This window comes from Hymenobacter fastidiosus, assembly GCF_039539565.1.
Classification (GTDB): domain Bacteria; phylum Bacteroidota; class Bacteroidia; order Cytophagales; family Hymenobacteraceae; genus Hymenobacter; species Hymenobacter fastidiosus.
On sequence record NZ_BAABDJ010000035.1, the window covers coordinates 1 to 57,671 of the forward strand.

Genomic DNA, 57,671 nt, shown 5'->3' on the forward strand with positions numbered 1-57,671 from the left:
AATTCAAAACGGCGGATGCCCGCATCAAACTCGCTAAATTATACCCGACCCAATAAGGTTTCTCGACCACTAGGCTGCCGCGCCTTCCTCGGCAACCGGCTCTTATGCTGACTTCCAGCTTCCCGCTCCTCAAACAGGGTTGCCGGAAGGCCCTGCGCAACAGCAGATATTTAGTATAGACCTGTTCCCAAATACCAAAACACAAAAAACAGAACGTCATGCTTCATCTGGCGTCCGCGAAGCCGAAGCATCTCGCTCGCTTCGTCGGCATGCCATTGCACCGTCAGCAGGCGAGATGCTTCGACTCCGCTACGCTTCGCTCAGCATGACGCCTGCTTTTTAGTATTTGGGAACAACTCTTATGAATAAACATTCGGGGATGGAAATCCGGTTATAACTGGGCTGGCGTAAGTGCGTCATCTTTAAAACAACTGCTTCTTCCTCCTCCTCATGAAAAAGAATCTGCTTTCGCTCGCTGTCGTTGCCCTGCTGGGTGCCGCTACCGCCACTTCCGCCACGGCCCAGGCCAAAATGGCGCCCAACACCGTAATGGTGGGCGGCGAGGCCATGTACGCCAACAAGAATATTGTTGAAAACGCCGTCAACTCGAAAGACCACACCACGCTGGTCGCTGCCGTGAAGGCCGCCGGGCTGGTGGCTACGCTGCAAAGCAAAGGTCCGTTCACGGTATTCGCGCCCGTCAACGACGCTTTCGAAAACCTGCCCGCCGGTACGGTAGAAACCCTGCTGAAGCCGGAGAACAAGGCCACCCTGACCAAGGTGCTGACCTACCACGTAGTAGCCGGCAACCTGACCGCCGACAAAATTATGGCGGCCATCAAGGCGGGTAAAGGCACGGCCACGCTCACTACCGTGAGCGGGGGTAAGCTGACGGCCATGATGAACGGCGCGAAGAACGTGGTGCTGACCGACGAGTCGGGCAACACGGCCTGCATCTCGACCTACGACGTAACGCAGAGCAACGGCGTGATTCACGTCATCGACAAAGTAATGCTGCCTAAGTAACTGACCTTACGCAGCGCCTCACCCCCCCGGCCCCCTCTCCTTTTCGGAGAAGGAGCTGGGGGGCAGAGTTGATACGTAGGGCTGCGTAACATCAGTAAGTAAACCAGCAACTCCGGTTGCAAGCTGCCGCCCATTACACAGAAAAAGCCGGACGCAAGTCCGGCTTTTTCTGTGTACTGGTATGTACTGGTTCTTCCGGCTAAACGCCTAGCGGGTAGTGCTGCCGCTTGTCGAGCCCGAAGTCGTCGAGCCGCTGGTGGTCCGGCCGCTGGTAGAGCTGCCGCGGGAACGGGTCCCCTTGGCCTTCATCTTGCCGTTGGAGCCGGATTTCATTTCGCCGTTGCTTCCGCGCATCGTACCACTGGTAGTACCGGCGGTCATCGTGCCACTGGTAGTACCCGAAGTCATCGTTCCGCTCGTGGTGCCGGCCGTCATGGTGCCACTGGTTGTACCGGAGGTCATGGTCCCGCTGGTCGTACCCGCTGTGGTACCGGAAGTCATGGTGCCGCTGGTCGTACCCGCTGTGGTACCGGAAGTCATCGTGCCGCTGGTCGTACCGGAAGTCATGGTGCCGGAGGTAGACGAGCCTGAAGTGGTCTGAGCCCGGGCGGCAGACAGGCCGGCAGCGAATACGGCCAGGATAACAAGTGAGCGTTTCATAGGACGGGGGTTAGGTGGGGAAAGGTAGCCGGCTCGGCAATAATAGCCTTACTGTTAGGTCTCTACGAGGTGTTCTGTGATGATGTTATGAATAAAATTTTGTCTTTAGCTGGTAGGCCTGCCGCCGCTGGCCGGTACCGCTTAGCCGGAAGCAGCCCCGTCGTACTGGCCAGCGGCGGCAGGCCCACTACCGGCGGGCGCAATCTTTTTCCGTAGATTCGTGTTGGCCCGTCATTCCTGTTTCCCTCATCCCGGCATATGAAAATAGTTTCGCTCGTTCTCGTCGCTACCGCCAGCACCCTGTTGGGGCTCACCAGCTTGCCGGCGCGGGCCGATAATGGCGCCGGGCTGTCGTCTGTGACGGTGGTGGTGTCGGAGCTGGTATCGACCCGGGCGGTGGTAAAGCTGTACTTCTACAACGTGCGCGACAAGTTTCTGCAGCACGGCGGCTACGCCTTTATGCGGGTGGTGAAGCCCGGCGGCCAGAACCAGATTCAGCTGCCCATCGATTTGCCGCACGGCGAGTGGGCCGTGGCCATCACCCAGGATATGAACAACAACGACAAGCTCGACAAGAACTTTCTGGGTATTCCCACCGAGCCCTACGCCTTTTCCAACAACATCCGGCCCACCATCAGCGCCCCCGATTTCAACCAGTGCAAGTTCATGGTGAACGGAACGGGGAAGGTGGTTTCCATTGTGCTGAAAAAATAGCGGCGCCGCATCTGCCCGGTCAGGACGCCGGCAAAAGCTCCTCCCTTTCGGGCTTGTCCTTACCCTGATTTTTGCTCGTTGCTCCGGTCGGGCCGCTTGAAGCGGTCCGACCGGTCGTCGTAAGGGCCAAACCGCGCCAACGAAGACCGGTCGGACCGCTTCAAGCGGCCCGACCGGAGCCTACGACTACGGTTGCCCGACTACCTAACCCGGCGGGACCCTGCGTGAAGTACATCCGGGCAAGCCTTCAGGATTTGGGGGAAGAACCAGGTCCGGTGGCCGGGGCTGTTGCTTTCCATGGGCGCTCTGGGTTTCTTGCATCTTCCCAACCCATTGCCATGCGCCTCCATTTGCTGCCGGCCGTTCTGAGCCTGTTTTCTGCCCTGGCCGTTTCGGCCCAGACCCTGCCCGTGCTGGACCAGAATCCGCCCACCCTACGCTGGCGGCAGGTGCGCACCCCGCACTTCCGGGTGCTGTATCCGGCGGGGCTGGATTCGGCGGCCCAGCACACGGCCCGGCGGCTGGAGCAGGTGCACAAACCGGGCACGGCCACGCTGGGCGTAGTGCCGCCGCCCATCAGCATCGTGCTTCAGAACCAGACTTCGGTGAGCAACGCCTTCGTCACGTTTCTGCCGCGCCACGCCGAATTTTTCATCACCCCCCAGCAGGGTATGGGCTTGGGTACCGTCGACTGGCTCGACGGGCTGGTGGTGCACGAGTACCGCCACATCGGGCAGTTCGACAAGGCCCGGCAGGGAATCGGGCGGGTGCTGCACCCGCTGCTCGGCGACGGGGGCCTGGGCGTGGCGGCGGTGGGCGTGCCCCAGTGGTTTTTCGAGGGCGACGCGGTGGGCAACGAAACGGCCCTGACCCGCAGCGGCCGGGGCCGGATTCCGAACTTCAGCGTCGACATGCGGGCCAACCGCTTGGCGGGCCGCCACTTCGACTATCAGAAGGCGGTGAACGGCTCGCTGCGCGACAACGTGCCCGACTGGTACGGCCTGGGCTACTTCCTGACTTCGTACCTGAAAAACCGCTACGACCCCGCCATCTGGTCGCGGGTGCTGGACCGGTACTACGCGTTTCCGTTTTACCCGTTCTCGTTTTCCCGCAGCATCCGCCGCACCACCGGCCTCACCGTGGAGCAGCTCTACGACCGCACCATGGCCGACCTCGACTCGACCTGGCGGGGGCAGCAACAGAACCTGAAAACCACGGTCGGCCGCGACTTTGCGGTGCAGCCGGAGCACCAGGGTAAGCACCCGGTGTTCACCGAGTACCGCTACCCGCAGTACGTGAACGACAGCACCGTAGTGGCCCTGAAAACCGGCCTCGGCGACGTAGCTCAGCTGGTGCTGCTCAACCGCCACGGGGCCGAGCGCCGGCTGTTCGTGCAGGGGCTGGTGAATATTCCGGAGCTGCTGTCGGTGGGGGGGGGCAAGGTGGTGTGGCCGGAGTTCCGCTCCGACCCGCGCTGGAGGCAGCGGGTGTATTCGGAGCTGCGGCTGCTGGACCTGACCAGCGGGCAGCTGACCCACCTGAAACAGCGGCGCTACGCCACGGCCGCGCTGAGCGCCGACGGGCAGCGGCTGGTGGCGGTGCAGACCGATTCGGCCTACCACCATGCCCTGGTGCTCGTGGATGCCCGCACCGGCGCGGTGCAGCAGACGCTGCCGAACCCCCCAAACGATTTCTACACCCAGCCCCGCTGGACAGCCGACGGCCAGGTGGCGGTGGTCACGCTCAAGCCGGCGGGTAAAACCATCGAGCTGCTAAACCCCGCGACGGGCACGGCCCGGGCGCTGCTGCCGGTGGCCAACATCAACCTGACCAACCCCCAGCCCTGGGGCGACTACGTGCTGTATAACTCGCCGCAGTCGGGCATCGACAACGTGTACGCGGTGCAGATCAGCACGGGCCGGACCTGGCAGGTAACGTCCCGCCCCCTGGGGGCCTACCACGCCGCCGTGGCCCCGGACGGGCGGCACCTGGCTTTCCACGAGTTTCGGGCCGACGGCTCCCGGGTAGTGGAAATGCCGCTCGACCCCGCCACCTGGACGCCCGTGCCGGTAACCACCACCGACACCCAGGGTATTTACGCCGCCCAGCTCAGCGCCCGGGAGCCGGCCGCCCAACTGATCCAGCCCCTGATGCTGACCCGGCCCGATTCGGCCCGCTACCCGGTGCAGGCGTACTCCCCGCTAAAGCATGCCTTCAACGTGTTCAGCTACGGCCTGATTCAGAGCCCGGCCGGCAACGGGCTGAGCCTGGGCGTCCGGTCCCAGGATCTGCTGAATACCACCCAGGCCGTGGTGGGCGTGGGCTACGATCAGGTGGAGCGCACCGGCAATGTATTCGGGGGGCTCAGCTACCAGGGCCGCTACCCGGTGTTCGATGCCAATATTGAATACGGCGGCCGTGACGCGGCCTTCCTCACTTCCCAGGGCCTGGTGCGCGACCAATGGACCTACACCCGGCTAAGTACCGGCGTGCGGCTGCCTTTCAACCTCACCCGCTCCAGGAATCTGGAGGCCCTCACGCTCAGTGCGTACTACCTCCACGAGCGGGTGCAGGGCTACGATCTGCCGGTGCGCAGTATCAGCGAGGTAGGTCCCAGCCAGCCGCTGAACGGGGTGCAGACGTCGCTCAGCTACGTCCGGCAGCTTAAGCAGAGTGCCCGCGACGTGGCCCCGCGCCGGGGCCAGACTCTGCTCGTCACCTGGCGCACCACGCCCTTCGGCATGGGGCTCGATGCCGCGCAGTTCGGGGCCCAGAGCAGCGTATTCCTGCCCGGTATCGGCAAGCATCAGGCCATTCGGGTGCGCGGGGGCTACCAGTATCAGCAGCAGCGGGAGTACCGGTTCGGGTCGGCCGTGTCGTTTCCGCGGGGCGAAGGCTACGTGAGCTTCGACCGGCTGCGGGCTGCCAGCTTCGACTACTACCTACCCATCGCCTACACCCACTGGACGCTGGGGCGGGTGCTCTACATTCAGCGCCTGCGCGCCACGGGTTTCCTGGACCTGGCGCACGGCGAAACCAGGCTGCGCTCGGGCGCGCTGCGCGGGCGCGACTACCGCAACGTAGGGGTGGATGCCAACGTGCTCTTCAACGTGCTCCACCTGCGCACGCCCATCGAAACCGGCCTGCGCTGCGTGTACAATACTTACACCCGCACCTGGGTGCTGGAGCCGCTGGTGCTGAACATCCGGATCTGAGGAGCCCGTCATTTCGCGCCGCCGGTCATCCTGAGCAAAGCGCAGAACCTTCCCCGAATAGCTTGTCAGGCCTGATTCAACGCCCAAAGTCCCCGGCTACGCGCCGGTGCAGGGCTGTGCTCATTTTAATCGCCTTTCCGTTTATCTGGGGCGCCGCTGGGTAACGCGAAGTTTCCCTTCACGGGTCGTTACGGACGGCCCCCGCCGACCCGCGCCGGACGTCGCGCAGTAAACCTTCGCGGTACGGCGTCCACTGCCTGCGAAACCGCGCTAAAGCTAGCCACCGCCGGGGCAGGGCGTCGGCCCGGGGGAAACCTTTCGACGGATTTCCGGCTTATCCCTCCCTGAACTTCCTCTCCCCGCGACAAATGAAAGTAGAAATATGGTCCGACATCATGTGCCCGTTTTGCTATATCGGCAAGCGCCGCTTCGAAGAAGCCCTGGCCCGTTTTCCCCAGGCCGACCAGGTGCAGGTGCAGTGGCGCAGCTTCGAGCTAGACCCCAACATGAAAACCAACCCCGGCCAGACCATTCACGAGCTGCTGGCCGAGCGTAAAGGGGTGTCGGTGGCAGAAGGCCGGCAGATGAACACCCAGATGGCCCAGCACGCGGCCACCGTAGGGCTGGAGTTCAACTTCGATAAAACCATTCCGGCCAATACCTTCAACGCCCACCGCCTTATCCACCTGGCCGCTGCCCACGACCGGCAGGATGCCATGAAGGAGCGCATCCTGCGGGCCTACTTCACCGAAGGCCAGAACATCGACGACCCGGCCACGCTCACGCGCCTCGCAGCCGGGCTGGACTTGCCGGCCGCCGAAGTAGCCCAGCTGCTGCAATCGGACCGCTACGCCCAGGACGTGCGCCACGACGAGTACCAGGCGCGCCAGATCGGGGTGCGCGGGGTGCCGTATTTTGTCTTTGCCGATAAATACGCCGTGTCGGGAGCCCAGCCGAGCGAGCTGTTTCAGGAAGTGCTGGAGAAAGTATGGGAAGAAGCCCGCCCCGTACCCGGGCCGCTGGCCGGAACCGATGGCGCCGCCTGCGGCCTCGACGGCAGCGACTGCTAAACGACAACCCAAAGACGCGCCGGCCCCGCCGCAGCTACCAGACCAGCCGCGAAATTGCGAAGCGCCTACGGCCGGCGGCGCCGGGTTGTCGTAAGCCAACTGTCCGGTACCGGTTACGCGCTTTATTTCGCGGCGCTGTGGCTGCTGCCCGGGAGTGGCTGCGTACCCAGCGCTGAGGCCGGTGCCGGCCGCGATGCCGCGCGACGGCCTTTCCATCTGGTTGGCGCATCTTTGCCGCCATATTTTGCCTGGGTCAGTATGAGTTTGCTACGCGTTGCCGGAATCAGTCTGCGGGAAAAGGAAAGCTTCGGCCTCCGGAATATCAGCTTCACGCAACAGCCTTTCCAGAAAATTGCCATAGCCGGCGAAACCGGGGCGGGGAAGAGCACCCTGCTCCAATGCCTTGCCGGCCTGATTCAGCCCACGGCGGGGGAGGTGTGGTTTGAAGAGCAGCGGGTGCCGGGCCCGGCCGAAAAGCTCGTGCCGGGCCACGCGGGCATTGCCTACCTCTCGCAGCACTTCGAGCTGCCTAAGTTTCTGCGCGTCGAGCAGGTGCTGCGCTATGCCAGCAAGCTGCCCGCCCCCCAGGCCGCCGCGCTCTACGCCGTGTGCCGGATCGATCATCTGCTCACCCGCCCCACGGACCAGCTGTCCGGCGGGGAGCGGCAGCGGATTGCCCTGGCCCGGCTGCTGCTGTCCTCGCCCCGGCTGCTGCTGCTCGATGAGCCCTTTTCCAACCTCGACCGGGTGCATCGGAACGGGTTGAAAGCAGTTATCCAGGACATCAGCGAAACCCTGGCTATTACGTGTCTGCTCGTGTCGCACGACCCGGCCGATACGCTGTCCTGGGCCGACGAGATTCTGGTGCTCAAACAGGGCCAGCTGATTCAGCAGGGCCCGCCCGCGCAGATTTACCAGCAGCCCGGGGATGAGTATACCGCCGCCCTGTTCGGCGACTACAACCTCGTAACCGGCCCGCTGCTCACCGCTTTTGCCCGGCAGGCGGGAAGTCGGAAAAAGAGCGGGCAGATGCTCATCCGTCCGGAGAGCCTGACGCTGGGTGCCGCGGCAAGCGGCGGTCTGCCCGGGGAAGTGACCAGCGTACAGTTCTTCGGCAGCTATTCGGCCGTGCGGGTGGCGCTGCTGGGCAGCAGCGTGACGGTGAAAACAACGGTGGCCGGTATGGCCGCCGGCGACGCCGTAGCCGTTTCCCTGGCCCCGGCCGGCGCGTGGTATCTGTAAACCCCGGCAAGCCCGCTCCGGGTTTGGGTAAAGACAAGGCCGGGGCCAGGGACTTTGCAATCAGGGCCGCGGAAACCGCTTAGCCTTTCCTGCCCGCGGCTTTTTTCGGGGCGGGCTGGGCGGCTTTCGTGCCTTTCATGGGGAAGCCCCGCTCCCGCATCAGGGCGTCGATTTTCGGGTCGCGGCCGCGGAAGGAGCGGTAGGCGTCGGCGGGGTCCACGGTGTTGCCCACCGACAGGATCTGCTGCTTCAGGCGCTGGCCCACGGCCTGGTCGTAGGGGCCGCCGGCTTCGGTGAAGGCGCCGTAGGCATCGGCCGCCAGCACCACCGACCACAGGTAGCTGTAGTAGCCGGCCGAGTAGCCGTCGGAGGAGAAGACGTGCGAAAACTGCGGGGTGCGGTGGCGCATCACCAGCTCGCCGGGCATGCCCAGCTGGGTCAGGGTTTCGCGCTCAAACTTGTCGGGGTCGATTTTCTGGTCGCCGGCCAGGTGCAGCTTCATGTCGATGAGGGCGCTGCCCAGAAACTCGGTGGTGGCAAAGCCCTCGTTGAAGGTGGACGCTTTTTCGATCCGGTCGACCAACGCCTGGGGAATAGGCTTGCCGGTCTGGTAGTGCACGGCGAAGCGCTGGAGCACCTGGGGCGTGGCCAGCCAGTTTTCCAGCACCTGCGACGGAAACTCCACGTAGTCGCGCACCACGCTGGTGCCCGCCAGCCGCGGGTAGGTCACGTCCGACGACAGGCCGTGCAGGGCGTGGCCAAACTCGTGGAACAGGGTGGTGGCGTCGGTCCAGGAAATGAGGGTGGGCGCGCCGTCCTGGCCCTTCACGAAGTTGGAGTTGTTCGACACGATGGTGCTCACCTCGCCATCCATCCGCTGCTGGTTGCGGTAGGCGTTCATCCAGGCGCCGGAGCGCTTGCCGGGGCGGGCGTAGGGGTCGAAGTACCAGAGGCCGACGTGCCGGCCGCTGGTTTTGTCCTTCACCTCCCACACCTTCACGTCGGGGTGATACACGGGCACGTTGGTTACGGGCGCGAAGGTGAAGCCCAGCAGCTCGCCGGCCACCCAGAACATGCCCTCGCGCATCTTATCGAGCTGCAGATATTGCTTCACCTCGTTCTGGTCGAGGTCGTAGCGCTCCTTGCGCACTTTCTCGGCGTAGTAGCGGTAGTCCCAGGGCGCTATTTTGAACGTCGCGCCTTCCCTGGTGGCCAGGGCCTGCATGTCGGCTACTTCCTCCTTCACCCGGGCCACGGCCGGGGTCCAGACTTCCTCCATCAGGGCCATGGCCTTTTCCGGGGTCTTGGCCATGGTGTTGTCGAGGCGCAGGTGGGCGTGGGTTTTGTAGCCCAGCAGCTTGGCCCGCTCGGCGCGCAGCTGCAGAATTTCGGTGATCAGGGCGTTGTTGTCGTTGGCCCCGCCGTTGTCGCCGCGGTTGGTGAACATGCGCCAGGCTTTCTCGCGCAGCTTGCGCTGGTCGGAGTAAGTCAGAAACGGGTCGATGGACGAGCGGGTGTTGGTGATGACGCCGGCCGCCGGCAGCTTGCGGGCCGTGGCGGCGCTGGCGGCATCGGCGCGCAGGGAAGGCGAGAGGCCGGCCAGGTCGGCGGGCGTTTTGAGCACCAGCACCGAGTCGGTTTCGTCGGCCAGCACGTTCTGGCTGAACTTCGTGAACAGGCCCGCCAGCTGCTGGTTGATGGCCGACAGCCGGGTTTTGGCCGGGGCATCGAGCCGGGCCCCGGCGCGTACGAAGTTGTGGTAGTACACGAACGTGAGGCGCTGCTGCTCGGGGGTAAGCTTCTTTTTGTCGGGCGAGTTGTACACCGTCTCGATGCGCCTGAACAGGGGCGTATTCTGGGTGATCTGGTCGCCGAAGGCCGCCAGACGCGGGGCCATTTCGCGCTGCACCACCTGCAGCTCGGGGGTGTTGAGGGTGCCGGTCCACACGCCGTAGGCGGTCTGCACCTGGTCCAGAGTCTGGCCCGTGCGCTCCAGAGCGGCAATGGTGTTTTCGAACGTGGGCACCTGGGGGTTGGCGGCAATGGCCTGCACCTCGGCCAGGTTCTGGACCATGGCTGCTTCCAGGGCCGGCTTGAACTGGGCTACCTGCACCTGGTCGAAGGCCGGCACGCCGCCGTAGGCCCCCGCCCAGGGCGCGAGCAGCGGGTTGGTGGCGGCCGTAGCCGCCGGGGCCGACTGGGCGCGGCCGGAAGTGGGGTTCAGGGCAGCGGTGAGGCTCAGGGCCAGCAGGGCGGGGGCCGCCAGCCGGCCGGGGGAGAAAGGGAGAAAGTCAGCCATGGGTTGAAAAAGGAGGAGTTCGTGGGAGCCGGCCGGAAGATACCACGCGTCCCCTGGAAATTTTCTTTCACGCCCATCATTCCGAGCTTGCCGAGGAATCCCGCGTACTGACGTTAGAGTAGCACTCCAACGACGCCACGCGAGATTCCTCGGCAAGCTCGGAATGACGTTCTGAATAATCAGCAGGACGTTCTTCATGCGCGGCTGTCGGAGTTGATTTTGCCGGCCATCAGAACGATGTAGAGACGCATACTTGCGTCTCGGCGTCCGCGCCGTTTGGGGACTTTTTCCATTACGTTCGGCTGATTGACGTTCAACGCCGAGACGCAAGTATGCGTCTCTACATCGTTCTGGTGCAGCACCCGTTACGGTGCGGCGCGGCGAGGGGCGTATACTTGCGCATGAGTATTGACCACGCCACCTTTTTGCGGCACACGCCCGAGGCCGAAAAAACCATCGTCTACGTGGTCGTCGACGAGGACGAAACCGAGCCGTACGACGCCCTGCTGATTGCCCAGACGCCCCGGCAGAAGCTGTTCATAACCCTGGAAGCGCGCCGCCGCTACCTCACCCACACGCTGGCCGCTGACGACGACGATGAAGTAGAGCTGGACTTCGTGCAGGACTACGAAGAAGTGGAAGCCCTGCTGGAAGACGCCGGCCTCTACGGCACCCACCACGACGGGCTCGGGATGCTGTACCACAACCTGCTGTTCCTGCTAATGAACCCCTGAGGAATTGTCCGTCCGCAACCGGCCCGCAAACAAGGAGTGGCAAGCTGCCCGGCACGTAGTGCGCCCAAGCTGCCGTTTGTAAGTGCAAAACCGGGGCGGGGAAATACCGCGGCGGCCGGATTATTTTCAACCCCAAAGCCCTGGCCTGCTCACTTCTTGTCCTACTCTATGCTGCGCTGGATTGACGTGCTCACCTTTGCCCGATACAGCAACCCGGAGCCCCCGCGCCGGGTGGAGCTTGCGGAGGCCGAGTGGGCCCGGCAGCTTCCGCCGGCCCGGTTTCGGGTGCTGCGGCAGCAGGGCACGGAGCCGCCGTACCGGAATGCCTACTGCCGCTGCTACGAGCCTGGCCTGTACGCCTGCGCCGGCTGCGGCAGCCGGTTGTTCGATTCCGCGACGAAATACCACGCCATATCGGGGTGGCCCAGCTTCACTCAGCCGCGGGCCCCCAACGCCATCAAATATACCTGCGACGACAGCCTGGGAATGCAGCGTATGGAGGCCAGCTGCAACGTGTGCGACGCCCACCTCGGCCACGTCTTCCCCGACGGACCAGCCCCCAGCGGCCTGCGCTACTGCATCAACTCCGCAAGCCTGGTCCGAATACCCGCCGGGCAGGACCCCTGACTTGGCCCGCCGACAGGTAGCCCGTCGTTACTGAATCACAACCTCCTTGCTGGCCGTATCGGACTTGCCATCCCCTTTGGCCGTCATCTTGACGGTATAGGTGCCGGCCTTAAGGTACTTGTGCTTCACGATTGCGCCCGCCTCAATGGCGCCGTCGCCATACTCCCAGGCGTAGGAGTCGGCATCGTTGCTGCACGTGGCATTCAGCTGGATTTCCTCGTTGACTTTAGTGCTCAGGCTGCCCTTATCGACACTGAAACAGGCTTCCGGCTTTTTGGAGCAGGAAGCGAACAGCAGAATACCAGTGGCCAGCATGGCCGGACGAAACAAAAAGGAAGGACGCATAGAAGGGATTTTTTTGGATGATTAAATATACGTGGGTTAAGGGTGAGACATGCTTTTATTCAATAAATAAGGGTGAATTGACCATTTATTATTAGAAAAATTAAATAAGGCAGGGGTTAAGCACCGCCGCCCAACGCTAGCGCCACCCGGGCCGGAAAAGCCTACTTCCGAAAGACAGCAGAACAGCCAGCGGCCAACAGTTGCCCCGGTATCCCGCAAACCCGCAAACTCATAGCCATACGGCTCCACGCGAGGTCAGCAGCTCCGTCCCAGTGCCCCGCTTAAGTTGGGGCTGGGCCTCACCCGTGGGCCCGACCGGCGCGGGGCCGGGTTGCCGCGTGGCGGCAGATGAGGTACAACCTCATCGTCATGTTGGGCACGGGCTACCAGTTCGCGCCAGTTGGGGAGTTTGAGCGGCGCAGGAGCGGTTTGCCGCGTTGTGGCAGATGAGGTGGAACCTCATTGTCATGGTGGGCACGAGCTACAAGCTTCCTCAATACATAGGTTACAGGCAGGGAGATTTGTCGAATGTAGCTGCTCTAACTATTGTTGCCTCACCACCATGGAGAATTCTGAAATTTAGATCTGTGCTAAGAGTTGACAAACTGTGGTCTAAATATTCACTGGCAGTCATTTTAACAATGATAATGTAATTTATTTTGGTATTATCTTTTGATAAAATGTTTTTGATAATGGTGCTGTCGCAAGAATAATAGCCCATGGTAGATATTAACATTGCAATACTGTCCATTATCTTGTCTTTCAATCCATTTTTCAATTCATTTTTATACACCTTAAATTTAAGATTGAAGTCATTTGCGTCCTTGGATTTTTCTTGTGTGAATTGTATAAACTTTGATATATCTTTCATTTCGATAAACGATATGACGTTGTCGCCCGTATTTAGGTGAAGGCAATCTGCCGATTTTATTGTCCTCATCCCACGGCAGTAAGCATCTTTTATATAGTCATAGTCGAGTACTGTGACTGTGGATTTTGAACATGTTCTAGGAATTGAATGCATTGTATGGTAATTAGCCAATGAGTTCACTTCTAATAGGTTTTTTATATGTGTTGAGGTATTCATTTGGCTTTCTTGTTTTGGAATATTATGGACTGCATTGGCTCAGCTAGCAACTCGTAAAGCGGTTCTATGTCTGAAGTTATATCATGAAAGTTGCAGCCATCAGGTGACTTTTCGGCAATGTAAAACTTAGTTAGGTTTTCAATCTCATAAGTTCTAACAAATGTCTGTATCGCTTTCAGGAAATAGGGACTATGTGTGCTTATTAAGCAAAGGAGATTGTTTTTTACGAGCATCGCAACAATCTCTGCATACACTATTTGCCAAGCAGGATGTAGGTGAACTTCAGGTTCATCAATAATTAAAAGATTATTGCCTGTAAACAAACCTAGGTTAACGAGCATTTGAAGTATTCCCAACGTTTTTACCCCTGAGGCAGTGTTGTTAACGCTGAAACTATATCCATCTGTAGTTTTGTAGACAAATTCATCTTCATCGGAGTCAAAATACATTTTCCCGCTTATCAACTCCGATATCTTATCTATTATTTCAGATTCAAATGGTTGATGTGCTTCCATGTCATTCGATACAAGATTCAGTTTTTGAATCAAGTCTTGTGTTGTATAATCTCCTATATCCCTGCTTCTGTAGGCAGGGGAAAATGATTGCAAAGTGCTGTATTTGTTTATTGTAAATGGTGATTCTAAAAAAGTGCAATCGTCAAATATCTCAAACTTGCTTGAATCTTTTATTTTAAAATCTGATATTTTATTATCCTTGAATGAAGAATAAAATATTTCTTCATCATCCTCACTGTTTTTTAGGCTTATTGTTCCAAGTTGGTGGATATTTCTTTTATTATTAATTTCTCTTGAAAACACAGAAGTTAACATGCGGCCATAGGAGCCCTTATACAAATCTTCTTCATTTATATTAGAAGTCAATACGACTTTTAGATCTGATATGTATTGGTTCAATGCATCATCTATAGGGTCCTTGTTACCATCCACTATTGGGGTATTAAGTTCCTTTTCTCGAATGAATGACCTGTGTACAATGTTATTGTATATATTGCTTTTTACGGCTTCTAATGCTACATCTATATTGTCTATATCGAATGCTTCTGGTTCCAGTAAATAATTTGTATATCTCCTCAAGATCATATTTATGTTCTGGGGAGAAAAACGTCCTCCAAGAACACCTCTGAGTTTAGACATCAATTCCGAACTGTACGCCGTAATCTTGTTCTTCTGTTCGTAGTTGAACTGTTGCTCCTTATTTCTAAATGATTTTGTAAGAGCAAAAAGTGTCTTTCCAACAGTTGACTTACCGGAATCATTAAAGCCTCCAATTACAGTGAGGCCAAGCAGATCAATCTCGGCACTGTTAACTGGACCTATATTCCTTATTGTGATTTTCATCTTGGCTGCATCAGGTGTAATCTTGGGCAATATATCAGCTTCCTGCGAATAGACGTTTCCCCACGCTGAAGTAGTGGGCCGACTTTTTCCCTTACGCCCCCACCTTCTCCTCACTCCCCAGCTCCGCCAGAATCCGCTTAGCCGCCTGCACGGACTTCACCTCGTCGATGCTGATGATGAGCTGTTCCTTGCGCTCCTTCATGCTCGCGGTGCGGCTGTGGGTCTGGAGGTAGTGGAGGATGTTGCCGAAGCTGTCGCCCGGTTAGCTGGGGCTATTTTTCCAGCTCGGCCCAGAAGTCTTCCTTGCCTAAGCCCAGGATGCGCAGGCCGTTTTTGAGGATGAACTCCGGCACCGGGTCGATGTGCGTCTGGAAGGTAACCGGGCGGTTCAGGTCTTTGCGGGTCCAGTGCTCGTGGCCGCCTTTGGTGCGGGTACACTGGCAGCCGACGCGCTCCAGGAACGTCCGGTAATCCCGGATGGTCACGTTGCGGAGCGTTTTGATGGTCATCCGGCCAGCACGGGTAGCTCCACTTTCCGGTCATACTTCCGAAAATCCTTGTGGTTGACAATATCCTGCAGCTGGTCGTTTTGCCGGAGCAAGCGGCTGAACTCCGGGGCCTTGTAGGTGCGGCTGGTGGCGCGACCAGCCAATTTCCAACCCAGGCGCAGCAGCTCGTCCTGCAAAGAACCCTTGTTACGGGTATAGCGCAGAAACTCCTGGAGCGTTTCGTCAAAGGAGGCGCGGGCTTCCTTGTCCGAGTGGCCGTAGCCGAACATGTCCAGAGCGGGGGAAAAGATGACGTGCAGCTCCTCCTCGCGGTACGAAAGCAGGGACAAGCCTACTTCCATCACTTTGCCGTCGGGGCTTTTCACGGTTCCCCGGTATTTGAGTTTTGCCACGGTGCAGTGAAAGGTTACAGGGCAAGTTAGTACTTGCCGCCGCGTGGAACAACAGGGTTAGAGTAGGGTTTCATTCCCCGGCGTTTGGAGCTGGTGGTAAAAAACGTGTCACGCTGAGCGAAGCGGAGTCGAGGCATCTCTCTCCCGCTTCGTCCGGCTTCCCTCTCTTTTGGCTTCGCGCCTCAGGCGAACCGGGGCTGGGGGTGAGGTTCAACAAAGCCCGCGAGATGCTTCGGCTTCGCGGACGCAAGATGAAGCATGACGTTCTGGATTGCGCATACTCTACGCCTCCACCTTCTCCTCACTCCCCAGCTCGGCCAATATCCGCTTGGCAGCCTGCACGCTTTTCACCTCGTCGATGCTGATGATGAGCTGTTCCTTGCGCTCCTTCATGCTCGCGGTGCGGCTGTGGGTCTGGATGTAGTTGAGGATGTTGCCGAAGGTGTCGCCCTGGAAGTAGGCGGCGTTGTCGGTGGCGGGGATGTAGCCTTTGAGCAGGTTCTTCTTGAGCGTGAGCTTCTCGAAGCCGGCCTGGCAGGCCTGCCAGCGCAGCTTCACGATGTCGGCGAGCTGCTCCACCTCGGCGGGCAGCGGGCCGAAGCGGTCCACCATGCCGGCAATGAGCTTGCGCAATTCCTCGGGGCCCTTGGCCCGGTCCAGCTTGCTGTAGAGCTGCAGCCGCTCCGACACGCTGCTCACGTAGGAGTCGGGAATCAGGATCTGCAGGTCGGTTTCGATGTTGCACTCCCTGGGGCCCTTGTTGCCCACGGCATCCTGGAGTCGGCCGGTCGTGTCGCCCAGGAACAGGTCGCGGAACTCGGTTTCCTTGAGCTCGGTCACGGCCTCGTCCAGAATCTGGTGGTAGGTTTCGTAGCCCAGGTCGTTGATGAAGCCCGACTGCTCGCCGCCGAGCAGGTTGCCGGCCCCGCGGATGTCGAGGTCGCGCATGGCCACGTTGAAGCCCGCGCCCAGGTCCGAGAATTCTTCGAGGGTGCTCAGGCGCTTGCGGGCGTCGGAGGGCAGGCCGGCCACGGGCGGGGTGAGCAGGTAGCAGTAGGCCTTCTTGTTGGAGCGGCCCACCCGGCCCCGCATCTGGTGCAAATCACTCAGCCCGTGCAGGTGGGCGCGGTTGATGATGATGGTATTGGCGTTCGGAATGTCGAGGCCCGACTCAATCAGGTTGGTGCTCACCAGCACGTCGTACTCGCCGTCGACGAACTTCATCATGCGCTTTTCGAGCTGGTCGCCCTCCATCTGCCCGTGAATGGTGGTGATGCGCGCGTCGGGCACCAGGCGCAGGATCATGGCGCCCATCTCGTCGAGGTCCTTCACCCGGTTGTGCACGAAGAACACCTGCCCGCCGCGCTTCAGCTCCCGGGCCACGGCGTCGCGGATCAGGATTTCGTCGAATACGTGCAGCTCGGTCTGCACCGGCTGGCGGTTGGGCGGGGGCGTGGCTATCACGCTCAAATCCCGGGCCCCCATCAGCGAGAAGTGCAGGGTGCGCGGAATCGGCGTGGCCGACAGCGTGAGCGTGTCCACGTTCACCTTCAGCTCCTTGAGCTTGTCCTTGGTCTTGACCCCGAACTTCTGCTCCTCATCGATGATGAGCAGGCCCAGGTCCTTGAACTTGATGTCCTTGTTGGTGAGGCGGTGGGTGCCGATGAGGATGTCGGTTTTGCCGTCGGCCACCCGGGCCAGGGTTTCCTTGATCTGCTTGGTGGTCTTGAAGCGGTTCACGTACTCCACCGTCACGGGCAAATTGCTGAGCCGCTCGCGGAAGGTTTTGTAGTGCTGCATGGCCAGAATGGTGGTAGGCACCAGGATGGCGGCCTGCTTGCCGTCGGCCACGGCCTTGAAGGCGGCCCGGATGGCAATTTCGGTTTTGCCGAAGCCCACGTCCCCGCAGATCAGGCGGTCCATGGGGTGGGGCACTTCCATGTCGCGCTTCACGTCCTCGGTGGCCTTGGCCTGGTCGGGGGTGTCTTCGTAGATGAACGAGGATTCCAGCTCGGCCTGCATGAAGGAGTCGGGCGCGAAGGCGTGGCCGGGGGCGGTTTTGCGCTTGGCGTAGAGCCGGATCAGCTCGGCGGCAATGTCCTTGACCTTTTTCTTAACCGACTTCTTCTTGTTTTCCCACTCCGGCGAGCCCAGCTTGCTCATGGTCGGCGGCGTGCCCTCAGAACCCGAGTACTTGGCAATCTTGTGCAGGGCGTGGATGCTGACGGTCAGCAAATCGTCGTCGCGGTACACCAGCCGGATGGCTTCCTGCATATGCCCGTTGATTTCGACCTGGGTGAGGCCGGCGAAGCGGGCAATGCCGTAGTCCTGGTGGGTCACGTAGTCGCCGGGGCTGAGCGTGCGCAGCTCCTTGAGCGTAAGCGCTTTTTTCTTGGAGAACTTCTTGGCTTCCTGGGCCCGGTAGAACCGCTCGAACAGCTGGTGGTCGGTATACACCACGAGCTTCATCAGATCGTCCACGTAGCCTTCGCGCAGGGCCACCAGCATGTGCTGGAAGGATACGTTGTTGTCCAGCTCGTCGAAGATGGTACGCAGGCGGTCGGCCTGGCGCACCGAGTCGGCCCCGATGATGGTGACGTAGTTTTTGGTGGCGTTGTCGTGCAGGTTCTTCACCATGCGGTTGAAGTCCTTGTTGAACGAGGGCTGGGGTTTAGCCCCGAAGCTGAACTCCTCGGCCCCGGTCTTGAAGTGAAACCGCTTGCCGAACTCCACCACCGGGAAGTTCTCCAGCAGCTTGCGAAACGACTTACCCGTCTCGAACAGCTGCTCGGGCTTGCTCACAATCTGCATGCCTGCCGCCCCCGCCAGCAGCTCCTGAAAGCCCGCGTCGGCCTTCTCAAACGACTCGGTCACGATGTCGATGGTCTGGCGCACGTCCTTCACCCACACCGCCGTGTGCCGGGGCATGAAGTCGAGAAAGGCCTCCCGGGTTTCCTGGAGCAGCTTGGTCTGCACGTTGGGAATGATGCTGATCTGCTGCTTCTGCTCCACCGAAAGCTGGGTTTCGGGATTAAACGTGCGAATCGTTTCCACCTCGTCGCCGAACAGCTCGATGCGGTAGGGCAGCTCATTAGCGTAGGAAAAGATGTCGACGATGCCGCCGCGCACGGCAAACTGCCCGGCCTCGTACACGAAGTCCGACCGCTCGAAGTCGTACTCGGCCAGCATGTCGCTGATGAAGTTCACGTCGAGCTTCTCGCCCACCCTGACCAGAAAGGTGTTGGCCACCAGGCTCTTGCGGTTGATAACCTTCTCGAACAGGGCTTCGGGGTAGGTGATGATCAGCTCCCCGGTTTTGGGCTTGGAGTTCAGCCGGTTGAGTACCTCGGCCCGCATCAGCACGTTGGCGTTTTCCGTCTCGTCGAAGTGGTAGGGCCGCTTGTAGGAGCTGGGGAACAGCAACGGGTCCTGCTCGGGCAGCAGGTGCTGCAGGTCGGCCAGGAAGTAGCCGGCCTCGTCCTTGTCGTGGAGCACGAACAGGTGGTGCTGGTCCGGAAACAAGCCGTGCATAGCCGCGGCCACCACCGCATCCTGGCTGCCGACGAGGCCGCGCAGGTGCAGGCGGGGCAGGGGGCCGGCGGGCGCGGCTTCGCCGGCGGGGCGCAGGGAGTGGCGCGGGGCCGGGTTCAGGCGGGCCGCTACGGTCAGTACGGTTGGGTCGAGGCGGTAGAGCTGGAGGAAGTCGGTGACCTTCAAAACGCGGAAAGGCTAGGGGAGAGGCAAAAAGGAGCAGCCCGGCCGGCTGTATTTCCGGTCGGGCCAAGGCAGAAACTGTGGTAAGCAATACCGCCCGCAAGGTCCGAAAGTTTCCCCGGCCCGCCGAATGCTTGGGTTATGCTTGTGTTTCCTGTACATTAGTCACCTTACCGCGCTGAGTACCCCAACCGCCAAATTCCCCGTTGCACATGGATCCCACCCGCAACTCCGCCGAGGACGCTGATTTTGATTTTGACGCCTGGGTGCGCTGGCAGCAGCTGAAGCAGGCCTGGCACGGCATCACCGCCGCCCGCTGCCAGCGTGCCCGGCTGACCGCCCCGGCCCCTGAGCCCCGGCCCGAGCCGGAAACCGTGTATCTGCTGCCGGTACCGAACTAGCCTCTTTTCTGGTCTGTCATCCTGAGCCAAGCGAAGGACCTTCCTCTTACCAGCGGAAAGTTTTTTCACTGAGCAAAGCCCTTTCCGAGGGTAACGGCAAAGGGAGTTGGGCGTCGAAACATGCTTTTGAGCAGGTCCGAGGAAGGTCCTTCGCTTGGCTCAGGATGACAGATGGGGCGGAGTGCAAGCCTGGCAACCCCAAAACATTCCTTTTCAACTCAGCCCTGACTGCTCGCTGCCTACCTTCGTACTACAGGCTTCCTCTCCCAATTCCCTTTCCTGATAGTGCGCGGTTCTTCTCACCTGGCCATCGGCCTCATTACCGGCGTGGCCGTCGGCGGCCTGGTGGCCGGCATTCCATTTTCGCCGGCCGGTATTGCGCTGGCCGGCTTCTCTTCCCTGGCCGCCGACCTCGACCACCCCAACTCCCGCCTGAGCAAGCGCCTGGGCTTCACCCAGCAGTACGTGCGCTGGGCCTTCGTGCTGGCGGGCCTGGGGCTGGCGGCCTACACGCACTATATGCTTCCGCTTGGCCCCGACCGGCGCATGGGCTTCACGGCGGCCCTGGCGTTTGGACTACTGGGCGCGGCCATGCAGGGCGGCTCGGCCCGGAAGCTGGCGCTGGTGTTCACGGGCGCCGGGGCCGTGCTGGCCGGGCTGTATTTTGAGTTTCTGTGGCTGAGTCTGCTGGGTATCTTCATCTGCGTGGCCCCGTTTACCACCCACCGCTCCTGGACCCACACCATCTGGGCCACGGCGCTCTGGACCTACATCGGCTACCTCGCCAATCAGACCCTGGGCTGGCACGGCGTGGCCCACTACGCCGGGGCGGGCTACGCCTCCCACCTGCTGGCCGACACGCTGACCAAGTCGGGCGTGCGATGGTTTTTGCCCTTGTCGGACTATTCCTTTAAGCTGCCGCTCATTTCTACCGGCTCCGCCTCCGGCAACGTGCTGGAAGTGGGAATATGCCTGGGCTACGGGCTGCTGGTGTTGGGGCTGGTTGTTGGAAGAATGCAGTTCTAGCCAGCGTTGGCGGCCTGCCTGATCCGGAGCGGCTGATTTCACTCGGGTGCGTCGGTAGCGCGCCAGTCCGGTGGTTTAATCCGGGCTGATCTGGGCACCAGCTTCCCGTAAACATACCGGCTGCCAAGTCGTTTGTAGCCAAAACTACCGGATAATCCAGCAGGCGCGGCCAAACCACGAAACGCATAGGATTAAAGCACGAACGGGTAAAACTTGCACCAGCACGATTAAGCTGTTAGCTTAGCATCCTACAGGATAATTAGCAGGTCGATGCAGTTGCTTATATCCTAATTTTATGATATATTTTATTTAATATTGTGACAAGAGGAAATAGCTTCAGGGAGGGAAGATTATCGCAAGCTACTTAAAGGTAGTAGTGGCTTATTTGTTGCCGCCTATGGTCAGGCAACCAGTTGCTGCCTGAATATCTGTACCTGCCTCTCCTTATGCTAATACCGTCATATGCCCGTGTGTGACGGACGGCCGCCCCCCGCATCCGTTTTCAAATAGGGGTACTTTGTATCTTTGACCAGCCCGGTGGTTACCGGGCACCTCGCCCCCTCCTACGCTTACACACCTTTTTTGCGCTCACAAACCAGTTTTTTTATGAACCAGATGAACAGCCCCCTGATTAGGATCGGCGTCTTCTACGACGGCAATTATTTCCTTAAAATCAGCGATTACTACTACTTCCAGCACGAGCGTAAGGCTCGCATCAGCATGGAAGGCCTCCACGAATACATCCGCCACCAGGTAGCGGAAGAAGAAGACGTGGACGTGCGCCTGAGCCAGATTATCGACGCCCATTTTTTCCGCGGCCGCCTGTCGGCTACTGAGGCGCGCGACAAGGACCGGTTGTTCCACGACCGCCTGCTCGACGATATTCTCATGAATATGAGCATCACCACCCACTACATGCCCCTGAAAACCCGCGACGGCCGGTTGCAGGAAAAAGGCGTGGATGTGTGGCTGGCCCTCGAAGCCCTGGAACTGGCTTTGCACAAGAGCTTCGACGTGATTGTGCTCATCGCCGGCGACTCGGACTACGTACCCCTCATCAAGAAGCTCAACACCATCGGCACCCGCGTGATGCTGCTGAACTGGGACTTCAAGTATGTCGACTTCAAGGGCGAAAACCGCGTTACCCGGGCTTCCCAACAATTGCTGGAGCATTCCACGTATCCCGTGGCTATGCACGACGTGATTGACAACGGTCTGGCCAGCGGCGACGAGCTGATTGAAACCCTGTTCGTGAACACGCCCGAGCCCGCGTCTTACCCCAGCGTGAAGCCGGTGCGCCCGACGGGTCCGACGGCGGCTGGTCCGGTTGGTACGGTGGGCATCAGCACCATCAAAAACCTGAAGAACGGCTTTGGTTTCGTGGTCATGCCACCAAACAACCTGTTCTTCAGCTACGCCGACATGGCGGAGGGTGATTTCAACGACCTGCGCGAAGGCGACTGGGTGGAATTCACCGTGGGCCGCAACCACCGCGACGAAGACTGTGCCCGCAACGTACGCAAGGCTCAGGCTCCGGCCGAAGGGGAAGAGGGCTACGAAGAGGAGTCCGAGGAACACGAGCACGAATCGGCCGGCTCCCCGGAGCGGCTGTAAGCACGGTTTTTTATTAGTTTAGGATAACCAGGCCCCTTACAAAAGCCGCCGGATGCTCTGCCCCAAGGCAGATGCGTCCGGCGGCTTTTTGTGTGGCCGCAAAGCAGCGACCGGGTTTTTCGTCCGGTCATCGAACGGTAGGATTATGGTTTATGAAATTGGGCGGGGCCCAGCCTTACCCTTCCTCCCCACTGTCGGCATCGGGGAATAGCAGACGGTGGAAGTCACGCTTGTCGGCAGGGTAGCGGTTGAAGGTGCCCATGCCCCGGGCTACCACGATGTCGCGGGCCGGACAGGCAATATCAGCGCTGGCCACTACCAGGGTTTTGCCCGAATGTTCCACCCGCCCGCGGGCCACGAGCTGGTCGTGCAGGTGGACCGGGTGCAGGTAGTTGATCTTGAATTCGACGGTGGAAACCAGCTCGCCGGCGGTGAAGGCCAGCGACAGGGCCGCCGCGCCCAGGGCGGCGTCCATGAGCCCGGCAACCACGCCGCCGTGGCAGGTGCCGGGCGAGGAGAGGTGCTCGTTGCGGATGGTCATGGTGTATGCCACCTGCCCGGCTTCGGTTACGGTCAGGTGCATGCCGTTGGTCTGGCCATACTGGTTTATCTGGTTGTAGATGGCCACGAGCGTAGCCACATCGGGGAGTTGCTCCATAAGAAGGGAAAGACTGGATGTTGGCTGAAAAGTTAGGTTTCTTTACCGGATAAGCCCTGTTCCATGCGGCCCCCCCTCCCTTTCGCCGGGTTCTGTGCGTGCTACCGGCGCGACCACCAGCGCCGGGGCCCGCGGGTGCGGCATTCCATCGGGACCACCCTGTTTCTGGTGGCGGCCGTGCCGGCCGTAGTGAGGCGGTGCCCGGCGGGGCCAGTGGCCGGTAGTGTAGCCACCTGTGGCTTTGCCCGGATCGGATAGTGCCTTGCGGAGCACAACCGGCCCGCCACCGTTCAGCATCCGTGGTTTTCCCCGCGCGGCGACTTTTGGCGGTACTTGGACCTGCTGCGCGGCCGGGAGCGGTTTTAAAGCGCCTTGCGCATCAGAAAATGGGGGATCCTGCCGAAGAGCGTGTGGGAAGGCGCGACCAGGGCGTAGCCCCGCCGCGCGTAGAACGGTACGGCGGCTTCCCGGGCATGCAGCACAACCTCGCGGATACCGCCCCGGCGGGCATTGGCTTCCAGATAATGCAGGAGCTGACGACCTACGCCCTGGCCCTGCCACTCGGGTGCCACGGCCATAAAGCGCACCTGCGCCTGATCCGGACCAGCCGGACTGAGGCGGGCTACGCCCGCCACGCGGCCATCGGGAGCGGTAGCCATGGCGTGCACTGTGGCCGGCGCCCTGTCGTCGTCGGCGCGCTCCGAGCCTTCGGGCTGCCCCCAGGGCTGCCGCAGCACTTCGTAGCGCAGGCGGTAGTAGGCGGCAAATTCGGCAGTGGTGGCGGGGGAAGAGAGGGAGAGAGTCATAAAAGGGGCAGTCGGAGCGGGGTAAGGGAGCCGGCGAGGCCCGGAGTTTAGGGGCCGGGTGGTGTAACGCTGTACGTAAACCGCCTACCTTTGACGACCAACCCCAACCGCGGCAAGCGGCGGGGCGTATGACATCCTTTCCACCTCAATTACCGCTTATGCCTTCTTTCGACATTGTGAGCAAAGTAGATCCGCAGACTCTCGAAAATGCGGTGAATACGGCCCAAAAAGAACTGCAGACCCGCTACGACCTGCGCGACACCAAAGGCGGCATGGAGCTCAATAAAAAAGACAACACTATTCTGCTGTCGTCCGAAAACTCGATGCGGGTGAAGGCGCTGGAAGATATTCTGCTGGGCCGGATCGTGAAGCAGGGAATCGACGGCACGGCCCTCGACTTTTCGGCCGAGGAGCAAGCCAGCGGCCAGCTGATCAAGAAGCTCATCAAAGTACGCGCCGGCGTGGACAAAGAAGCGGGCCGCAAAATCACCAAGGCCATCAAGGATGCCAAGGTGAAGGTGGAAGTGCAGATGCAGGACGACCAGATGCGCGTGTCGGCCAAGAAAATCGACGACCTGCAGGCCGCCATTGCCGTACTGCGCCGCACCGATATCGGCCAGCCCCTGCAATTCGTGAATATGAAAAGCTAGGGGAGAATTAAGCAGGAGGAGTTAAGAATTGATTCTTGCGCCTCAGTCCTGATTCTTAATTTCTTAGGACTTACGCAAAACCCTCCTGGTGCCATTTCACGCAGTGTTTCGCAGTGTTTAACGTCCTCGCACTGCGAAACACTGCGGTTTAACACTGCGAAACACTGCGGTTTAACACTGCGAAACACTGCGTGAAAGCATTTTGCGTAAGTCCTATTTCTAATTCTTAACTGACTCCAGTGTTTGATATTTCTGCTTTCTCCAACCCCCAGACGTGGATCAGCCTGCTCACGCTGACGTTCATGGAAATCGTGCTGGGCATCGACAACATCATCTTCATCTCCATTGTGGTGAACCGGCTGCCCAAAGCGCAGCATAAGCAGGGGCGCACTATCGGGCTGCTGCTGGCGCTGCTGTTTCGCATTGGGCTGCTGCTAAGCATTACCTGGATCGTGGGCCTGAAAACCCCGCTGTTCACCCTCAACCTGCCGTTTCTGGCGCCGGATTTCGGCGTCTCCGGCCGCGACCTGATCCTGCTGGCGGGGGGGCTGTTCCTGCTGGCCAAAAGCACTACCGAGATTCACACCAAGCTCCAGGGGGAGGAGGAGGAAGCCACCGTAGGCAAGTACGACAGCCTGCTGCGCGTCATTATTCAAATCATCATCATCGACATCGTCTTTTCCTTCGACTCGATCCTGACTGCCGTGGGCCTCGTAGACAACGTGCTGGTTATGATTGTGGCCGTTGTTCTGGCCATGGGCGTTATGCTGGCCTTCTCGGGCTACATTGCCGACTTCGTGAACAACAACCCCACTATCAAGATGCTGGCGCTGTCGTTCCTGATTATGATTGGCATTATGCTGGTGGCCGAAGCTTTCCACCAGGAGATTCCGAAGGGTTACGTTTACTTCTCCATGCTGTTCTCGCTGCTGGTGGAGTCGTTGAATATGCGCCTGCGCAAAAAATCTCCGCCCGTTCAGCTGCGCGACTCTCAGTTCGACTGAGCAGCCCGTTTTTAGTTGCCCGTTGCCCGTTTTCAGTTGCCGGTCGTGGATCGGGCAGCGGAAAACGGGCAATTAGTTTACTGCTGTTACGCAGGCAACTTTGGCAACTGGTGTTTCAAGTTGTTTCTCGTTTCTCGTTGAACCTGTTTAGGGTTTCGGTTTTTTCGTCGTTTGTCATCCTTCATCTGGCGTCCGCTTGCGAAGGACCTTCTCACGACGGCTCATGTTGGCCTAATTCCAAGTGGTACGGACGGGATAAGGTCCTTCGCTCTGCTCAGGATGACAGCTTTCTCGAAACCCTAAACAGCCTCGTTTCTCGTTTCTCGTTTCTGGTTGAATGTGCGCCCAAAAAACGGCTCAAAAACGGCCAACCAGAAACAAGCAACCAGAAACAGACTGCGTAACATCAGTTAGTTTAATGGTGCAGCATCTGGTACACGGTCAGGCCCAGCAGTAGCACGCTGCACAGACCCAACCCCAGGCGGTAGTCCTGGTTCAGCCGGGTCCAGAGCGTCAGCCCGGCCAGCAAACCCAGCACGAGCGGCACCAGCCAGGCGAGGCCGGAGTAGATGGTAGCCGTTTCGATGGGCCGCCGGGCCGCCGGCCGCCGCACGTGCAGGGCTTTGCTCCACAGTGGCGTCCGGCGCACCAGCACTATTTCGCCCACCCCTACCGCCGAGTCACTGTCGAAGCGGCCCCGGTCGGTTTGGTGCATGAAGTACACGTGGGCATCCCGGTAGCGCCCGCCCGTGTAGTACACGCCCGCATTCAGCCCCACTACCCGTTCCGGGTGCAGCTGAGCCAGCCCCCAGTCGAACGGCAGGCTGGCACTAAGCAGCACGGCCAGCAGCATTACGGGCCGCAGCCACCGGAACATGAGGGCGTATTGGGGGGCGTAGCGTTCCTGCAGGCTCATGGGCGGCCGCCGGACCTGAACGCGGCGCGGCGGCATGGGGTGAGCCGGGGCTACCGCTACCGGACGAAAGGCCGGCGGGTGGCGCCGCACCCAGAGCAGGGCATCGTACCCGGCCCGGCGCTGAGCGTTGTGTAGTATCTCATAGGCCTCATTCACCCTTAGGTAGCGGGCATGGGCCGCCGGGTCGGGGGTGCGGTCAGGGTGAGTGAGCAGTACGAGGCGGCGGTAGGCCCGCCGGATATCATCGGCCGTCGCCTGCTCGCTAAGCTCCAGCGTCTGATAATGGGTGGTCATAGCTCAGCAGGCATCGCTTTAAGCGCGTCGGCTACGGCGGCTACCTGGTCCTGCACGCGCTGCGTGGCCAGCTCCAGCAGGCGCCGGTTAACCGCGCTGCGCTGCCGGCGGTAGAATATCGTTTCCGGCCCGGTGAACAAGCCCGTGATCAGGCCGACAATCGTGTAGCGGAGCTTTACATTGCGGCCCAGCAGCCCGGCCACGAGGCGTTGCTGCTCCACGCTGTTGGTACCGGCAAAAGCAATATGATGCTCGCGCACGAAATCGGCCACCGTAAGCAGCAGCACTTGGTTCTGGAGCTTCAGTACCGGGCGCAGCGTGCGGTGCAGAAAGTCGCTGAGGGTAGCATCGGATACGGTTGGGAGCGCGGCGGCAATGGTAGGACGCAGGGCGAGCAGCGTGGTGTCGTGAGCAGAAAGCGGGAGCATAGCAGGAGAGAAAAGCGACGGTTGATTTCGAACAACAAAAAAGTCCGCCCGGCACGGGGCCGGACGGACTTTTCTTGCTTGTACCGGAAGTGGCAAGCGGCCGGCATTTAGTGCTGGACCATTACTTTCTTGGTGATGGTGCCTTCCGACGTCTTCAACCGCACGATGTACAGGCCATTGGCGAGTTCCGTGGTGGTCAGCCGAACGCCTTGCTGCTGCATAAGGGCGGCCGAAACCGTGGTATTCTGGACCGTTTTGCCCATAATCGTTACCAGCGTTACCTGTACCGGAACCGAGCTGCTCACCTGAGTACGAACCGTGAGCTGGTCTTTGGCCGGGTTTGGATACACTTCCAGCATATTCTCGCTCAGGGCACTCTTGGCGCTCAGAGCTGGCGGCAGCGCGAAGCCGGCGGTGTTGTCGGTCAGGGAGTTGCTGCTGCCCTGCACGGCATCGAAGCCCATACCGCGGCGGGCAAATACCTGCCAGATCAGGGCCTGGTTGGCGCCGCTGTTGTTCAGTATATCGGCCTGCAGGATGGCGTCGCGACCATCCAGGAAACCGGGGTTACAAGGCTGGAGCTTGCAGCCATCGAGTACCAGCCGCAGGGTAATGTTGTTGCCGCCGGTGGCCGCGCTTAGATTCGTGTTGTAGCCATGCTTGCCAATCAGGGCCCAGTTCAGGTCCCAGAGCGTGGCGGCCCAGATGTAGCCCAGGTTGTGGACGGGTACTGTAGTGCCGCTTGCCGTAGTGGTCACCGCATAGCCGGTAGTGCCTAGCAAGGCATAGGTAGCGGGGTTGATGCTCATGTCGGTGCTGTAGCGGGTAGGCCGGATGCCGCGGCCCGTAGTGGGCTCAGACCCGGCATACGTGCCAATACCCCGTCCCGTGGTGCTGACGTCGCCGGGCTTGGTGGTCATCCATAGGCCAAAGAAATCGCTCCAGCCTTCGCCCATCTGCTCCTGGCTTCGCAGGCAGGAAGAGTTGCCGGGGCCGCCGGTGAGGCGGTTGGAAATGCCGTGACCGTATTCGTGGGCAATGATGCCGTTATCGAAGTCGCCGTCGCGGAAATATACTTTGCCCGAGGCGGAGAGGCTTACTGTCTGGCCACCCTGCAGGGCAGCTTTGAGCTTGTCGCCATCAACGCGGGAAATAGCAACCGAAGGAATGCGGATGCCAATGGTATCGGGGGCCGTGCCACCCATTACGATTGGGGTAGTGCCGGTCGGGGCATTGTCGACCATGACGACCATCCGGGCGCCGGCATCCTGCGCGTTCTTGATCTTGATGCCGAAGGTGCAGCTGCCGCGATAAATCAGGGCGATGTTGCCACTGATGGCCGCGGCGTTGGCCAGCGGCTTCACGCAGCCAAAATCCGGCGTGGCCGAGCCATCATTCACCAGGACCATATTGCCCGTGATGGGTCCGGCAGCCTCCAGCGTACGACCCAGGGTGCCTTCCCGGGCGTTGAGCGGTCCGGCCAGGGAGGCGGGAGCCGTCACGCTGATGGTCAGCTCCGGGTTGTTCCACAGAAACATTTGCATCCGCGGGGCGGAGCCATCCACCGGGGTGGCGAAGTTTGCATTGTTGAGTAGAGGCGGCTTCAGGTCAGCGCCATCCTGGGCCTCAGCGCGCACGGCGTCGTTGCCCAGGCCACTCGGACCATAGTTTTTCTCTTGAAAATTGCCACTCACTTCGTCGAAGCCTTTGCGGGCCATCACGTCGTGGATCAGGTTGTTCCAATAGAACAGGTTGACCACGGCCGCGTTGAGGTTGGTGAGGGCCGGCGTTTCCTTGGCCCCGTTGAAGGGGAAGTCAAATTCCAAGTTGGCTCCGCCGTCGGGACTAACAGTAGAGTTATCCACGAACTGATTGCGGTTCAGGCGGTCATCGTAGGCAAACACGTTGTTGCCCCGGGTGATGGTGTACTCCGCCCCGGTTACGCCATTCGTATCGTGCCAGCCAAAGGGCGAGAAGGTTACGTCCGCCGGATTGGTGACCACCTGCCGGGGGCCATGGCTAGGGCTTTCGATGGTGAGCGGCCACACGTTATAGCTGTTCGGGGCAGTGGGCTTACCGACCGCTACCGGCTGTTGCGATTGAGCGGCAGCAGCGGCCGCCAGTTGAGCTACGGGCTGCATCAGGTTTGCAACGCTGAAATCGTCGCTCACCAGGAAGTCGGATTTGTCGAGCAGGGTGCCGGTCGCCGCATCTACGCGGGCACTCCAATAGTGGTCGGCCGACAGCGGCGCCAGCGTCACATCCCACACCAGCCGTAGCGAACCATCGGCCAGCGGCAGATACATCAGCTTGGCAGAAATCTTATCCTGCGAAACATTGGAGTCGGTGAATTCCAGGCCCTCGGCGGCCGAGCCGGCTTTGGTCACCTGGAGGTTGCGGGGCGGCGTCACGTTCAGGGCGCGGGCTGCCGCGGCTACGGCCTGTTCCGCCGTGAGCGACGGGGAAGCTCCGCGGGCCAATGCCGCTACGTTGGACACGAAGCTGCTGTGCATTCCGGCCAGTACGCCCGCCCGGTCCAGGTGCATATCGGCTACGGCTCCGTAAACCTCAATGCCCTGGTGGCGCTGCCGCAGGTAAAGGTGGGTGACGCCGTTGTGGGCATCCGTGTACTGGCTCGTTACGGCCGGATTGGCTACATCAGCCTCGCTCAGGCCCAGACGGGCGCGCTGCGCTGCCAACTGGCTGAGCGCGCGGGCCAACGGGACATTCTGGGCCGTTGCCAGAGCCGGAATGGCCAACAACGCGGCAGCAGCTAGTGCCCGGAGGCCGGACGAAGTAAAAGTTGACTTCATAAGGGAAGTTGGAAGTGAAGAATGGATGAGTTTTAGGTGATGGGGAGAAACGAATAAAGCCTCAATTTCAAAGCTACGCAGGGATCTGCACAAATCATTGTCACAATTAATGCTAAGGCCAACTTTTTTTGAAATGTAAGCATGAATAATTCAGATGGCCGCGGGAAAGTCAGCACGAGCAGGGGCCTCCCGCTCATCCCGCCGCACTGCTCGCGCTGAGACCCAAAAGCCTGCCGCCGCCGATTCGAAGAGAACGGAAAAAACGCTAACTTTCAGTTCAGTTCAGTTCAGTTCAGCTCCGAGCGTTAGCCGTTAGCCCGGCGCATCGGCGCTGACCTTCGGCCACTCGCTATCTGGTACAGCCTGCTGGCCAAATAGTGAACAGCCTGAGTTTAGCCAGTAATCCACCCATCCATTCTTTACCCATTCTGCTTGATGAAAAAACTACTGTTGCTACCCGCCTTGCTGCTGGCTACCTGGCACTCTGCTCAGGCGCAAACCTTCGTGAAAGATTCCGGCCCGGCCCCCGCGACCATCTGCTACTCGCGTGCTGAGGATATGCATACTAAGCTGACGCTACCCGCCGCTTTCGTGGAGCAGCAGCGTACTGGTCAGCGTCGCAGTACGGCCGCTAAAATCGAAGTAACTTATACTGGCTTTACACCCCAGGCCCAGGCCGCATTCCGGCACGCGGTCAAAATCTGGGAATCGGTGCTGCTGTCGCCAATCACCATCCGCGTACAGGCTACTTGGACGCCGCTTGCCGCCGGGGTGCTCGGCTCAGCTGGCGCTACGGCTTATTACCGGGATATCAGCGGGGCTACGCGTAGCGATGTTATATACCCGGCGGCCTTGGCGGAAAAGATTGCCGGTCAGGAATTGAATGCCGTTACGGTGCCTGATATTAATGCCCGCTTCAACAGCAACTTCACCTGGTACTACGGTCTGGATGGCAACGTACCGGCCGGCCAGTACGATCTGGTAACGGTGGTGCTGCACGAGCTGGGCCACGGCCTGGGATTCATTGCCGGTACCAGCTACAACGCTGGCGTGGGAACCTACGGTACTTTGCCATCCATCTTCAGCACTTACCTGGAAAACCAGGCCGGACAGTCGTTGACCAACCCGGCTTTGTTTCCGAACCCGTCAACGGCATTAGGAACGCAGCTCATCAGCAACAATGTATACTTCAACAGTGAGCTGGCTAAAGCCATTAATGGGGGCGTGCGGCCGCGCATCTACGCGCCCACTACGTATTCGGCGGGGTCCAGCATTTCCCACCTCGACGAGGCTACGTATCCGGCCGGCGACATCAACTCGCTGATGTCGCCCCAGGTTGGGGCGGCCGAGGCCATGCACAACCCCGGTCCGCTGACGCTGCGCATGTTCGACGAAATGGGCTGGTTCAACACCGCCATCCGCCACACGAAGCTGCCGGACTCCGAAACGTCGCAGAACTTTCCCGTAACGGCCACTATCGTGAGCGATGGTACCGTAACGCCCGGCTCAGTAAAGCTGCACTACGCCGTGGATAATGGTCCGCTGGTTGTGGTTCCCATGACTAATACGAGCGGCAATCGGTACCAGGGGGTTATTTCCAATCCCGGCCTCAACCGCACGGTGAGCTACTTCATTACTGCCGCCGACAACGAAACCGGCCGTACTTACACGGCTCCCGCCGCTCCCCGGCCCAACGTGACCACCGTGGTCCGCTACTCCTTCGTGGTAGGTCCCGACGCTACGGTCCCCGTGGTACAGCATAAGCCCCTGACTTACCTCTTCACTTCCCAGCTGCCCTATCAGCTTACGGTGCGCGCCACCGACAATGTGGGCGTAGCTACCGTGACGGTGGAGTACGCCGTCAACGGGGTTGCCCGCCCCGCCCTCGTTCTCACCCGCCAGGGTTCTACCGATATTTTCAGCGGCCCGCTGGGTGCTACGGCTGGTCCTGTCGTTGCCGGTGACGTACTGACTTACCGCATTGTCGCCCGCGACGCGGCGGCCAACGTGAACCAGGCCCTGAGCCCGGCTACGGGTACGTACACGGTAAACATCGTGAATTTCAAGCCTGCTCAGGCCGTTTACAGCAACAACCTGAACAGCGCGGCCCCGCTTGATTTCGTGGGCGAAGGCTTCTCCATCACCCAGCCCGCGGGCTTCAGCAACGGGGCCATCCACTCCGACCACCAGTACTACGACGACTCCACGCTGATTTATCAGATGCTGGTGCCCATCATTATTTCGCCGGTGGTGACCACCCTGTCGTTTGATGAAATTGCCCTGATCGAGCCCGGCGAGTCCGGCAGCGTCTTCGGGCAGGAGGCGTTTTACGATTACGTGGTCGTGGAGGGCAGCAAAGACAACGGCGCTACCTGGACGCCGGTAGCCGATGGCTACGACGCCCGCTTCCGCCCCAACTGGCTAACCACCTGGAACAGCAGCACGACGGCCGCGGGCAACTCCAATGGCGTGGGTACGTCGGCGCTGTTTGCTTCTCATTCCTTCAACCTGCGCAACCGGTTTGCTACCGGCGACGTGGTACGCTTGCGCTTCCGCCTCTTCGGCGACCCGGGGGCTCACGGCTGGGGCTGGGCTATCGACAACCTGAACGTGCAGAACATCGTCACCAGCGTCGCGGATGACCTGGAAGCGGCCGGTGGTCTGAGCGTGTATCCTAACCCGAACGCGGGGCAGTTCCGCCTCCGCGCTACGTTTGCCAAGCCCACCAGCGGGCTGGAGCTGCTCGTGCGCAACAGCCTCGGGCAGCTGGTCTACCGCCAGTCCGTAGCGGCCGCGGCCGGTCAGCTCGACCTGCCGGTTGACCTGAGCAAGTTCGCCAGGGGCCTCTACCAGGTAAGTCTGGGCGCGCCCGGCGACGCGGCCTTCCGCAAAGTGCTGATTCAGAAGTAAGCGTCTGTTCTTGTACCGCACAAAAGCGGCGCTTCCCAGCGGAAGCGCCGCTTTTTTGTGGGCTGACTAAGCAAAAACCAGCTCCCTTCCTCAGCTGAGGAGCGGAGTTTAGCCTCAGACTTTCATTACGAAGGCCGTGGGGCCCCGCTCATTTTGCTGATGAAGTCCCACAGCACCACGCCGGCCGCCACGCTCACGTTCAACGAATGCTTGGTGCCGAACTGCGGAATCTCCACCGCCGCGTCGCACAAGGCCAGCACCTCATCATCGACGCCGAATACTTCGTTGCCCATAATCAGGGCGTAGGACTGATTGGGAACCGGGTGGAAGGCCGTCAGGTCCTGGCTTTGGTTGGTCTGTTCCACGGCTACCACCACGTAGCCGGCCGCTTTGAGCTGCGCAATGGCTTCCAGGGTCGTCGCGGCATATGCCCACGTCACCGACTCGGTGCTGCCCAGGGCCGTCTTGGTGATTTCGCGCTGGGGCGGGCGGCCGGTGATGCCGCAGAGCCATATTTTCTCGATGGCAAAGGCGTCGGCGGTGCGGAAGGCCGCCCCCACGTTGTGCAGGCTGCGCACGTTGTCCAGCACCAGGGTCAGGGGGAATTTTTCCGTACTTTTGAAGTCGGTCACCGAGAGCCGGTTCAGCTCTTCCATGGTTCGTTTACGCATCGCGGAGGGGGTATTTTGCCCAAAGGTAGGCACCCGCCGGCCCGCGTTGGTCGTTTGAAGTTGATTGTACGGGTCATGCTGAGCTTGTCGGAGCATCTCGCGTGCTGACGTCTGATTACTAACCAGACAACGCCACGCGAGATGCTTCGACAGGCTCAGCATGACCGTTCTGATTTGCCCTCAGTATCTATTCCCCTTTTGCCCCGTGAAATCGAGTACTGCTCCCGCTAAAAAGCCCGTTCCCATGCACGGCTCCGCCGGTCCCGCCCCGGTGATTGACACGCCGCTGATGAAGCAGTACTATCAGCTCAAGCAGCAGTACCCCGGCGCGCTGCTGCTCTTCCGCGTCGGCGACTTCTACGAAACCTTCGGGGAGGATGCCGTGACTACCTCGCGCATCGTGGATATCGTGCTGACCAAGCGCGGGGCCGGGACCTCGTCGGAAGTGGCGCTGGCCGGCTTTCCTCACCACGCCCTGGATACCTACTTGCCCAAGCTCGTGCGGGCCGGGCAGCGCGTAGCCATCTGCGACCAGCTCGAAGACCCCAAGCAGGCCAAGGGCCTCGTCAAGCGCGGCGTGACGGAGCTGGTTACGCCCGGGGTGTCGTTTCACGACAATGTGCTGGACCGCCGTAGCAACAACTACCTCGCCGCCGTGCATTTCGGTAAGGACGAGGCCGGCATCAGCTTCCTCGATATCAGCACCGGCGAGTTCCTGGTGGCCCAGGGCAACGTAGAGTACCTGGGCAAGCTGCTCCAGAATTTCGGGCCGGCCGAGGTGCTGTTCTGCAAGAAAAGCCGCCAGGAGTTTGAGCAGCACTATGGCCCCGATTTCTGCCACTACGCCCTCGATGAATGGGTTTTTGGCTTCGACTACGCCCACGACACCCTCACGCGCCACTTCAAGACGACCTCGCTCAAGGGCTACGGCATCGATACCCTGCGCGAAGGCATCACCGCCGCCGGCTGCATCCTGCACTACCTGGCCGAAACCAAGCACGACGAAGTCGGCCACATTGCCAACATTGCCCGCCTGGAGGAAGACAAGTACGTCTGGCTCGACCGGTTCACGGTCCGTAACCTGGAGCTGGTGCAGCCCCAGCACGTGGGCGGCGTGCCCCTGATTGACATTCTCGACCAGACCGTGACGCCGATGGGTGCCCGCCTGCTGCGCAAGTGGGTGGTGCTGCCCCTCAAGGAGCCCGTGCAGATTCAGCGTCGCCTCGATACGGTGGAAGGCCTGCTGGAAAACCCGGAGCTGCTCGGCGAAATAGTGCAGCACCTGCGCCAGATCAACGACCTGGAACGCCTGATTTCCAAGGTTGCCGTGCGCCGCATCAACCCCCGGGAGCTGCTCCAGCTCAGCCGCGCGCTGGAGGCCGTAGGGCCGATCCGGGAGCTGCTGGCGGGCTCCGGGATGAAAGCCCTGGAGAAGCTGGCCGACCAACTCAACCCCTGCGAAACGCTGCGGGAGGAAATAAAGGGTAAAATTCGGCCCGATGCCTCGGTGCTCACCAACCAGGGCAACGTGCTCAACGACGGCATCAATGCCGAGCTGGATGAGCTGCGCAGCATTGCCTTCTCAGGCAAGGACTACCTGTTTCAGCTCCAGCAGCGCGAAATTCAGAATACCGGTATTTCGTCGCTGAAAGTGGCTTATAACCGGGTGTTCGGCTACTATCTCGAAGTCACCAACTCGCACAAGGACAAGGTGCCGGCTACCTGGATCCGGAAGCAGACGCTGGTAAATGCCGAGCGCTACATCACCGAGGAGCTGAAAACCTACGAGGAGAAAATCCTGCACGCCGAGGAGCGCCTGTTCGTAATTGAGCAGAACCTCTACAATGAGCTGGTGCTGTCGGCCAGTGAGTTTGTGCCCCAGATTCAGCAGGATGCCCGCGCCATTGCCGTGCTCGACTGCCTGGCGTCCTTCGCTGCCACGGCCCGCCAGCACCGCTATGTGAAGCCCGTGGTGAACGATTCGACGCTGCTCGACATCCGCGCCGGCCGCCACCCCGTGATTGAGCGCCAGCTGCCGCCCGGCGAGGCTTACATTCCCAACGACCTTTGCCTCGACCAGGACGACCAGCAGATCGTCATCATCACGGGTCCCAACATGGCCGGCAAGTCGGCCCTGCTGCGGCAGACGGCCCTGATCGTGCTGCTGGCCCAGATCGGCTCCTTCGTGCCCGCCGACGCGGCCACCATCGGCGTCATCGACAAGATCTTTACCCGGGTGGGGGCTTCCGACAACCTCAGCAAGGGCGAAAGCACGTTCATGGTGGAGATGACCGAGACGGCCAGTATTCTCAACAATCTGTCGGACCGCAGCCTCGTGCTGATGGATGAAATCGGGCGCGGCACCAGCACCTACGACGGCATCAGCATTGCCTGGGCCATTGTGGAACACCTGCACAACTTCCCTAAGGCCCGCGCCAAAACGCTCTTCGCCACCCACTACCACGAGCTCAACCAGCTGGCCGACGACTGCGAGCGGGTGCGCAACTACAACGTGGCCGTGCGCGAAGCCGACGGCCGCATCCTGTTCCTGCGTAAGCTGGTGGCCGGCGGCTCCGAGCACAGCTTCGGCATTCACGTGGCCCGCATGGCCGGCATGCCCACTTCGGTGGTGCTGCGGGCCAACGAAATCATGCACCACCTTGAGCAGGAGCGCACCAATACCGAAGAAGCCACCACCGAATTCGACGACGTGCTGGCTGGTCTGGATGGCGCTTCGCCTGCCACTGGCAGTGGTGCAGACGCTTCCCGCCGCAGCCCGAAGGCGCAACCGCCCGCGGCCGTGGCCACGGCCCCGCGGCCCAGCCTGCAGCTTAGTATGTTCGAGCCCGCCGACCCCGCTTTGGAACGCGTCCGGGACCTGCTTCAGCGGCTGGATGTGAATACGCTGACGCCCATCGAAGCGCTGCTCAAAATCAATGAGCTGAAGCTGGCGCTGGGCGACAAAGGGGAGAAGCGGTGAAAAAACGGCAGGCGGAAGCAGGGCAATACCCGGGGCCTGGTTGAAAATAATCTGCCTGAAAATGAGGCAGAAGCGGGTTTGCCAGGCAAATGCAGGGAGTTTTTTTCGACCGGTTCTTGCCTCTGAAAAAAACCTGCTTACCTTTGTCGCACCATTAGCCACTACAACACGGTGGCTTACCTCAAGCGAGAGTAGCTCAGTTGGTAGAGCGCGACCTTGCCAAGGTCGAGGTCGCGAGTTCGAACCTCGTCTCCCGCTCAAAAAAAAGGATGCTGCTTCGGCGGCATCCTTTTTTTATTTGTTCCCCGCCTAAGGAAGAGACGCGGCCTTAAGTCGGATCTACATCAACCTCTTGGTTGAAAGCGCTTATATTCGGGAAATGGCTTGGATATGAAAGCTAAATGGACGGATGCGGAATTCGGGGAGGTTGTGGCCCAAAGCCTATCGGTGGCGCAGGTGATTCAACAACTGGGTTTGGTACCCGCCGGCGGCAACTACAAAACCGTACAGGCCCGCATTGCCCGCTTACAGTTGAGTACTGCACACTTTACGGGGCAGGGCTGGAATACCGGACTTCGCTACCGCAGCTTTGGGCGCAAAGCCTTCCTGCCTGAAATATTGGTGGAGAACTCACCCTATGCCTTTACTCACGGTCTGCGCGGCCGCCTGCTGAAGGAAGGATGGAAGCAGCACCAATGCGAGGAGTGTGGCCTACAGGAGCGGCAGGGGCAGCTTATTCCACTGGAGTTGCACCATTTAAATGGCGTACACAATGACCATCGAATCGAAAATTTACAGTTACTTTGTCCGAACTGCCACGCTCTAACGAAGAGTTATCGGGGTAAAAACAAGGTAAAAATCTAAGCCAGAGTGGTGTAACTGGTAGCCACGAGGGACTTAAAATCCCTTGTCTTCACGGACGTACGGGTTCGATTCCCGTCTCTGGTACAATAACTAACAACCAAAAGACCCGGAAAACACCTTCTCAAGTAGTAGAAGAGGTTTTCCGGGTTTTTTGCGTCCGGGCCAATCGGTAGGAACGGCGCTTCATGTGGGATGTGCTACGCGAGTAACGCCCCCTTTTACGCCCCCTACTTTTTTATGACAACTCAATTTGTGTTGCGCACTGACAAAAAAGACGGTGCCGGCCGGTGCCCGGTGCATCTGATAGCCTACTTCGATGGGCTGCGGTTGAAATGCGCTACCGGCGAGAAGTGCAAGCCCTCCGAATGGAACGAAGGGCGGCAACGGTTCCGGGGTTCCTTCACCGGGGCTGAGAAGGCCAACAACTTTTTGGAGTTGCGGGCCGCGCTGGTCAGCGAATGGTGGCGGACCGTGCGGGCGGCGGGCGGCACGCCCACGATGGCGGGGCTGAAAGCGGCGCTGCAGCCGGTGGTCGAGGCGGTGGTTGTAGTGCCGGTCCGCCGGTCTATTACGGTGTTGAACGACGAGCACCGCGAGGCCTTACGGGCGCGGGGCTACGCCAACCACACGCTGCGGCAGCGCAAGATGCTGTGCAGCTGGCTGGGCAACTACGAGCGGGACCGGGGCGAACTGCTGGACCCGACGACCTACGACCTGGCGACGCATGACCGGGTGCTGCACTACCTGCGTTTTGACCGCAACTTGGCGCAGAATACCGTTGCCTCGTTTGTGCGCGGGCTCAAAGTGTTTCTGCGGTGGTGCCGGGAAGAGCGGGGCATGTCGGTGCCGGTGGAACTGCGCAAGCTGCAGGGCAAGCATGCCGACGTGCTGAAAATGGGGCTGTCGGCCGAGGACCTGGCGGCGCTGACTACGGCCATGCTGCCGGCGCACCTGACGCGGGTACGGGACGTGCTGCTGTTCTGCTGCTACACCGGGCTGCGCTATTCCGACGTGTGGGCGCTGCAGCCGGGCAACCTGCACGAGTGGGACGGGGCGCGGGTGCTGCGGCTGGTGCAAACCAAGCCGCGCACCGGCGTGAGCATTTATCTGACGGAAGCTGCCGGGGCCATCATCGATAGGTACGCCGCGGATGGGGAGCGGGCGCTGCTGCTACCGGTGCTGGCCAACCAGGTGATGAACCGGCACCTGAAACAGGTGGGTAAGTACGCCGGGCTCACGGCTCCGGTGGTGCTGGTGGAACGGGTGGCCGGGCAGATGGTGAAAAAGTCGGTGCCGAAATATGAGCTGCTGACTTCGCACACGGCCCGTCACACTTTCGCCACGCAAAGCCTGCTGCGCGGGATGCCGGTGGAAGTGCTGCAGAAGGTAATGGGCCATGCCAAGATTCAAACCACGTTGATTTACGCTAAGGTGGTGGAGGACCTGCAGCACCAGACCATGCGGCGGATTTGGGAGGGCCACTTGGGCGCTGCTGGTAGCGTGGAGACGCGGGCCGGCCAGATTTGCGCGGTGAAACCAACGGCGGCGTGAATGAAACCTTGCACCAGCACCACTCGCCCCTGAGGTGGTCTAGGTAAACGGGACAGAATAGGGTGGTATATTTCTCTTGCCATGCCGAATAACCCCACCGAAAAAGTCGACAAGCGCGTCAAGTACGCTGCCGCCTTCCGCGCCGAAGCCCTGCGCCTGGCCGAGCAAAGCCGCTCGGTTGCGGCCGCGGCCCGCGCCCTTAACATCCGGGCAAAGCTGATTTATGACTGGCAAAAAGGGGCGCAAACGCCCGTCGCCGTGGCGGCCGGGGCCAGCCTGGATGCGGCCACGGCGGCTGAATTGCGCCAACTGCGGGCCGACAACCGGCGGCAGGCGCAGGAGCTGACCATTTTAAAAAAAGCCATTGCCATCTTCTCGACCCCGGCGACGCCATGAGCTGCTACCGCTTTATCGCCGCCGAACGCGCCCACCACCCGGTGCGGCAGCTCTGTCAGGTGCTGGGCGTGCCGGCCAGCGGCTATTACGCCTGGCAGGCCGGCCAGCAGCGGGCGGTGGGCGCGCAAACGCCCGCGTGGGAAGTCGCTCTGGTCAAGGTCTTTGGGCACCATAAACGCCGCTATGGCACGAGTCGGCTGCAGGTGGCCCTGCGCCAGAAAGGGCACCGGGTGGGCCGCCAACGCCTACGTACGGCCATGCGCCGCCGGGGCCTGCGCGCGCTGCAGCCCAAGGCCAACACCCCGCGCACGACCGACTCGACCCACGGGCTGCGCTGCGCCCCGAATCGGTTGCTCGACCAGCCCAAGCCCACCCAGGCCAACCAGGTGTGGGTGTCGGACATCACGTATTTACCGCTCGCCGACGGCCGATGGGCCTGTTTGTGCGCCTTTCAGGACGCGGCCATCAAACATGTGGTGGGCTGGCACGTGGCCGCCACCATGCCCGAGGAGTTGGTGCTCACGGCGCTGCAACGGACGTTTTTAGCCCAGCCGCCCACCCCGGAGCTGATCGTGCACTCGGACCGCGGCGGCCAGTATTGCGGCAACGCCTACCGCGCCCTGTTGCACCAGCACGGAGCCGTACGCTCCCAGAGCCGCCGGGGCGAGTGCTACGACAATGCTCAGGCTGAAAACCGGATAAAGGTTTTGGAAGCCTCTGGTCGCGCCTTAAAACGGAAGTGCTCGAACTACGCGAGTGGCCCGTATTTGCCGATCTGGCCGACGCGCAGGCCAGCGTCGCGGAGTATTTTGACTATTATAATCACGAGCGGCTGCACTCCAGCATTGGTTGTCAGACGCCCTATCTCGCTCACCAACACCTTCTTCCAACTACCGCCCTAAACTGTCTAGTCTAACCGGACCACCTCATACGGCCTTGAACTCGCTTGGGAAGGTGGGCATAGCAGGACGGTGTCGTTGCCCAAAGCTAAGCCTGCTCTACCCGGCGGGTTTCTTTTTTGCCCCTAATCCTGGTTCAAAAGGCTAAAGTCAAGCTCAGTCTGATCACAAAAATAGGAACCCATTTTTACTATTTGTATATTCATGTATAATATTTAAATTGTCATAGTGGTTTCACGAACTGTGTAGTATGTCGCGACTTTTGTAGGTCGCGTACCCGCGCCGCTGGGTCGTTCGGATACGCGACCTACAAAGGCCGCGTTACTAATCCCAACCACTACCCCGTTGACAAAACTGCTAAGTAGGTGGCGAAAATCGTTTTGCATTAAAAAGCACGTCATGCTGAGCTTGTCGAAGCATCTCTACCGCACACTAAACCAATCGTTTAACGACTCGTTAGAGATGCTTCGACAAGCTCAGCATGACGTTCCAAATAGGTCAAACTAATTCTTGTTGGGTACTTATAACAGTTTAAATATTATATACCGGAATCTAATTATAGCCCCGGAGCCCGACACACCATAAATATGGGTCTGTTATGAATACTACAATATGCTTGGTTGCTAATACAATTCATTATCCAACAGGTGGCGGGCATCTATGGGCGTATCTTAACTGGGCGCTGGGCTTCCGTTCTATTGGCTGCCGCGTGATCTGGTTGGAGCAAGTTAAATCCGATATGTCCGCACCGGAGTTGTATATACATGTTGCCATACTCAAAAGCAGGCTAGTGCCTTACGGACTGGCTAACGAAGTAGCTCTGTGCTCCTCTACTGGCGATGCACTACCCCCAGAAAAGCTTGGAAGCTGTCTGGATGTAGAATCTGCCGCGGCTGCTACCGATTTATTGCTTAATCAAAAGTATGCCCTACCGACTACTATTGTAAATCGGTTTAAGCGAACCGCTCTGCTTGACATAGACCCAGGGTTGACCCAGGTGTGGTTAACCAGCGGTATCATACGCATAGCGCCCCATGATGTATACTTTACCATTGGAGAAACCGTAGGCCAGCCAGGCGCACGATTCTCGGACGCGGGCCGCAACTGGCATTACACTCCCCCTTGTGTTTTCTTAGAGGCATGGCCAGTATCTCCAACTCCGGCGCCGGCAGTGTTTACGACCGTCAGTCATTGGAACATGGAATTGTGGGAAACAGACCAGGATGGGCTTTACCAGAATGACAAGCGCAATGGATTCCTGCCTTTTCTCGAATTACCCTTGCATACTGCTGTCAAGTTGGAGCTGGCTATTTTCTTGGGGAAAGATGACCAGCAAGACCGACAAATGCTGGAAGGCTACGGATGGCGCGTTCAGGACAGTCAGAATATAGCCGCGACCCCAACCAAGTATCAGTACTATATCCAGAAGTCATCCGGCGAGTTTAGCTGTGTCAAACCTTCCTGTATCCGCCAGCAAAATGCTTGGATTAGTGACCGAACGCTATGTTATCTGGCCAGCGGCAAGCCAGTCGTAGTGCAGCATACCGGCCCGTCACGCTTCTTGCCCGACGCGGCGGGCTTGTTTCGGTTCCATACGATGCAGGAGGCTGTACGCAGTCTTGAGCATGTGGCAGCTGACTATAATAAGCAAAGTGCTTTAGCTCGCTCCTTAGCCGAAGAATATTTTGATGCCCGTAAAGTAACAGCGGCCTTATTAGAAAAGGCACTTCCTTAAAAGGTAAAATAGTATTTATACAGTACATTATTTTTTTTAATCAGCTACGCCTTGTATGATGAAAAACATAGAAAGGAATCCCATAGTGGCCATTCTTGCCTACCACAAAATTGGGGACCCGCCCGAGAAGGGGTGGCCCACATGGTCCTATGTGTCTGCTTCCGTCTTTGAACAACAACTTGCTTATTTGGCAAAGAATCAATGGACGGTTATTGACCTCGACACTTTCTTAAAAGGGTTCGAGCAGCCAGAAATTTTGCCGGATCAGGCAGTGCTTATCACATTTGACGATGGCTATCGATCTAACCTGATCGTCGCGTTGCCTTTATTGCGCCAATTTAGCTATCCGGGCGTTATTTTCGTTCCCACCGGATTTATAGATGGCTATAACGCGTTTGATGCCGATATCTTCTACGAGCCGGAGGAGCCTATTTGTAGCTGGGAGGAATTAAAGGAGTTGGAGCGACAAGGGGTATCGGTCCAATCACACGGCGTTTGGCATCGGCATTTCTCTACGCTTTCAGTAGCGGAACAGGTAGTGGAAGTCGTTCAATCAAAGGCCGAAATTGAAGCCAGACTTAACAAGACGCTCAAGGTTTTTTCTTTTCCCTATGGCGATGACGGACTAAACAGTAGTCAAACTGAAGAGCTACTTGCCGAAGCGGGCTACCGAGCTGCCTGCTTATATAACGGCACTTCCTTTGAAGTAAAGAGCGCCCTTCCATACCGCCTTGAACGCATTCCTATCGGGCCAGATACCGATATGAGTTTGGTGCTGAAGTTAGATAATTGCTCGACGAGAGGCTGAAAATATGGCGGTTTCGCGAACGGCGTACAGGCGGGGTAGAGACGCGATCCTCCGCTTCTCCTGCCAGGACGGCAACGGATGAGATCGTTCAACGATGAGACGCGAAGGGTCGCGATTTCTATGATTCAAACGATTCAAACATTCAATTTTGCGAAACGGCTGCAACCATACATAAACTAACATAATTTTGGTATTTTCATTAAATTAGTTTGATAACAATAAAATATTGACTTTTTTTGATAAACTGCCTGTTTGCCAATCTTGTATAAACGCTAAAAAGATTACCTCTTGGATGCCTCCCAGTGCTTGAGTTTGCTAACTGCAATATTATTATGCATATGGAAGACGGCAGACTTATAGACATGGTACGTGATTATAATGAAAATTATATCCAAGAGAAAAAGAATTTGTTGACATAATTTTCAGATCAATAATTTCTCAACACCCGTTATCATGAAAATACTTGTCTTAGGATATATTGTTAGAGGCCCCCTGGGTGGAATGGCATGGCATCATTTGCAATATGTAATTGGTCTTAAAAATATGGGGCACCAGGTGTTATTCCTAGAGGATAGCGATGGTTATGCTTCCTGCTACAACCCTTCAACGAATGAGGTTACAACTGATCCATCTTACGGACTACAATTCTGTAAGAATATTTTTACCCAACACAACTTGCAGCACAACTGGAGTTATTATGATGAACATACTAATAGCTGGTTTGGGTTGAGCAAAAAAGCAGTGGAAAATTTTTGCAATAATGCGGATGTAGTTTTAAACCTTTCAGGCATCAATCCAATCCGCGAATGGTGGTTAAATGTACCTACGCGTTGCTATCTAGATACCGACCCTGCATTTACACAGATAAAACATATCACTAATAATGCGGCCTTAGAAATAGCCAAAGCACACACTCATTTTGCTACTTATGGCGAGAATTTTGGTAAGGCAATCTGTTCCATTCCCAACGACGGGATTGACTGGAAGCCAACAAGACAGCCGGTAGTTTTAGGTAAATGGAATACTAGCCAATCTACACAAAATCGCAACTGGACTACTGTTATGCAATGGGACAGTTACCAAAGCCAGGAGTATAAAGGGAAAGTGTATGGAATGAAATCAGCATCATTTGATGAGTATATTGATATGCCATCAAAAGTTCAGGATATTTTTGAATTAGCATTGGGCAGTCATGCTGTCACAAAATGCAAATTGATAGACGCAGGATGGAAGGTTAAAGATCCTTTAGGAATTACGCTTACTACTGAAACTTACCAACAATTTATATGTAACTCTAAAGGTGAATGGAGCGTTGCTAAGCAGGGCTATGTTGTTACAAAAAGTGGGTGGTTCAGCGAAAGAAGTGCGGTATACATGGCAAGTGGACGCCCGGTAATTGTGCAGAATACAGGATTCTCTGATTTTTTACCTGTGGGAAAAGGATTGTTAACTTTTACCAACATGGCAGAATCTATAGCATGTATTGAGAAGGTAAACGGTGACTACGAATACCACTGTAATGAGGCACGAAAGATTGTTGAAGAATATTTTGACTCAAATAAGGTTTTACGTGACTTATTAAAAAGCTTTTAATCATTATGAAAAAAAACAATTCTATATATATGTATATAAACATGGTGGGTGTAATTCAAAACTTCGCTTGGGGCTGCTATCTTTGAAGGAGACCATTGCCCCCCTTGTGATGATGACCAAAGCGGACTACTTGGCCCTGGCTGAAACTCGTTTCGAGGCGCTCTGCGCCTTAGAGCGCCACGCCGACTTCTACACGTTTGAGAAAGAATTTGACCAGGTCTGGACCGGATTGGGCCGGCAGGTGCTGAAGCAGACGGTCGGGCCGGTGCCTGCCGACAAGCGAAAAAAAACGGTATCCGCAGCCGCTACGGCAAGATTGAAGTAGCCGTTAGCCACGCTTTCAGCCGGCCCGTGCTCGGCAGCCGCACCAGCCCCTACCTGCAGGAGAAGCTGGCCTTGCTCAGCACGCTGACCGTTTTTGGCCAGGTGCCCGAGTTGGTCGAGCAGTTGCTGGGCCTGCGCGTCAACCAGAGCCAGGTGTACCGGCAGTGCCAGCGCATCGCCGATGGGCTCGACGAGCAGCACCTGAGTACGCCCTCGCCCGCGCTGGCGGCCCAGCAAGCGCAGGCCCCGGGGATGGTGGACGGCAGTATGCTCTTCACCGATCACGGCTGGCAGGAAACCAAACTCGGCCGCGTGTTCGCCGCTGACCTGTCCGCTAACAAATCTGCGGGGCCGCAAGCATCGGAGTACGTGGCCCACCGGGGCTGCTATACGGGCTTCACGCCTCACTTCGAGCGCCTGCTGCCGCCCGACAGTCCGGTGCGAAAGGTCTTTATCACGGACGGGGCTGCCTGGATTGGTCAGTGGCTCTCTACCAGTTACCCTGACGCCACCCACATCCTCGACTACTACCACGTGGTCGAGAAACTGGCCGCCGTGGCCCGCCAACTGCCGCAAGGCGACACCTGGCTGGCCCGGCAACAGCAGCACCTGCTTTGCGACGAGAGCGAACGGGTCGAAGCCCACGTGGCCGGGCTGCGGCAGCTACCCGCGGCGGACCGGCAGGGCCTGGGGAGCTACCTGCGGGCCAATCACTACCGCATGCGCCATGGGCTCCTGTCCAGGCCGACAGCCTGCTTATCGGCAGCGGCCCGATTGAGGCCGCGCACCGCAGTGTGCTGCAAGTACGCATGAAACGCTCTGGCCAACGCTGGGCCAACCACGGCTGCGACCATCTGCTACGGCTACGCGTAGCCTACAAAAGCCGCAAGTTCGACCTCGTCACCCAACTACTCAAAAGCAGCCAAGCGAAGATTTGAATTACACCCGTTAAAATATTATATACTTGAAAGAAAGGTTGCTTTTATTCTGGCAATCGTATCAGTCTCATTATTGATTATTATTTCTTCTAAACATCCTTTTTCAAGATGTAATATAATGTTGCAAGAATTTAACATATCAAGACGGTGAGTAATAAGAAAAGTTGTACGTCCTTTCACTAAACGTTCCATTGCCTCCATTATTTGAGATTCATTTTTTACGTCCAATGAACTTGTGGGTTCGTCTAAAATTAATATAGGGGCATTTTTGATAAAAGCCCTGGCAATTGAAATGCGTTGTCTCTCACCACCTGATAAATTCATTCCTCTTTCTCCAGTTAAAGTATCATATCCGTCAGGATAATTAATGATAAAATTATGAGCATTAGCCATTTTAGCGGCCTCAGTAATTTCTGCTTTACTGGCATTAGGAAGGCCATAAGCAATATTTTCCCCTATTGTTGTTGAAAATAATACCGGTTCTTGAAGTACTATACTAAATTGCTTACGGTAATCTGATAGTTTGTATTCTTTTATATTTACACCATCGACTAAAATTTGACCGTAAGTAGGGTCGTAAAATCTAGTAATCAAACTAATTAATGTTGACTTACCTGCTCCGGTAGATCCAATTATTCCAACCCTATCTCCCGGGTAAATTTTAAAAGACAGGTCATTTAAAATACTAGTTTCCTTTTTATAATGAAAGCTCACATTGTGAAATTCAAATAAACCATTTGCGCGTATAAAATTAACAGGATTTGCTATTTCTTTGACTTCTTTTTCTTCATCAAGCAAGGAATAAACCCGCCCTAAACTTACTAATGATGATTGTACTTCGTTCAAATTACGACTGATTGTGTCAAGAGGTCCGTATATCTGACCCAGATAAGTCATTACCATTGTTAGTTCACCAAGGGTCATTTCTCCTGAATAAACATACTTTGCCCCTAAAAAAATAAATAAAGCCGTACCTATCGCATAAGTCATTCCTATGCAAAAATAGAACGAAGCATCAATCCAAGCGACTTTTAATTGCCCCTTCATCGCCATATCAGTTTTTGACATAAATCGCCCGCTTTCTCCATTTTCTTGTCCAAATGCTTTTACTACGCGTAAAGACGTAAGCACTTCTTGAATAACCGACATAGCATTACTCTCGTTTTCCTTGACTTTTTGCCACTCTTTTTTTAATTTTTTTGAAGAAAAACGAATAAGAATAGCCATTGGAGGGATAACAGAACATGCTATGATGGCAAAATGCCAATTAATATTAAGCATTACCACTATCATTCCCGTCAATGTGATAAATGATGATAATATGGGCGATAAATTTTCTATTATTAAGGTTCGAATTGCATAGGCATCGTATTGGATTTTATAAACTGACTCTGCAGTTCCTTTGCGATCGTGATAAGCAAGGGAAAGTTGTTGGATATGATTAAAAATATGAAGTCTAAAATCCCTTACAAGTCTTTCACCTGTATAAGTATTAAGAAGCCATATAACAACGATATATATATTATCAATCAAGGCAACGAAAATAACCAGTGAGATAGACAGTCCTATTACTGACGCAAAAGAGAATTCGTAGTTGGATGGAAAAAAGAAAGTTATGAAGTTGGGAACTGGCTTAGCACCAAAGCCACTATCAATAAGAATTTTTAGTGCCAAAGGCTTCATTAAAGTAATAGGCACAGTAAAAAAATTACAGATAAATATACCTGCAATATACAGCCAGTGAGGGCGAGCTTGATCAAAAGATCTTTTTAATAAGTAAGAAGTAGAAAAATTCATTTTACAAATTTTAATGTCAATAATTTAAAAGAGATCAACCAGGTGTTGTAACGCTCAGGAGCGGGAGCTATCTAACGAGTAGATAACCATTTAAGAACATGAAATTGTGGTAGTTATCCGTGCGTTATCCAATGGGGAGATTGCTATTTGATTAATCGACTAGGGCTAAGAGGTGTGAAAGAACTTTGCCACTGTCAAAATATTCATAACCTATGGATTTGGCAGCTTTAGCATGCCGTGGATAATCTTGTATCACATCGGTGATGGCCGCGCTTGCAGTTGTCAAATCGCTGCAAGCAAGCAAGCCTTCCCCTGATGGAATATATTTAGACCACTGAGTATCCTGGGCAACTACTGGCTTTCCTGCTGCCAAGTAACACGCAGAACGGCCAGAGAACCATCCGCTGTTGGACTTAACATAGGTTTCCTTAGCGGCTGAGAATTCAGCTGACGAACTTTGAATAAACCTTTTATAGTCATGGGTCGTCGCAATAACATCCATTGGGTCCAGGACCTTCCAGCCATAGTTTTCTATGTGAGAAGGATTAACATTTTTTTTAAAGCCAGCAGATACAGCAAGAATTATTTTAAAATTTATGTCATCAAACATTTTAGGTAAGTCAATAAATTTTTTGAATTCGACGTCCTTTTGCCCCCATTCTTCTTTTTCAAAGAATAGTTTAGTACGAGTCGACCAGTTCATGACTGTCGAGAAACTTAATTTGCAAGTTTGCGCACTCATTGCTTGTTTGTTCCAATAGTCAAAGCATATTGGTTGGCGGGTAGGCAACCAATTAATATCTAGCGTGGGAATCCGGCAATTCTCAGCTCCAATATTTTCTCCAAAGCTGAAATAATGGGTGTAGCAGGACATGGGAATCTTTGCGGTATGATACCTTAAGTCTATACTTTCAACTTCTGTTGTTTGTACTTGGGTAAACATCGGGTCTGAATCTAGTAGAATGCGCGTAGGAATTTTAAGGTATTCCTCTCGGTAAATAGTCGCGTCTGAAACATTTATGAATATGTCAGCAGTAGCGCATATCTCCATAACCTGCGCGAGGGACATGCCATAACATTTACCATTGAATGTATCACGATAAGCCCAGCGCTGAGATAAGCCAAATTCCTGCATTGTTTTTTGCAAGTAAGTAACAGTGTCAAATGGATCATCCAAAGGTCGGTCGGTCTTTCTGTATGTGGGATATTGGCCAGTGTCTTCAATGTAAAACACATCATGGCCAAGCAGTTGAAAGCCTAAAGGGTACTGGAGGTAATCCCACGTAACACCTCCGGTAGGGTATAAGCCAATAAAGCCTCCGACAACGATTCTTAGCTTTTCCATGGGGTCAGCCGATATTCTGAAACTTATGCAGCTCTGCGTATACTTTTCTCTCCTTATGCAAAATTTCGTGGGTTCCGGTTTCAGCTAGTCTCCATCAGGGCAAACGCATGAACATTGAGCACTAGCGTTTCCAGCAACTGAAGGCACTTTTGCCGCAACTGGGTTTCAGACTCGCGGCTTTGTGAAGTGGCTTCAGATGCAGCAAATGCCTTTGACCGTTCGTTCATGCGTTTGCCCTGAGTCTCCATTCTTTGAAGCTTATTCCAGATAAAAGGCGAAGGTTTTGCGTGAGGAGTAATATTTGGCTCCTCTGGCGGACGTGAGGGCGTTAAAGGGGGCGCAGAGCGCGGCTACGTAGCCCAAAGAGGAATAAGTCACCTGCCGTGAGGTGGCCCTGCCGGCCGCGGTAGGCCCCTGCGCCCAACAGTGCTGCGGAGGCCAGACCGGTAATCAGCGCCGTGAGCGGGTTGTACGTCGTGCCCACCACGGGGGCTTGCTGGAACGCCTGCCCGAACTCGGCGACTTGCTGCTCTATCTGTTGCTGCATTAGCCGTTCGCGGCCGAAGCTCTGGATGGTACGAATGCCCGTCAGGCTCTGCTGCACGAAAGCCGACAAAGCCCCCTGCCGGGCAAAATGCTCGGCGGTGGTTTGGTCCATGGGCTTATAAAACAACGCCAACGCCAACACCAGCAGGGGAACTACTGACATGGCTATCAGGGCCAACAGCAGGTCGAGTTGTACCATTACATAGCCCATGGCCGTCATACACATGAGCGAAATGATACCGGGTACGACAATATAAGCTACCACGAAGTACACCACGAACACGTCCCCGGTGATGCGCTGCAGCAAGTCGCCAAGTTTGTGCTGCGCGTAGAAAGTAGGCGACATGCGCAGCATTTTATGGTAAAGCTTCAACGAGAGGTTATACACCAGTTTGTGCCCCAGGCTGACTGTCAGGCGCACCACGGCCGCCGAGAATGCCGCGCTGCCAACCGTCACGACAGCTGTGAACACAACCAGCACCAGCAGCAGCTGGGGCTGGTCGTATGCAAAGCGTGCAGCGCCGGGCCAGCGCTCCAATCCGAAAGGCAGCGGCATGGTGCCCAGTACGTTGTGGATGACGAGCTTGATTGGAAGCGGCTTTACCGCTCCGAGCCCTAGGCTCGCCAGGCCAATGACCATGAGCAGCAGTAACTGGCTGGTGCAGTGGAACACGTGCCGCCAGAGGCGGGCTAAAAGTTGAACGTTGCGCATGGCAGATTTTCCAGGGTGCTTGGGGGGGCTGCCCCCCAAGCGCCGGTAGTTGTGGAACTGTATAGGCCTTTCAAAGCAGCGCCCTCAGACCAGTTTGTATTCGCCGTATTCCGTTGCCAGCTCGAATGCCGGGTTTTCCGGCTCGGTCACGTTTTCCACTGCCCCGGCAGCTGGTACGGATAACAGGCTGCCGAATGCCAGCGACAAGTCGCTCATCGAACGTGCTACGTCGGTCAGCAGATGCACCGCGAAAAGGGCCGTGCCCATGGCGAATAGCCCCGATAAGACATAGGCTCTATCCAGTAACGAAAGCGTTGTTAGCGCCAGCAGCAGCCCGGTGATAACGTAGGCCGATTGACTTAGCACCGTCCACGACTTGAATTTCACCATCATCCGGCCGCCGCCGTGTTCTTCGATGGCCATGATGGCACGGGCGCCGGAGAAAAAACTGCAACTGGCTTGCAAGTCCCACCGGTCGAACGTACCGCCGCGGCGGGCGCGCACTTTTCGACGCAGCAGGTCGTGTTCTACCCGGGCCAGCAATTCTTCCACCGGGTGCCAGTCTTCTGACCATTGCTCCTGCGCGCGCACCCTTTGCAACAGTTTGCTGAACGACTGCTCGCCGCTGCCACGCTTACGCCAGGGCGTGAGGCCATGCTGCAAGCGGCCAACGAGCCGGGCTACGGGTTGCATGAGGTGCAGCAGCATGGTTAGGCCATACAGCTGCACCTTCAGGGACCAACGCTGCACGTGGCGTAGGTCGGCATATGCGGCGCTAAGCCCGGCTTGGGTAAGCACCACCACGCCAGTGATGATGAGCAAGGGCAAGGCCCACAACAAAGGCTGCCACAATACTGACAGCATCGACAATGCCCCCAGCAGACCCATTAACAGGAACCACTCAGGCATAAGCGGCAAGTAGGCCATAGAGTTGGGCGCTTGCTCATAAACCGATTGAAACAGTGCCGAGCCCCAGGTTCCGTGGAAGACTTTGCGTTTGCCCAGCTGAATAGGTTGCGTGAGGCCATTGCCGTAAATGCGGCCCGTCCAGGTAAGGTGGCCAAAGCTGTTGTATTTCTGCGGCCATTTTCCCTCCAGCAGTGCCTCTGCCTTTCCGTAACCCTTCTGCTGCTGCCAGTACATTTTCAGGGAGTTGCGGCGGTGGTGCCACACAAAGGCTGCGGCGTGGAAACCGATGGTACGCCCGGTATGCAACACGCGCCAACACAGGTCCACGTCGTCGCCGGCAGCGCGGTATATAGGGTCGAAACCGCCGACTTCCAGCAGCACCTCGCGGCGGAACGCCATGTTGCAGCCGGGAATGTGCTCGGCCAGCTCGTCGGTGGTGAGCACGTGAACCGGGCCGCCCGGCGCGTTGGCCACGCAATGGGCAATCAGGCCGTCGTCGGCGGGCGGTAGGTTGGGTCCGCCAATGCCCGCGTGTTCCGAGTTGAGGAAAGCATAGGCCAGGTACCGCAGCCACTGTGGGTCGGGATAGGCGTCGTCGTCGATATAGGCTACGATGTCGCCCTGGGCGGCGTACAAGGCCGTGTTGCGGGCATTGCTCAGGCCTTGGTTTTCGGTAGTGATGATTTGTACGTCGTACTCCGTGAGGATGTCCAGCAGTTTGTCCGTGGAGCCATCGTTTACCACAATTACCTCGAAATTCGGGTAGTCCAGCGCCTTGAGGCCTTCCATCGTGTCGCGGATGGTAGCGCTGCCGTTGTAAGAGCACACGGCCACCGAGATGAATGGCAGCGCTGCGTCGTTGGTAAAAGGAACATCGGCATAGGCCTTACTGACCGCATACAGCGCGGGTTTGGGCCGGCGGTTGCGGTCGACGAGGCCAAAATCCCAGTCCTCAATGTCAAAGCCGCCGCGCCACCATTCGTCGGTCCAGGCAAACACGAAGGTGCCTACGCACCCCTTGGCAAAAATCATCCGCAACTGCCAATCGAGGCTGTCGGCTTGCTTTTCCTCCCCGTTACGCTGGCTGTCCAGACCCACTTCGGCCAGGAGCAGGGGCTTGTCGCCGACGAGGTTGTGCAGTTTGGCAATGTAGCCGTTCAGCTTTTCCGGCGACTCCAGGTAAACGTTAAAGCAGAAGAAGTCGAGGAAGGGCAAGGTCAGGTACTCCGTCGTGGGGTAGTTGACGTAGGTGACCAGCCCCTCCGGATCCTCTGCTTTAACCGCCTGGTAAAGGCGCTGCAGGAAGCCACTGATTTTCTTCTCGCCGTACCACCGTACAATGGAAGCGGGTATCTCGTTGCCGATGGCGTAGCAGAGCACGGCTGGGTGGCGCCCCAGGGTGTGCACACTGGCCCGCATGTCGGCCACGATACGCGCGCTCTGCGCGGGGTCGTCCAGGAAAGTAAGGTGCTGTTCCCAGGGCAGGCCTACCATCACGTGCAGGCCGTATTCCAGGGCTTTGTCAAGCAGATAAGCGGGCGGCACGGTATAGGTTCGGACGGAGTTGATGCCGTTTTGAGCCATGGCGGCAAAGTCGATATCCACGCTGTCGGCCGGGGGGTACTGACTTCCGTCATCCGTGGGGCGAAACGTACCGTACGTGACGCCCTTGAGGTAAAATTTTTGTTTTCCCCACATCAAAAATTTTCCTTCGATGTGGATTCGCTCTCGGGACGCGCATGGCTTGGCCGTGCGAACCTCTCGGGTAGATTCGTTTCGCATAAGGTGTGGTGTGTGGGCACAAGGCGACCCGAACCGCGCGTTTGCGCGGGATCGGGTGCTAGCGCTTTTCGTGAGGCAAGCGCGCGGAAGCGCTTTTCAATCTCCCAACGGGAGCAGGGTCGCTGGTCCGCCTAAGCGGCTTCACTTTCGAGGGTGTTTAAGGTGATACAGAGCGCAGTGGATCTGGCTTGGGGACAACGGTGGCGGAAGCGGATTTTGCAGCTAAGGCCCTGGCCAAAAGCCAAGAAGATGCCATATATGCGAAATCAAATATAAACACAAGTTTGATTAATTGTACGTATTCACGATAATATTTAACTTAATAAAGTTTGGTGCGGGTTCAACAGAGTGCAATGTATTCGCCTTTGGCTGTCCACTTATCTCATGTCGAAGCTGTTTAGGCAGTTGTTCGGAACGCTCCAGATAAGGCATGACACGAAAACGACCTCCTAAACAGCTTCGGACGTTTGAAATACTTTCGTCTCTGGTACAAAAAGCCCCTTTCACTACCGGTGAGCTTGCCCTTGCCCAAATTTTTGCTCGTTGCTCCGGTTCAGCAGCCTGCTAAAGTTTTGGGGAAGGACAAGTTCACTACTGGTGAGAAGGGCTTTTTGCTGGGCAAACCGATATAAAACAGGCTTCGGGCACCAAGCTGTTTTCCGTAGCTTTGACCCCTCTCACGTATCGTTGGCTATACTCTTATGGATGATCTGCGCACCACCTTGCTTTCCTTTCCTGCCGAGGACCGGAAGGATCTGGGGCGGTTCATTCAGCGGCAGGGCAAAGCGCAGAAGGGCCGCCTCGACGTGCGCCTTTTTGACCTGCTGCTCCAGCAGCGGGAGTACACTACCGATGAGCTGGTGCTGCGCCTCTACCCCGATGAGCCTAACCCGGTGGCGTATTATGCCCTGCGCAAGCGGCTGCTGAGCCATATCACCGATTTTCTGCTGCTGCGCCAGCGCCATCAGGACCCCACGGCGGCCTCGTCGGTGCGGGGGCAGCTGACGCTGGCCGAATACCTGTTCGAGGCCGGCGTACCCCGGCTGGCCTGGGGCGCGTTGCGCAAATCCGAGAAGCTGGCCCTGACCCACGAGCAGTACGAGCTGCTCAACACCGTGTACAACCTCCAGATTGCTCAGGCCGACAGCGAGCATGCCGAGGACCTGACCGACATCATTCGCCGCCGCAACCTGAATAAAAAAGCGGCTGAAGAAGAGGAGCGGGCCGGAATTGCCCATAGCCTGATTCGGCGACGGCTGCGCGAAGCCCGCCTGCGCGGCCGGGCCGGGGAGGCCTTCAACACCATTATTCAGGAAGTGCTGCGCGAGTACGAGCTGCAGGAGGCTTTTGCCCGCCGCCCCTCGCTGCTCTACCGCCTGCTGGCCATCACGCGCAGCGCCATGCTGGCCCGGGGCGACTTTGTGTCGTTCACGCCCTTCGCCATCCGGTGCTACCGCCTGATGGAACAGCGCCACGGCTTCACCCCGGCCCATCGCTACTACCAGCTCGGCCTGCTGTACATGATAGCGCACGGCCTCTACCGCAGCCGCCACTTCGACGAATCCATTGCGTACCTGGAGCGACTGAAGACCGTGCTCTACACCGAGCCGCGTAGCTATTTCGCCGACTTTTACCCGAAGTACACGTTCCTGCTGGCCGCGAACTACGCCTTTCTGCGGCGCAACAAAGACAGTATCCAGCTCCTCGAAGAGTTGTTGAAAGGCCGGGAAACGGCGCTTAGTCCCCGCGACGAGCTCACGGCCCGCCTGGGCCTGGGCTTCCATTATTTTGCCGACGGCCAGTACCAGAAAACCAATCGGGTTCTGATTAACATCGGGCATACCGACCGCTGGTGCGAGCAGCAGATGGGGCTGGAGTGGGTGTTTATGAAGAATATGGGCGAGATGCTGGTACAGCTGGAAATGGGCAACCCCGACCTGGCCCTGAACCGCGCCCGCGCCATTGAGCGGAGCCTGAAAGAGCGGTTCGCGGAAGGAGCCACTACCTACCAGCACGTGCTGACTTATCTGCGGCTGGTGCGCGAAATTATCGAGAACCCCGACGTGGTGAAAGCTCCTGAGTTTGTAGCGCGGGTCGACCAGATGCCGCGGGCCCTGCCCGAGGAGCGCGAAGATCTGCAGGTGCTCAGCTTCTTCGGCTGGCTGCGGGCCCGCATTGTGGGGCGGCCCTACTACGAAGTGCTCATTACCATGACCGAGCCGGAAGGCCGCAACAACGGGCCGGAGGCTAAGCCTCAGCGCCCGGCACTCCCGGGTGCCTGACTTCTGCCGGCTGATACCAGCGCAGCAGCGGCACCAGAATGATAACCGGTAGCGGCGACACGATGAAGTCGATGAGGCGGCGGGCGAGCTGGTACGCCCAGGGAGCATCACCGGCCAGCTTGCCTAGTAAAAATAGCGCCGCACAGGTAGTAAACACCGCTCCGTAGAGTTGAAGCACTCTCCAGACCTGTTGGGTAGTGTTGAGCACTACGGCCAGCAGCAGCAGGCAGCCGCTGGTATACAGCAGCGAATAAGTGACCACTGAAACCAGACTGCGCTTGGTAACCAAGCCGCTGATGCCCTGCTGCAGAGCCGCGGCGCGGTCAGTGAGCCCTACCAGCGTGAGTAGCTGCTGCCAGAACTGGTCGCTGGCTGAACGAACAACATCCGCATACATGCCCGCGCCGAAAATCCCCAGCACCAACAGAGCCGCTATCACCCAACGCAGCAGGTTAGAGCCAATCCAGCGGCCCGGCGGTGCCAGAGTCGGCGAGGGGTGAAGATCACGCATACGCCGCTGATGAGGCTACTACCGGCGGTGGGCTGGCCAGGCGCCGGGCCCAGATCATCCAGAGCAGGAAGATGCAGCCGTACACGACAAAGGTGAACGTGTAGTGGTGGTTGAAATCTACTGACTCGTGGTAATACAGATGGTTGAGCGCCAGACCCCCGACCCGGATGATATTGAGCAGGTAAATGGCCAGAATGCCCAGGGGAATAAACCACAGCTTCCGGCGTACTGGTCCCGGAAAAGCCAGCACGAAGCCCGTAAACAACGCGTACAGCACCAGCCCGTTGCACGGATTGCCCACGTGCACCACTTCCTGCCGGTTAAGCAGCAGCATATAGGGATCGGCGCTGGCTACGCTGGCCTCGAACCCAAACAGGCGCAGGGCCCGGGCACTGGCGGCAGTGATGTTGGCGGAAAGAGCCGCGTCGAGGCGGCCATCTAGGGCCAGCCATTGTTCGTAGCCCAAAAACCAAACTCCGTACAGCACGACGGCCAGTACCAGAAAGCGGCGGAGGGGAGGCGTAACGACGGGAGCGGCGGCAGCTTGCATAAGGCGAAATATACCAGCTTGTGCGGGAGTCGCCAAACCACCGCCCGTAAACCGGGGGAATTCGGGCTGAGTAAGCTGGGGGTGGTGTTCATGCCGGGGCGGGCCGCGTCGCCGCGTCGCCGTGGGGCATCACGGGCCTTTGTCTACCTTTGAGAATCTCCCTTCGGTTTTTCCGTCCGTATGTTCGATTCCCCTTTGCCTCCGTCGCCGGTTTTCGAGCAGAAACCGGACTATCAGCAGAAAGTCAAGCAGGTTTTTGCCGAGGTCGGCAAGGTCGTCGTGGGCCAGCAGTATATGGTGGGCCGCCTGCTCATCGGGTTGTTTACCGGCGGCCACATCCTGCTCGAAGGCGTGCCGGGGCTGGCCAAAACCCTTACCATCAGCACCCTTTCCAAGGTGCTGCACCTGCACTTTCAGCGGGTGCAGTTCACTCCGGACCTGCTGCCGTCGGACCTCGTGGGCACCATGATCTACAACCAGGGCCAGTCGGTGTTCGAGGTGAAAAAGGGGCCCATCTTCGCCAACCTCGTTTTGGCCGACGAAATAAACCGCTCCCCGGCCAAGGTGCAGAGCGCCCTGCTCGAAGCTATGCAGGAAAAGCAGGTCACCATCGGCGAAACCACCTACCCGCTGGATCTGCCGTTTCTGGTGCTGGCCACCCAGAACCCGGTGGAGCAGGAGGGCACCTACCCGCTGCCCGAGGCCCAGGTCGACCGGTTCATGATGAAGGTGTACGTCGACTACCTGAAGAAAACCGACGAGCTGGAAGTGATGCGCCGCATGGCCAACATGAGCTACGTGGGCGAGGTAAACCCAGTGCTGACCAAGGACGATATCTTCGCCATCCGTAATCTGATCAATCAGGTGCAGATTTCGGAAACCCTGGAGAAATACATCATCGAGCTGGTATTTGCCACCCGCAAGCCCGCCGATTACGACCTGGCCGAGTTTGCCCAGTACGTGCAGTTTGGGGTGAGCCCCCGGGCCAGTATCGCCCTGCACCGCGCCGCCAAGGCCGTGGCCTTTCTGGATGAGCGCGACTACGTGCTGCCCGAAGACATCAAGGACGTCGCCGGTGACGTGCTCAACCACCGCATCCTGCTCAACTACGAAGCTGAAGCCGACGGTATCCGCACCCAGGACCTGATCGACGCCATCCTGCGCAAAGTACCCATCAGCTAATGCCCCGGCAGCCAGGAGCACACAACGCGGGGCGCGTGAAAAACGGAATCAAGCAGCTGCTCAGCCGGTTGCTGGCGGCGCGGCCGGAAATGCCGCTGAGCTTTTACGCATTGGATGTGGTGTTTCGGCGGCTACTGCGGCAAAATGCCGGGGTGCGCTGGGCAGTGCATCATACCAGCACCATTCGCAGCCCCGAGCGGCTGACGGCTGGTCGGGGCTCCTTTCCCGGCGACTCGCCCGGCGTGTATATCAACGCGGATAACGGTGTCAGCATCGGCGACTTCACCAACCTGGGGCCCCAGGTTGGGCTGATTTCGGCCAACCATGATGCGGTAGATAATGGCGTGGGTGTGGCAGCTCAACCTCTGCGCGTGGGCAGCTTCTGCTGGCTGGGTATGAGAGCTGTTGTGCTGCCGGGCGTGGCGCTGGGCGATTTTACAATAGTGGGAGCCGGGGCCGTGGTAACCCGGAGCTTTCCGGAGGGCTACTGCGTGCTGGCAGGCAACCCGGCCCGAATTCTAAGACATCTGAACCGCGAAGAATGTGATGCGCAAGCCCGAAGCACCTACGAGCGGCACGCTGCTAGGAAATAGCGCGTACATTTTCCTGATTCGATTTTTTCCGGCTCTGGCTACTGTCGTGGCGCTCGTGTGGTTGTCGCGGCACATGAGTGCGGGCTGGTATGGGCGCTACCAGAGTTTTTGGGTGCAGTGGCAAGTGCTGCATGTCGTAGCCTGCCTGGGCCTGCCGACGTTGGTGCTTACATATCCGGCGGCGCTGGTAA

The 57,671-nt window shown here is 57.9% G+C and carries 49 protein-coding genes, 2 tRNA genes and 1 pseudogene (1 of these 52 running past the window's edge); 32 read left to right on the forward strand and 20 right to left on the reverse strand.

Annotated features, from left to right (window positions below; genetic code table 11):
* Positions 1-450: 450 nt before the first annotated feature.
* A complete protein-coding gene (locus tag ABD833_RS14330) occupies positions 451-1,026 on the forward strand; it encodes a fasciclin domain-containing protein (RefSeq protein ID WP_345073895.1) in 576 nt (191 codons plus the stop codon).
* A 207-nt stretch (positions 1,027-1,233) separates the two neighbouring features.
* On the opposite strand, the gene ABD833_RS14335 is transcribed toward ABD833_RS14330, so the two are convergent.
* Complete coding sequence (locus tag ABD833_RS14335) at positions 1,234-1,686, reverse strand: hypothetical protein (protein ID WP_345073896.1); 453 nt, start codon at positions 1,684-1,686, stop codon at positions 1,234-1,236.
* A 258-nt stretch (positions 1,687-1,944) separates the two neighbouring features.
* On the opposite strand from ABD833_RS14335, the gene ABD833_RS14340 reads away from it, so the two are divergent.
* From ABD833_RS14340 to ABD833_RS14355, 4 genes are all read left to right on the forward strand, one after another.
* On the forward strand, positions 1,945-2,400 hold the full coding sequence (locus tag ABD833_RS14340; protein WP_345073897.1) for a DUF2141 domain-containing protein: 456 nt from the start codon (positions 1,945-1,947) through the stop codon (positions 2,398-2,400).
* Positions 2,401-2,738: 338 nt separating this feature from the next.
* Positions 2,739-5,615 (forward strand): TolB family protein, encoded by a 2,877-nt coding sequence (locus ABD833_RS14345; protein ID WP_345073899.1) that lies wholly within the window; start codon positions 2,739-2,741, stop codon positions 5,613-5,615.
* A gap of 368 nt (positions 5,616-5,983) precedes the next feature.
* The gene (locus ABD833_RS14350) at positions 5,984-6,685 is read left to right on the forward strand and encodes a DsbA family oxidoreductase (RefSeq protein ID WP_345073900.1); all 702 of its coding nucleotides are present in this window, start codon (positions 5,984-5,986) and stop codon (positions 6,683-6,685) included.
* Between the two features lie 258 nt (positions 6,686-6,943).
* A complete protein-coding gene (locus ABD833_RS14355; RefSeq protein WP_345073901.1) occupies positions 6,944-7,927 on the forward strand; it encodes an ABC transporter ATP-binding protein in 984 nt (327 codons plus the stop codon).
* A gap of 79 nt (positions 7,928-8,006) precedes the next feature.
* On the opposite strand, the gene ABD833_RS14360 is transcribed toward ABD833_RS14355, so the two are convergent.
* A complete protein-coding gene (locus ABD833_RS14360) occupies positions 8,007-10,226 on the reverse strand; it encodes a M3 family metallopeptidase (RefSeq protein WP_345073903.1) in 2,220 nt (739 codons plus the stop codon).
* 401 nt (positions 10,227-10,627) lie between these two features.
* On the opposite strand from ABD833_RS14360, the gene ABD833_RS14365 reads away from it, so the two are divergent.
* Together ABD833_RS14365 and msrB are read left to right on the forward strand one after the other, a co-directional pair.
* On the forward strand, positions 10,628-10,960 hold the full coding sequence (locus ABD833_RS14365) for a hypothetical protein (protein WP_345073904.1): 333 nt from the start codon (positions 10,628-10,630) through the stop codon (positions 10,958-10,960).
* A gap of 168 nt (positions 10,961-11,128) precedes the next feature.
* On the forward strand, positions 11,129-11,587 hold the full coding sequence (gene msrB, locus ABD833_RS14370; RefSeq protein WP_345073905.1) for a peptide-methionine (R)-S-oxide reductase MsrB: 459 nt from the start codon (positions 11,129-11,131) through the stop codon (positions 11,585-11,587).
* A gap of 27 nt (positions 11,588-11,614) precedes the next feature.
* On the opposite strand, the gene ABD833_RS14375 is transcribed toward msrB, so the two are convergent.
* From ABD833_RS14375 to mfd, 6 genes are all read right to left on the reverse strand, one after another.
* Positions 11,615-11,932 (reverse strand): PKD domain-containing protein, encoded by a 318-nt coding sequence (locus tag ABD833_RS14375; RefSeq protein ID WP_345073906.1) that lies wholly within the window; start codon positions 11,930-11,932, stop codon positions 11,615-11,617.
* A gap of 505 nt (positions 11,933-12,437) precedes the next feature.
* Positions 12,438-12,803: a hypothetical protein gene (locus ABD833_RS14380; RefSeq protein ID WP_345073908.1), complete on the reverse strand. Its 366-nt coding sequence runs from the start codon at positions 12,801-12,803 to the stop codon at positions 12,438-12,440.
* Between the two features lie 212 nt (positions 12,804-13,015).
* Positions 13,016-14,377, reverse strand: a complete 1,362-nt coding sequence (locus tag ABD833_RS14385; RefSeq protein ID WP_345073909.1) for an AAA family ATPase — start codon at positions 14,375-14,377, stop codon at positions 13,016-13,018.
* A 272-nt stretch (positions 14,378-14,649) separates the two neighbouring features.
* Positions 14,650-14,886, reverse strand: coding sequence for a type II toxin-antitoxin system HicA family toxin (locus tag ABD833_RS14390; RefSeq protein ID WP_135496880.1), 237 nt, complete (start codon positions 14,884-14,886; stop codon positions 14,650-14,652).
* Positions 14,883-15,278, reverse strand: a complete 396-nt coding sequence (locus ABD833_RS14395) for a hypothetical protein (protein WP_345073911.1) — start codon at positions 15,276-15,278, stop codon at positions 14,883-14,885. The genes ABD833_RS14390 and ABD833_RS14395 overlap by 4 nt, the downstream gene beginning before the upstream one ends.
* Positions 15,279-15,560: 282 nt before the next feature.
* Positions 15,561-18,995, reverse strand: coding sequence for a transcription-repair coupling factor (gene mfd, locus ABD833_RS14400; RefSeq protein WP_345073912.1), 3,435 nt, complete (start codon positions 18,993-18,995; stop codon positions 15,561-15,563).
* A 209-nt stretch (positions 18,996-19,204) separates the two neighbouring features.
* On the opposite strand from mfd, the gene ABD833_RS14405 reads away from it, so the two are divergent.
* The 3 genes from ABD833_RS14405 (at position 19,205) to ABD833_RS14415 (ending at position 22,033) form a co-directional block, all read left to right on the forward strand.
* Positions 19,205-19,393 (forward strand): hypothetical protein, encoded by a 189-nt coding sequence (locus tag ABD833_RS14405; RefSeq protein ID WP_345073913.1) that lies wholly within the window; start codon positions 19,205-19,207, stop codon positions 19,391-19,393.
* 285 nt (positions 19,394-19,678) lie between these two features.
* Entirely contained in the window at positions 19,679-20,419 is a 741-nt protein-coding gene (locus ABD833_RS14410; protein ID WP_345073914.1) for a metal-dependent hydrolase, read from the forward strand.
* 615 nt (positions 20,420-21,034) lie between these two features.
* Positions 21,035-22,033 carry an NYN domain-containing protein gene (locus tag ABD833_RS14415; protein WP_345073915.1) on the forward strand — a complete coding sequence of 333 codons (999 nt, stop codon included), beginning with the start codon at positions 21,035-21,037 and terminating at the stop codon, positions 22,031-22,033.
* Between the two features lie 175 nt (positions 22,034-22,208).
* Here the strand turns inward: ABD833_RS14415 and ABD833_RS14420 are convergent, their stop codons facing one another.
* Positions 22,209-22,691 carry a PaaI family thioesterase gene (locus tag ABD833_RS14420; RefSeq protein ID WP_345073916.1) on the reverse strand — a complete coding sequence of 161 codons (483 nt, stop codon included), beginning with the start codon at positions 22,689-22,691 and terminating at the stop codon, positions 22,209-22,211.
* A gap of 63 nt (positions 22,692-22,754) precedes the next feature.
* On the opposite strand from ABD833_RS14420, the gene ABD833_RS14425 reads away from it, so the two are divergent.
* Positions 22,755-22,949 carry a DUF962 domain-containing protein gene (locus ABD833_RS14425; protein WP_345073917.1) on the forward strand — a complete coding sequence of 65 codons (195 nt, stop codon included), beginning with the start codon at positions 22,755-22,757 and terminating at the stop codon, positions 22,947-22,949.
* Between the two features lie 104 nt (positions 22,950-23,053).
* On the opposite strand, the gene ABD833_RS14430 is transcribed toward ABD833_RS14425, so the two are convergent.
* Complete coding sequence (locus ABD833_RS14430) at positions 23,054-23,497, reverse strand: GNAT family N-acetyltransferase (protein ID WP_345073919.1); 444 nt, start codon at positions 23,495-23,497, stop codon at positions 23,054-23,056.
* Between the two features lie 158 nt (positions 23,498-23,655).
* Between ABD833_RS14430 and ABD833_RS14435 the strand changes: the two genes are divergently transcribed.
* A complete protein-coding gene (locus ABD833_RS14435; RefSeq protein WP_345073921.1) occupies positions 23,656-24,147 on the forward strand; it encodes a YajQ family cyclic di-GMP-binding protein in 492 nt (163 codons plus the stop codon).
* 248 nt (positions 24,148-24,395) lie between these two features.
* A complete protein-coding gene (locus ABD833_RS14440) occupies positions 24,396-25,151 on the forward strand; it encodes a TerC family protein (protein WP_486326962.1) in 756 nt (251 codons plus the stop codon).
* A gap of 415 nt (positions 25,152-25,566) precedes the next feature.
* On the opposite strand, the gene ABD833_RS14445 is transcribed toward ABD833_RS14440, so the two are convergent.
* From ABD833_RS14445 to ABD833_RS14455, 3 genes are all read right to left on the reverse strand, one after another.
* A complete protein-coding gene (locus ABD833_RS14445) occupies positions 25,567-26,361 on the reverse strand; it encodes a J domain-containing protein (protein ID WP_345073923.1) in 795 nt (264 codons plus the stop codon).
* Positions 26,358-26,789: a hypothetical protein gene (locus tag ABD833_RS14450; protein ID WP_345073924.1), complete on the reverse strand. Its 432-nt coding sequence runs from the start codon at positions 26,787-26,789 to the stop codon at positions 26,358-26,360. The genes ABD833_RS14445 and ABD833_RS14450 overlap by 4 nt, the downstream gene beginning before the upstream one ends.
* A gap of 107 nt (positions 26,790-26,896) precedes the next feature.
* Positions 26,897-29,602, reverse strand: a complete 2,706-nt coding sequence (locus tag ABD833_RS14455; protein ID WP_345073925.1) for a T9SS-dependent M36 family metallopeptidase — start codon at positions 29,600-29,602, stop codon at positions 26,897-26,899.
* A 435-nt stretch (positions 29,603-30,037) separates the two neighbouring features.
* Here ABD833_RS14455 and ABD833_RS14460 point away from each other — a divergent pair, with 435 nt between their 5' ends.
* A complete protein-coding gene (locus tag ABD833_RS14460) occupies positions 30,038-32,512 on the forward strand; it encodes a hypothetical protein (protein ID WP_345073926.1) in 2,475 nt (824 codons plus the stop codon).
* Positions 32,513-32,637: 125 nt separating this feature from the next.
* Here the strand turns inward: ABD833_RS14460 and ABD833_RS14465 are convergent, their stop codons facing one another.
* Complete coding sequence (locus ABD833_RS14465; protein ID WP_345073927.1) at positions 32,638-33,183, reverse strand: RNA methyltransferase; 546 nt, start codon at positions 33,181-33,183, stop codon at positions 32,638-32,640.
* Between the two features lie 244 nt (positions 33,184-33,427).
* Here ABD833_RS14465 and mutS point away from each other — a divergent pair, with 244 nt between their 5' ends.
* The 14 genes and pseudogenes from mutS (at position 33,428) to ABD833_RS14530 (ending at position 45,271) form a co-directional block, all read left to right on the forward strand.
* The gene (gene mutS / locus ABD833_RS14470; RefSeq protein ID WP_345073929.1) at positions 33,428-36,163 is read left to right on the forward strand and encodes a DNA mismatch repair protein MutS; all 2,736 of its coding nucleotides are present in this window, start codon (positions 33,428-33,430) and stop codon (positions 36,161-36,163) included.
* 185 nt (positions 36,164-36,348) lie between these two features.
* Positions 36,349-36,421 (forward strand) — tRNA-Gly (locus ABD833_RS14475).
* Positions 36,422-36,553: 132 nt separating this feature from the next.
* A complete protein-coding gene (locus ABD833_RS14480; RefSeq protein WP_345073930.1) occupies positions 36,554-37,027 on the forward strand; it encodes an HNH endonuclease in 474 nt (157 codons plus the stop codon).
* Positions 37,028-37,111, forward strand: a tRNA-Leu gene (locus ABD833_RS14485).
* Positions 37,112-37,264: 153 nt separating this feature from the next.
* Positions 37,265-38,578 carry a tyrosine-type recombinase/integrase gene (locus ABD833_RS14490; protein ID WP_345073931.1) on the forward strand — a complete coding sequence of 438 codons (1,314 nt, stop codon included), beginning with the start codon at positions 37,265-37,267 and terminating at the stop codon, positions 38,576-38,578.
* Between the two features lie 81 nt (positions 38,579-38,659).
* Positions 38,660-38,974, forward strand: a complete 315-nt coding sequence (locus ABD833_RS14495) for a transposase (protein ID WP_345073933.1) — start codon at positions 38,660-38,662, stop codon at positions 38,972-38,974.
* A pseudogene (locus ABD833_RS14500) lies at positions 38,971-39,633 on the forward strand (IS3 family transposase); the annotation flags it as partial. The gene ABD833_RS14495 and the pseudogene ABD833_RS14500, both read left to right, overlap by 4 nt.
* Before the next feature lie 80 nt (positions 39,634-39,713).
* Positions 39,714-39,890 carry an integrase core domain-containing protein gene (locus ABD833_RS19380; protein WP_425553675.1) on the forward strand — a complete coding sequence of 59 codons (177 nt, stop codon included), beginning with the start codon at positions 39,714-39,716 and terminating at the stop codon, positions 39,888-39,890.
* Positions 39,891-40,471: 581 nt separating this feature from the next.
* Complete coding sequence (locus tag ABD833_RS14505) at positions 40,472-41,608, forward strand: glycosyltransferase (RefSeq protein ID WP_345073935.1); 1,137 nt, start codon at positions 40,472-40,474, stop codon at positions 41,606-41,608.
* Between the two features lie 151 nt (positions 41,609-41,759).
* Positions 41,760-42,416: a polysaccharide deacetylase family protein gene (locus tag ABD833_RS14510; RefSeq protein WP_345073936.1), complete on the forward strand. Its 657-nt coding sequence runs from the start codon at positions 41,760-41,762 to the stop codon at positions 42,414-42,416.
* Positions 42,417-42,869: 453 nt separating this feature from the next.
* Positions 42,870-44,009: a glycosyltransferase gene (locus ABD833_RS14515; RefSeq protein ID WP_345073937.1), complete on the forward strand. Its 1,140-nt coding sequence runs from the start codon at positions 42,870-42,872 to the stop codon at positions 44,007-44,009.
* An 82-nt stretch (positions 44,010-44,091) separates the two neighbouring features.
* A complete protein-coding gene (locus ABD833_RS14520; RefSeq protein ID WP_345073939.1) occupies positions 44,092-44,334 on the forward strand; it encodes a hypothetical protein in 243 nt (80 codons plus the stop codon).
* Between the two features lie 26 nt (positions 44,335-44,360).
* Positions 44,361-45,146 (forward strand): hypothetical protein, encoded by a 786-nt coding sequence (locus ABD833_RS14525; RefSeq protein WP_345073940.1) that lies wholly within the window; start codon positions 44,361-44,363, stop codon positions 45,144-45,146.
* Positions 45,143-45,271 (forward strand): hypothetical protein, encoded by a 129-nt coding sequence (locus ABD833_RS14530; RefSeq protein WP_345073942.1) that lies wholly within the window; start codon positions 45,143-45,145, stop codon positions 45,269-45,271. Before ABD833_RS14525 ends, ABD833_RS14530 begins: the two co-directional genes overlap by 4 nt.
* An 18-nt stretch (positions 45,272-45,289) precedes the next feature.
* On the opposite strand, the gene ABD833_RS14535 is transcribed toward ABD833_RS14530, so the two are convergent.
* The 4 genes from ABD833_RS14535 to ABD833_RS14550 all read right to left on the reverse strand — a co-directional run bounded on the left by ABD833_RS14535 (position 45,290) and on the right by ABD833_RS14550 (position 52,362).
* Entirely contained in the window at positions 45,290-47,068 is a 1,779-nt protein-coding gene (locus ABD833_RS14535; RefSeq protein WP_345073943.1) for an ABC transporter ATP-binding protein, read from the reverse strand.
* Positions 47,069-47,219: 151 nt separating this feature from the next.
* Complete coding sequence (locus ABD833_RS14540; RefSeq protein ID WP_345073944.1) at positions 47,220-48,413, reverse strand: hypothetical protein; 1,194 nt, start codon at positions 48,411-48,413, stop codon at positions 47,220-47,222.
* Positions 48,414-48,741: 328 nt separating this feature from the next.
* Positions 48,742-49,671: an ABC transporter transmembrane domain-containing protein gene (locus ABD833_RS14545; RefSeq protein ID WP_345073945.1), complete on the reverse strand. Its 930-nt coding sequence runs from the start codon at positions 49,669-49,671 to the stop codon at positions 48,742-48,744.
* 84 nt (positions 49,672-49,755) lie between these two features.
* The gene (locus ABD833_RS14550) at positions 49,756-52,362 is read right to left on the reverse strand and encodes a glycosyltransferase (protein WP_345073947.1); all 2,607 of its coding nucleotides are present in this window, start codon (positions 52,360-52,362) and stop codon (positions 49,756-49,758) included.
* Positions 52,363-53,063: 701 nt separating this feature from the next.
* On the opposite strand from ABD833_RS14550, the gene ABD833_RS14555 reads away from it, so the two are divergent.
* The gene (locus ABD833_RS14555; protein WP_345073948.1) at positions 53,064-54,644 is read left to right on the forward strand and encodes a hypothetical protein; all 1,581 of its coding nucleotides are present in this window, start codon (positions 53,064-53,066) and stop codon (positions 54,642-54,644) included.
* On the opposite strand, the gene ABD833_RS14560 is transcribed toward ABD833_RS14555, so the two are convergent.
* Both ABD833_RS14560 and xrtX read right to left on the reverse strand, forming a co-directional pair.
* Positions 54,610-55,155, reverse strand: coding sequence for an XrtX-associated membrane protein (locus tag ABD833_RS14560; RefSeq protein WP_345073949.1), 546 nt, complete (start codon positions 55,153-55,155; stop codon positions 54,610-54,612). The two genes, ABD833_RS14555 and ABD833_RS14560, sit on opposite strands and share 35 nt — an antisense overlap.
* Positions 55,148-55,705 carry an exosortase X gene (xrtX, locus tag ABD833_RS14565; RefSeq protein ID WP_345073951.1) on the reverse strand — a complete coding sequence of 186 codons (558 nt, stop codon included), beginning with the start codon at positions 55,703-55,705 and terminating at the stop codon, positions 55,148-55,150. The genes ABD833_RS14560 and xrtX overlap by 8 nt, the downstream gene beginning before the upstream one ends.
* 180 nt (positions 55,706-55,885) lie before the next feature.
* Between xrtX and ABD833_RS14570 the strand changes: the two genes are divergently transcribed.
* The 3 genes in view from ABD833_RS14570 to ABD833_RS14580 are tightly spaced (at most 46 nt apart) and all read left to right on the forward strand, a layout consistent with a single transcriptional unit that may run on beyond the window.
* The gene (locus ABD833_RS14570; protein WP_345073952.1) at positions 55,886-56,887 is read left to right on the forward strand and encodes an AAA family ATPase; all 1,002 of its coding nucleotides are present in this window, start codon (positions 55,886-55,888) and stop codon (positions 56,885-56,887) included.
* A 35-nt stretch (positions 56,888-56,922) separates the two neighbouring features.
* A complete protein-coding gene (locus ABD833_RS14575) occupies positions 56,923-57,480 on the forward strand; it encodes an acyltransferase (protein ID WP_345073953.1) in 558 nt (185 codons plus the stop codon).
* 46 nt (positions 57,481-57,526) lie between these two features.
* A protein-coding gene (locus ABD833_RS14580; RefSeq protein WP_345073954.1) for a polysaccharide biosynthesis C-terminal domain-containing protein crosses the window boundary here: on the forward strand, positions 57,527-57,671 show its start. 1,178 nt of this gene lie beyond the right edge of the window; the window shows 145 of its 1,323 coding nt (coding positions 1-145); its start codon is at positions 57,527-57,529; its stop codon lies beyond the right edge, outside the window.

Coding starts and splice junctions, on each gene's coding strand:
- ABD833_RS14450 (WP_345073924.1), bottom strand. CDS start 26,789: ATGCTCCCGCTTTCTGCTCACGACACCACGCTGCTCGCCCTGCGTCCT.
- xrtX (WP_345073951.1), bottom strand. CDS start 55,705: ATGCAAGCTGCCGCCGCTCCCGTCGTTACGCCTCCCCTCCGCCGCTTT.
- ABD833_RS14530 (WP_345073942.1), top strand. CDS start 45,143: ATGAAACGCTCTGGCCAACGCTGGGCCAACCACGGCTGCGACCATCTG.
- ABD833_RS14560 (WP_345073949.1), bottom strand. CDS start 55,155: ATGCGTGATCTTCACCCCTCGCCGACTCTGGCACCGCCGGGCCGCTGG.
- ABD833_RS14535 (WP_345073943.1), bottom strand. CDS start 47,068: ATGAATTTTTCTACTTCTTACTTATTAAAAAGATCTTTTGATCAAGCT.
- ABD833_RS14545 (WP_345073945.1), bottom strand. CDS start 49,671: ATGCGCAACGTTCAACTTTTAGCCCGCCTCTGGCGGCACGTGTTCCAC.
- ABD833_RS14550 (WP_345073947.1), bottom strand. CDS start 52,362: ATGCGAAACGAATCTACCCGAGAGGTTCGCACGGCCAAGCCATGCGCG.
- ABD833_RS14495 (WP_345073933.1), top strand. CDS start 38,660: ATGCCGAATAACCCCACCGAAAAAGTCGACAAGCGCGTCAAGTACGCT.
- ABD833_RS14335 (WP_345073896.1), bottom strand. CDS start 1,686: ATGAAACGCTCACTTGTTATCCTGGCCGTATTCGCTGCCGGCCTGTCT.
- ABD833_RS14460 (WP_345073926.1), top strand. CDS start 30,038: ATGAAAAAACTACTGTTGCTACCCGCCTTGCTGCTGGCTACCTGGCAC.
- msrB (WP_345073905.1), top strand. CDS start 11,129: ATGCTGCGCTGGATTGACGTGCTCACCTTTGCCCGATACAGCAACCCG.
- ABD833_RS14505 (WP_345073935.1), top strand. CDS start 40,472: ATGAATACTACAATATGCTTGGTTGCTAATACAATTCATTATCCAACA.
- ABD833_RS14340 (WP_345073897.1), top strand. CDS start 1,945: ATGAAAATAGTTTCGCTCGTTCTCGTCGCTACCGCCAGCACCCTGTTG.
- ABD833_RS14425 (WP_345073917.1), top strand. CDS start 22,755: ATGCGGCCCCCCCTCCCTTTCGCCGGGTTCTGTGCGTGCTACCGGCGC.
- ABD833_RS14435 (WP_345073921.1), top strand. CDS start 23,656: ATGCCTTCTTTCGACATTGTGAGCAAAGTAGATCCGCAGACTCTCGAA.
- ABD833_RS14380 (WP_345073908.1), bottom strand. CDS start 12,803: ATGAAAGATATATCAAAGTTTATACAATTCACACAAGAAAAATCCAAG.
- ABD833_RS14365 (WP_345073904.1), top strand. CDS start 10,628: ATGAGTATTGACCACGCCACCTTTTTGCGGCACACGCCCGAGGCCGAA.
- ABD833_RS14375 (WP_345073906.1), bottom strand. CDS start 11,932: ATGCGTCCTTCCTTTTTGTTTCGTCCGGCCATGCTGGCCACTGGTATT.
- ABD833_RS14490 (WP_345073931.1), top strand. CDS start 37,265: ATGACAACTCAATTTGTGTTGCGCACTGACAAAAAAGACGGTGCCGGC.
- ABD833_RS14360 (WP_345073903.1), bottom strand. CDS start 10,226: ATGGCTGACTTTCTCCCTTTCTCCCCCGGCCGGCTGGCGGCCCCCGCC.
- ABD833_RS14480 (WP_345073930.1), top strand. CDS start 36,554: ATGAAAGCTAAATGGACGGATGCGGAATTCGGGGAGGTTGTGGCCCAA.
- ABD833_RS14345 (WP_345073899.1), top strand. CDS start 2,739: ATGCGCCTCCATTTGCTGCCGGCCGTTCTGAGCCTGTTTTCTGCCCTG.
- ABD833_RS14430 (WP_345073919.1), bottom strand. CDS start 23,497: ATGACTCTCTCCCTCTCTTCCCCCGCCACCACTGCCGAATTTGCCGCC.
- ABD833_RS14515 (WP_345073937.1), top strand. CDS start 42,870: ATGAAAATACTTGTCTTAGGATATATTGTTAGAGGCCCCCTGGGTGGA.
- ABD833_RS14540 (WP_345073944.1), bottom strand. CDS start 48,413: ATGGAAAAGCTAAGAATCGTTGTCGGAGGCTTTATTGGCTTATACCCT.
- ABD833_RS14350 (WP_345073900.1), top strand. CDS start 5,984: ATGAAAGTAGAAATATGGTCCGACATCATGTGCCCGTTTTGCTATATC.
- ABD833_RS14330 (WP_345073895.1), top strand. CDS start 451: ATGAAAAAGAATCTGCTTTCGCTCGCTGTCGTTGCCCTGCTGGGTGCC.
- ABD833_RS14390 (WP_135496880.1), bottom strand. CDS start 14,886: ATGACCATCAAAACGCTCCGCAACGTGACCATCCGGGATTACCGGACG.
- ABD833_RS14415 (WP_345073915.1), top strand. CDS start 21,035: ATGAACAGCCCCCTGATTAGGATCGGCGTCTTCTACGACGGCAATTAT.
- ABD833_RS14420 (WP_345073916.1), bottom strand. CDS start 22,691: ATGGAGCAACTCCCCGATGTGGCTACGCTCGTGGCCATCTACAACCAG.
- ABD833_RS14445 (WP_345073923.1), bottom strand. CDS start 26,361: ATGACCACCCATTATCAGACGCTGGAGCTTAGCGAGCAGGCGACGGCC.
- ABD833_RS14570 (WP_345073952.1), top strand. CDS start 55,886: ATGTTCGATTCCCCTTTGCCTCCGTCGCCGGTTTTCGAGCAGAAACCG.
- ABD833_RS14555 (WP_345073948.1), top strand. CDS start 53,064: ATGGATGATCTGCGCACCACCTTGCTTTCCTTTCCTGCCGAGGACCGG.
- mutS (WP_345073929.1), top strand. CDS start 33,428: ATGCACGGCTCCGCCGGTCCCGCCCCGGTGATTGACACGCCGCTGATG.
- ABD833_RS14455 (WP_345073925.1), bottom strand. CDS start 29,602: ATGAAGTCAACTTTTACTTCGTCCGGCCTCCGGGCACTAGCTGCTGCC.
- ABD833_RS14405 (WP_345073913.1), top strand. CDS start 19,205: ATGGATCCCACCCGCAACTCCGCCGAGGACGCTGATTTTGATTTTGAC.
- ABD833_RS14385 (WP_345073909.1), bottom strand. CDS start 14,377: ATGAAAATCACAATAAGGAATATAGGTCCAGTTAACAGTGCCGAGATT.
- ABD833_RS14465 (WP_345073927.1), bottom strand. CDS start 33,183: ATGCGTAAACGAACCATGGAAGAGCTGAACCGGCTCTCGGTGACCGAC.
- ABD833_RS14355 (WP_345073901.1), top strand. CDS start 6,944: ATGAGTTTGCTACGCGTTGCCGGAATCAGTCTGCGGGAAAAGGAAAGC.